The following is a 57,671-nucleotide window of genomic DNA, read 5'->3' as shown; positions in this document are numbered from 1 at the left end:
CACCGCCGCCACCTCCACCGGCGAGGCCGTCCAGTTCTGGGTGCTGGGCACGGTCGCCCTGCTGGGCGGGCTCGGCACCGTGCTGCTGCGCCGGGCCGTGCACAGCGCGCTCTGCCTGGCCGGCACCATGATCATCCTGGCGCTGTTCTACCTGGCCAACGGCGCCTACTTCCTCGGCGTCGTACAGATCGTCGTCTACACCGGCGCGGTCATGATGCTGTTCCTGTTCGTCCTGATGCTCGTCGGGGTCAGCGCAGCCGACTCCCTCAAGGAGACCCTCAAGGGCCAGCGCTGGATGGCGGCCCTCTGTGGCCTGGGGCTCGGCACGCTGCTGATCACCGGGATCGGGCAGGTCTCGGTCGGCGGCTTCAACGGCCTGGCGGCGGCGAACGCGCAGGGCAACGTCCCGGCGCTGGCCTCGCTGCTGTTCACCAAGTACGTCGTCGCCTTCGAGGTCGTCGGGGCGCTGCTGACCGTCGCCGCGGTCGGCGCCACGCTGCTCACCCACCGGGAGCGGGTGGAGAAGAGCAAGTCCCAGCGCGAGCAGGCGATCGAGCGGGTGCGCGGCGGCACGCAACTGCCGCCGCTGCCCGCGCCCGGCGTCTACGCCCGGCACAACGCGGTCGACCGCCCGGCGCTGCTGCCCGACGGCTCGCCCGCCGAGCTGAGCGTCAGCCCCACCCTGCGCAGCCGCGGTCAGATCCGCGAGGTCAGCTCCGAGCAGCTGGCCCGGCTCGCCGCCATCGAGCAGCGCACCGCCGAGTACCAGGGCCGCCCCACCTACCCCGGCCCCAAGGACCCGGGCGAACGCGCCCTGGAACGGGAGACGGCGGGCGAGGAGGAGGCCGCACGGAACGGGCAGCCGTCCGAGCCGGAGGACGCGGCCGGGACCGAGCGCGAGGAGGCCGCCAAGTGAGCCCGATCAACTACGTCTATCTCGCGGCGCTGCTGTTCACCATCGGCGCCGCCGGAGTTCTCATCCGGCGCAACGCCATCGTGGTGTTCATGTGCATCGAGCTGATGCTGAACGCCGCCAACCTCACGCTGGTCGCCTTCTCCCGGATGCACGGCAACCTCGACGGCCAGATCATGGCGTTCTTCGTCATGGTCGTCGCCGCCGCCGAGGTCGTGGTCGGGCTGGCGATCATCGTCATGCTCTACCGCGCCCGCCACTCGGCCTCGGTCGACGATGCCAGCCTCATGAAGCTTTAAGGGGTACGAACCAGTGGAGTCAATGATCGGACTGCTCGTCGGGGTGCCCCTGCTCGGCGCCGCCGTGCTGCTGTGCGGCGGGCGGCGCCTGGACCGCGGAGGGCACTGGCTGGGCACACTGCTGGCCGCCGCGTCCTTCGCGATCGGCGCGGCGCTGTTCCTCTCCATGCTGGGGAAGGGCGCCGAGGACCGGGCCATGCACAGCAAGCTGTTCTCCTGGGTGCCGGTGGAGGGCTTCCAGGCCGATGTGGCCTTCCAGCTCGACCAGTTGTCGATGACGTTCGTCCTGCTGATCACCGGCGTGGGCACGCTCATCCACATCTACTCGGTCGGCTACATGGAGCACGACCCGGGGCGGCGGCGCTTCTTCGGCTACCTCAACCTGTTCCTGGCGGCGATGCTGCTGCTCGTGCTGGCCGACAACTTCCTGCTGCTGTACGTCGGCTGGGAGGGTGTGGGGCTCGCCTCGTATCTGCTGATCGGGTTCTGGCAGCACAAGCCGAGCGCGGCCACCGCGGCGAAGAAGGCGTTCCTGGTCAACCGGGTCGGTGACGCCGGGCTGGCCGTCGCGATCTTCCTGATGTTCACCACCTTCGGCAGCTTCGCCTTCGCGCCGGTCCTCTCCTCCACCGGGGAGGCGGGCGAGGGCACGCTCACCGCGATCGGGCTGACGCTGCTGCTGGCGGCCTGCGGCAAGTCCGCGCAGGTGCCGCTCCAGTCCTGGCTGGGCGACGCGATGGAGGGCCCGACCCCGGTCTCCGCGCTCATCCACGCCGCGACGATGGTGACCGCCGGCGTCTACCTGATCACCCGGTCCGGTGCCATCTTCAACGCCGCCCCGGACGCGCAACTGGTGGTGGTCGTCGTCGGCGGCGTCACGCTGCTCTTCGGTGCGATCGTCGGTTGCGCCAAGGACGACATCAAGAAGGCGCTGGCCGGCTCGACCATGTCGCAGATCGGCTACATGATCCTGGCCGCCGGGCTGGGGCCGATCGGCTACGCGTTCGCCATCATGCACCTGGTCACCCACGGCTTCTTCAAGGCCGGGCTCTTCCTGGGGGCCGGTTCGGTGATGCACGGCATGAACGACGAGGTCGACATGCGGCGCTACGGCGGACTGCGCACGCACATGCCGGTCACCTTCGTGACGTTCGGGCTGGGCTATCTGGCCATCATCGGCTTCCCGGGCCTGTCCGGGTTCTTCTCCAAGGACCAGATCATCGAGGCCGCGTTCGGCAAGGGCGGCACCGAGGGCTGGATCCTGGGCGCGGTCACCCTGCTGGGCGCGGCGCTCACCGCGTACTACATGACGCGCGTGATGCTGATGACCTTCTTCGGCGAGAAGCGCTGGCAGCCGGACGCCGAGGGCCGCGAGCCGCACCCGCACGAGTCCCCGAAGATCATGACGATCCCGATGATCGTGCTGGCCTTCGGCTCCGTCTTCGCGGGCGGTCTCTTCAAGGCGGGCGACGCGTTCGTGGACTGGCTGGAGCCGGTGACGGCGTTCGAGCACGGGCACTCCCCGGTCTCGGCCACCGCGGTGACGGCCTCGACGATCGTCTCGCTCGTCCTGGGCGTGGGCGTGGCCTGGTTCCAGTACGGGCGCAAGCCGGTCCCCGCCCTCGCCCCGCGCGGCAGCCTGCTCACTCGCGCGGCCCGCCGGGACCTGCTGCAGGACGACTTCAACCATGTGGTGCTGGTCAGCGGCGGTACGCATCTGACCCGCAGCCTGGTCTACGTCGACAACAAGGTCGTCGACGGCGCCGTCAACGGCACGGCCGCCGGCTTCGGCGGTCTCTCCGGACGGCTGCGGCGGCTCCAGAACGGGTTCGCCCGCTCCTACGCGGTCTCGATGTTCGGCGGCGCGGCTGTGCTGATCGCCGCGACCCTGCTGATGAGGGCGGTCTGAGTTATGTCATTTCCCCTGCTGACGGTCACGGCAGCGCTGCCCGCCGTCGGGGCCGTCGCCACGGCGGCCGTTCCGGCGGCCCGGCGCACCGCCGCCAAGTGGCTGGCGCTGGCCGTCTCGCTGGCCACGCTGGTGCTCTCGGGCGTGGTGCTGGCCCGCTTCGACCCGGACGGCGCCCGCTACCAACTGACCGAGTCGCACGCCTGGATCTCCGACTTCGGGGTCCGCTACGAACTGGGCGTCGACGGGATCGGCGCCGCGCTGATGGCGCTGACGGCGCTGCTGGTGCCGTTCGTCATCGGCGCCGGCTGGCACGACGCCGACCAGGTCGAGGAGCGGGAGAACAGCCGCTGGCGGCCCACCCAGGGCTTCTTCGCGCTGATCCTCGCCGTCGAGGCGATGGTGCTGGTCTCGTTCGCGGCCACCGACGTCTTCCTCTTCTACATCTTCTTCGAAGCGATGCTCATCCCGATGTACTTCCTCATCGGCGGCTTCGGGGACCGGGCGCACGCGGCCGGTGAGGAGGAGGGCGCCAAGCAGCGCTCGTACGCGGCGGTGAAGTTCCTGCTCTACAACCTGGCGGGCGGGCTGGTGATGCTGGCCGCCGTCATCGGGCTGTTCGTCGTCAGCGCGGACAGCCTGGGCGAGGGCACCTTCTCGCTGCCGGAGCTGCTGAAGGCGCGGGCCAGTGGCGATCTGACGATCTCGACGACGACCGAGCGGCTGCTGTTCCTCGGCTTCTTCGCCGCGTTCGCCGTCAAGGCCCCGCTGTGGCCGCTGCACACCTGGCTGCCGAACGCGATGGGCGAGGCCACGGCACCGGTCGCGGTGCTCATCACCGCCGTCGTCGACAAGGTCGGCACCTTCGCTATGCTCCGCTTCTGCCTGGGCCTGTTCCCGAACGCCAGCGAGTGGGCCACCCCCGTGGTGCTCGGCCTGGCGCTGGTGAGCGTGCTGTACGGGGCGCTGCTCGCGGTCGGACAGCGGGACATGAAGCGGCTGATCGCCTACGCCTCCATCTCGCACTTCGGCTTCATCATCCTGGGCGTCTTCGCGATGACCAGCCAGGGCCAGGGCGGCGCCACGCTCTACATGGTCTTCCACGGCATCTCGACGGCCGCGCTGATGCTGGTCGCCGGGTTCCTCATCTCGCGCCGCGGCTCGCGCCTGATCGCGGACTACGGCGGAGTGCAGAAAGTCGCCCCGGTGCTGGCGGGCACCTTCCTGGTGGGCGGGCTGGCGACGCTCTCGCTGCCCGGTCTGGCGCCCTTCGTCAGCGAGTTCCTGGTGCTGGTGGGCACCTTCAGCCGCTACCCGGTGGCCGGGATCATCGCCACCGCGGGCATCGTCCTGGCCGCGCTGTACGTGCTGGTGCTCTACCAGCGCACCATGACCGGCCCGGTGCGCAAACCCGAGATCGAGAAGATGCCGGACCTGAAGGTGCGGGAGCTGGCCGTGGTGGCGCCGCTGGTCGGACTGCTGCTCTTCCTCGGTGTCTTCCCCAAGCCGCTCACCGAGATCGTCAACCCCGCGGTGGAGCACACCCTCTCGGATGTACAGAAGAAGGACCCCGAGCCGCAGCATCCCGTGGCCGACCACACTGATCCCTCGGCGTGGTTCGACTACAAGCCGGCCGGACACGGCGGAGGTGACCACGAGTGATCGGTATGACAGACGCGGCGTCGGCGGGCGGTGCGTCCGCGGCGTCCGATGTCCCCAGCCTGTGGACGGTCGCGGCGGGCGCGGGCGACACGCTGCAGGCCCCGAGCATCGAGTACGGCAAGCTCTCCCCGGTGCTGATCGTTCTGGGCGCGGCCGCCCTCGGCGTCCTGATCGACGCGTTCGCGCCGCGCCGGGGCCGCTACAGCGCCCAGTTGTTCGTCGCGCTGGCCGGACTGGCCGCCGCGTTCGCCGCCGTCATCGGGCTGGCGGCGAGCGGCGCGGCCACCACGAAGGCGCAGATCGCCGGGATGGGCGCGCTGGCCGTCGACGGCCCTGCGCTCTTCCTCCAGGGCACGCTGCTCCTGGTGGGGATCGTGGGCGTCTTCACCTTCGCCGAGCGCAAGCTGGAGCCGGCCGCGCACGGCAGCCGGGTGGACTCCTTCGCGGCGCAGCCCGCCTCGGTGCCCGGCGGCGAGGGGGAGCAGCAGGCGGTCAAGGCGGGCTGGACGACCACCGAGGTCTTCCCGCTGCTGATGTTCGCGGTCGGCGGCATGCTGCTGTTCCCGGCGGCGAACGATCTGCTGACCCTCTTCATTGCGCTGGAGGTCTTCTCCCTCCCGCTCTACCTGCTGTGCGCGCTGGCCCGCCGCAGGCGGCTGCTGTCCCAGGAGGCGGCGGTCAAGTACTTCCTGCTGGGTGCGTTCTCCTCGGCGTTCCTGCTGTTCGGCACCGCGCTGCTGTACGGGTACGCGGGCACCGTCAACTACTCCTCCCTCGCCCGTGTGGTGGCCGGGACCGACGCGGTCAGCGACCCCGTGCTGGCGGACACCACGGGCAACGACGCGCTGCTGCTGATCGGCAGTGCGCTGGTGGTGATGGGCCTGCTGTTCAAGGTCGGTGCCGTTCCCTTCCACATGTGGACCCCGGACGTGTATCAGGGCGCGCCGACGCCGGTGACCGGGTTCATGGCGGCGGCCACCAAGGTGGCGGCGTTCGGCGCGCTGCTGCGGCTGCTGTACGTGGTGCTGCCGGGGCTGCGCTGGGACTGGCGTCCGGTGATGTGGGGCGTGGCGATCCTGACGATGCTCGGCGGTGCCGTGGTCGCCATCACCCAGACGGACATCAAGCGGCTGCTGGCCTACTCCTCGATCGCGCACGCGGGCTTCCTGCTGGCGGGTGTCATCGCCACCTCGGAGGACGGCATCTCCTCGGTGCTGTTCTACCTGGCCGCCTACTCCTTCGTGACGCTGGGCGCCTTCGCGGTGGTCACGCTGGTGCGGGACGCGGGCGGCGAGGCGACGCACCTGTCCAAGTGGGCGGGGCTGGGGCGGCGTTCGCCGCTGCTGGCTGCGGTCTTCGCGGTCTTCCTGCTGGCGTTCGCGGGTATTCCGCTCACCTCCGGTTTCGCGGGGAAGTTCGCGGTGTTCAAGGCGGCGGCCGAGGGCGGCGCGGGTGCGCTGGTGGTGGTCGGTGTGATCGCCTCGGCCATCGCGGCCTTCTTCTATCTGCGGGTCATCGTGCTGATGTTCTTCAGCGAGCCGCGGGCCGACGGGCCGAGTGTGGCGGTGCCGAGTGTCATGACGACCTCGGCGATCGCGCTCGGTGTCGTGGTCACGGTCGTGCTGGGGGTGGCACCGCAGTACTTCCTGGATCTGGCGGGGCAGGCGGGGGTGTTCGTGCGGTGAGCGGAGGAGCGACCGCGCGGCGGCCCCGTACGGTTCGCCGTTCCATGTCGTAGCACCGGTCGTACGAGCCGACCGGGGAGATGCCGCCAGAGACCCGCGACCGGGCCTCTGGCGGCTTCTTGTGAGGTTGTCGGTGACAACAAGCGCGCTGAAACGGTAGGAATTCCAGTCATGGGTTGTGTGATTCTCCGCCGGGAGAACGGCGGTTACGAGGGGAAGCAGGGCGGCGTCTTCACCGAGGGGGTGTCAGCCGAGTCGGTGGGGGCCAAGGGGCTGTGTCTGCACGTCCTGCACATCCCGGCCAACTCCCGCGGGGAGCCCCATCTGCACGCGGGCCACGAGTCGGCCATATACGTCGTCAGCGGTGCGCATGAGATCTGGCACGGGGAGGACCTCTCGCACCGGGACACCCTCCACCCGGGCGACATGGTCTACGTGCCCGCGAACATGCCGCACATGCCGGTCACCGGCGAGGAGCCGGTGACCGTGGTGGTGGCCCGCACCGATCCCCGCGAGCAGGAGTCGGTGCATCTGCTCTCGCCGCGCGATCCCTGAGGGACGCTCTTCAGGGGGTGCCCCGCGCGGTCCGGGCTGCCGGGGCGGTGCGGGGTGCCGCGGGCGCCGGACGGTGACTGAATTGGCAGGCGCACGACAAAGGTCGGTGGTCTCCGGCAGCGGCTCTCCCCAGGAGCGGGCACCGGATGTCAGCCGTCCGGCTTATCGTGGCGGGCATGCTTCAGGAGAGTGCCGAGAGGCCGGGTGGGACGTCCGAGACGGCGGCGCTGCGGGTGCTGCGCAAGGTCTTCGGCTACGACGCCTTCCGCGGACAGCAGGAAGCCGTCATCGACCACGTCGTCGCGGGCGGCGACGCGGTGGTGCTGATGCCGACCGGTGGCGGCAAATCCCTGTGCTACCAGATCCCCGCCCTGGTCAGACGGGGTACGGGAGTGGTGATCTCGCCGCTCATCGCCCTGATGCAGGACCAGGTGGACGCGCTGAAGGCGCTGGGCGTCCGTGCCGGGTTCCTCAACTCCACGCTCGACCTCGACCAGCGCCGGGTGGTGGAGGCCGAGTTCCTGGCGGGCGAGCTCGACCTGCTCTACCTCGCCCCCGAGCGGCTGCGGCTGGAGACCACGACGGCGCTGCTGGAGCGCGCCGAGGTGTCCGTCTTCGCGATCGACGAAGCACACTGCGTCGCCCAATGGGGTCACGATTTCCGGCCCGACTATCTGAACCTGTCGATGCTCGGCGAGCGCTGGCCCGACGTGCCGCGCATCGCGCTGACCGCCACCGCCACCCGCGCCACCCACCAGGAGATCGTCCAGCGGCTCGGGCTCCCGGCGGCGCGCGACTTCGTCGCCAGCTTCGACCGGCCCAACATCCAGTACCGCGTCGTGCCCAAGCGCGACCCCAGGAAACAGCTGCTGCGCTTCCTCAAGGAGGAGCACGAGGGCGACGCGGGCATCGTCTACTGCCTGTCGCGGAACGCGGTCGAGCGCACCGCCGAGTTCCTGTGCGCCAACGGCGTCGAGGCGGTGCCCTACCACGCGGGACTGGACGGGGGCACCCGCGCCGCGCACCAGGCCCGCTTCCTGCGCGAGGACGGGCTGGTCGTGGTGGCCACGATCGCCTTCGGGATGGGGATCGACAAGCCCGATGTGCGGTTCGTCGCACACCTGGATCTGCCCAAGTCGGTCGAGGGCTACTACCAGGAGACGGGCCGGGCCGGGCGCGACGGGCTGCCCTCGCACGCCTGGCTCGCCTACGGCCTCCAGGACGTCGTCCAGCAGCGCAAGCTGATCGAGAACGGTGAGGGCGATCCGGCCTTCCAGCGCCGGGCGCGGACGCATCTGGACGCGATGCTCTCGCTGTGCGAGACGGTCCGCTGCCGGCGCGGTCAGCTCCTCGCGTACTTCGGCCAGGAGCCGGCCGAGGGCGCCGCCGAGCTGTCCTGCGGCAACTGCGACACCTGCCTGTCCCCGCCCGAGTCGTGGGACGGCACGGTGCCCGCGCAGAAGGTGCTCTCCACCGTCGTCCGGCTCAAGCGGGAGCGCGGCCAGAAGTTCGGCTCCGGCCAGCTCGTGGACATCCTGCTGGGCCGCAGGACGGCCAAGGTCATCCAGTTCGACCACGACGGGCTGTCGGTCTTCGGCATCGGCACCGAGCTGGCCGAGGGCGAATGGCGCAGCGTCATCCGGCAGTTGATCGCCCAGGGGCTGCTGGAGATCGAGGGTGAGCACGGCACGGTGGTGCTCACCGACGCGAGCGCCACCGTGCTGCGCGCCGAGCGGGAGGTGCGGATGCGCAAGGACCCGGCTCCGGCCCGGTCCCGCACGGCCGGGTCCGCCGGGAGCCGGTCGGGCGGCGGCTCCTCGGGCAAGGCGGCGGTGGCCGCCGAGCTGCCCGAGGAGGCCGTACCGCTGTTCGAGGCCCTCCGCGGCTGGCGGGCCGAGCAGGCGCGGGAGCAGGGCGTCCCCGCCTACGTCGTCTTCCACGACGCGACCCTGCGCGAGATCGCGGTGCGGCGTCCCGGAACCCTGGGCGAACTCGGCGAGATCACCGGTGTCGGGGAGAAGAAGCTGGCGACGTACGGGGAAGGGGTGCTGGCGGCGCTGGCCGGCGGACCTCCGGAGTGAGGGCATGCGCAGCCGGGGGGGGGGGGGGGGGGGGGGGGGGGGGGGGGGGGGGCCGCGGGGGGCGGGCGGCGCCGCGCGCGGGGGGGCGGCCGCGCCCCGCCCCGCCGCGCCCCCGCCCCCCCCCCCCCCCCCCCCCCCCCCCCCCCCAGCCGGGTGGCTCAGCCGGCCTCGGCGGCGGGTTCCACCCGCCCGCTGACCTCGCCCAGGCCGACGCGGGTGCCCTCCGGGCCGGGGGCCCAGGCGGTGAGCACCACCTCGTCGCCGTCCTCCAGGAAGGCCCGCTTCCCGTCGGGCAGCTCCAGCGGCTCGCGCCCACCCCAGGTCAGCTCCAGCAGGGAGCCGCGCTGCGCGGGCTCCGGGCCGCTCACGGTGCCGGACGCGTAGAGGTCGCCGGTCCGCAGGGAGGCCCCGTTCACCGTCATGTGCGCGAGCTGCTGCGCCGCGGTCCAGTACATGGTGGAGAACGGCGGCTCGGCGATCACGTGGCCGTTGAGCCGCACGGTGATCCGCAGATCGAATCCGCCCGGCTCGATCCCGTCGGCCCCGTCGTCCAGGTAGGGCAGCAGCGGGGCGTCGCGCCGCGGGGGTGTCACCCGTGCGGCGTCCAGCGCGTCCAGCGGGGTGATCCAGGGCGAGACGGAGGTGGCGAACGACTTGCCCAGGAAGGGGCCCAGCGGTACGTACTCCCAGGCCTGCAGGTCACGTGCGGACCAGTCGTTCAGCAGCGTCACACCGAACACGTGGTCGCGGAATCCCGCCATCCCCACCGGGGTGCCCAGCGGGCTCGGGGTGCCGACGACGAAGCCGACCTCCGCCTCGATGTCCAGCCGCCGCGAGGGGCCGAAGACGGGGAGCGGCTCGTTCGGGGGCTTGCGCTGGCCCTGCGGGCGCACCACGGGCGTCCCGGAGACGACGACCGTCCCGGCGCGTCCGTGGTAACCGATGGGCAGGTGCTTCCAGTTGGGGGTGAGGGCGTCGCCGTCCGGGCGGAAGATCCGGCCGACGTTGGTGGCGTGGTGTTCGCTGGCGTAGAAGTCGACGTAGTCGGCGACCTCGAACGGCAGGTGGAGCCGCACCTCGGAGAGCGGCAGCAGATGGCGGGCCGCGGTCTCGCGGTGCGCGTCCTCGGTCAGCCACGCGCGGAGCTGCGCCCGCACCTCCTGCCAACCGGGCCGGCCCAGCGCCAGCAGCGGGTTGAGCGAGGGCGCTCGCAGCACCTCGGCGTGGGCGGAGCCGAACGCGGCGGCCGCGGCGCCCAGGTCGAGCACGTCGTCGCCGAACCGGACGCCGATCCGGCGGTGGCCGGGCCGGTCCGGGGTGCTGAAGAGGCCGTACGGAAGGTTGTCCGGGCCGAAAAGGGCACTGTCACTCATGGGGGTCAGGCTATGTGCCCGGTGCCTGCCCTGGCCCTACCCGTTTCCGCGAAAGATCGGCCCGATCGCGCCGCGGCGTCCCGCGCGGAACGCGTCTGATGCGGGACGTGCCCCTGATCCGGTATATACCGGCATGGCGTGTCAGGAGTGTTCTGCTGGGCAGGCGCCGACCGTGATCGTTATGTGACCGGCTACGCTGCCACGGGAGGGTGCACCTGGCCGACAGTGGCATCCGGCCGAGAGAACGTGAAGGACACCGCACACCAGGAAGACCGCGGCACCGGGAACGCCGGGCGGGTGCAGCCACCTGCCGGAGGCGGCGCCCGACCGGTGCCGCACATCCGGACCCGTTCGTTCCACGTACGCAGACAGGAGTACCCCTCGTGACCGTCGTCGGGCCCTTCGGGCTGAGCGTGCGGGACCAGGCTGTCGAAGCAGACGTCCTGGCCGGGTTGGCGGCCGTCGATGAGGGCCTCATGGAGGCCACCAAGAGCGATGTCGCCTTCATAACGGAAGCGGCGCAGCACCTGGTGCGGGCCGGTGGCAAGCGCTTCCGGCCACTGCTGGTCATGCTGGGGGCCCAGTTCGGCGATCCGCATGCGCCCGGGGTGGTGCCCGCCGCCGTCGTCGTCGAACTGACCCACCTCGCCACGCTCTACCACGACGACGTGATGGACGAGGCCGACGTACGGCGCGGGGTGCCCAGCGCCAATGCCAACTGGGACAACTCCGTCGCCGTCCTGACCGGTGACTTCCTCTTCTCCCGCGCCTCGCACATACTGGCCGACCTCGGCCCCGAGGCCGTCCGGGTCCAGGCCCAGGCGTTCGAACGGCTCGTGACCGGTCAGATCATGGAGACGGCGGGGCCCGCCGACGGCCACGACGCCATCGACCACTACCTCGACGTGATCGCGGGCAAGACCGGCTCGCTGATCGCCGTCGCCGGGCGCTTCGGCGCCATGATGTCCGGTGCCGACGAGCGGACCGTCTCGGTGCTCACCCAGTACGGGGAGCGCGTCGGCGTCGCCTTCCAGCTCGCCGACGACGTCCTCGACATCGCCAGCGACGAGCACGAGTCCGGCAAGACGCCCGGCACCGATCTGCGGGAGGGCATCCCCACGCTGCCGGTGCTGTACCTGCGCGCGCGTGCGGCGAGCCCGGAGGGGACCCGCGAGGACCGCGAACTGTGCGCGCTGCTCGACGGGGACCTCGGTGACGACGGGCGGCTCGCCGAGGCACTGGCCGCGCTGCGCGTCCACCCCGCGCTGGAGCAGGCCCGCCGGGCGACCGTCCGGTACGCCGACGAGGCCCGCGAGATGCTCGCCCCGCTGCCCGACAACGCCGCCAAGGCCGCCCTGGCCGGGCTGTGCACGGCCGTGGTGGACCGGGCGGGCTGACGCCCCCGCCGGGGCCTGTCCGACCTGCCCGGTTTGCCGACTCCCCGTCAGTGGGCCCGGCTCCACGCCGCTCGTGCCCCGCTCGGCATCCGGGATCCCGGCTCCGCGTCGGTTCCGGGCATCAGCGCGTATTCGACCCTGAGTCGGTCCCGTGCGGCACCAACCCGGAGGCGGAGCACGGTCATCCCGGGGGAGTAGTGGAATGTGCCTCCGACGGCTGACGCGGTGGAGCCCAGGATTTGGTGCCATGGAAGCACCACCCCGCACCGATTCGGGTGAGAATGGCGGCAAGGGGTGGACGAGTGCGACCTATGGAGCCGCCGCCGACACGGAGGTAGGACAGACAGATGGCACAGATCCAACCGAGGAAGCCCCGGCGCAGGGCGGTGCGGTACGGCGTACCGGTCGCCGTCGCCGGGGTCGCCGCCGCGACCGTCGGCCTGGTACCCGCGCTCGCCAGTTCGGGCGATCCCGATCTGCCGGAGATCACGGCGGAGGAACTGGTCGCCAAGGTGGCCGCGTCCGATGTCGACCAGCTGTCCGGCACCGTCCGGGTGAAGACCGATCTCGGCCTGCCCTCGCTGCCCGGTGGCAGCGGCGGCGGGAGTGGCGGCTCCGGTGCCGACGACGGCGCGGAGGGCAAGGCCGGGCAGCCGGACGCCTCTCCCGGGAAGAAGCTGTCCGAGCTGGCCTCGGGGGAGCATCTCCTGCGCTTCGCAGCCGACGGCCCCGACCGGCAGCGCGTCTCGATCATGGAGGACGCCGCCGAGTACAGCATGGTGCACAGCGGACGGGACCTGTGGGCCTACGACAGCGGCAGCAACGCGGCCTGGCACGCCGAGGCACCCGAGGACGCCGGGCCCGCGGGGAAGCACGGAGGGTCGCCCGGCCCGGACGCGGTCACCCCGCAGAAGGCCGCGAAGCAACTGCTGAAGAACCTCGACTCGTCCACCTCGGTGGCCGTCGACGGGACGGCGAAGGTCGCCGGGCGGGACGCCTACCAACTGGTCGTCAAGCCCAAGGGCGCGAACCACTCCACCATCGAGTCGGTCCGCATAGCGGTGGACGCGGACAAGGGGCTGCCGCTCAGGTTCACCGTCGACCCGAAGAAGGGCGGCGATCCCGCGATCGACGTGGCCTACACCAAGGTGGACTTCGGGAAGCCGGACGCGAGCAGCTTCACCTTCCGGCCGCCCAAGGACGCCAAGGTCACCGAGGCGAAGCCGCACCGGAAGGCGGACGGCGACCGGCGGGCTCCGAACGGCCGCGGCGGACTGCCCGGTCTGGAGCTCCTGGGCGGGTCGGCGGGCGACTGGGGCAAGGTCGCCACGTTCGACAGCGGGATGCCCGGTGGGCCGGGTGGCGGGAAGTCCGGCGACGACGAGCGCGCCGACGAGCTGCTGGACAACTTCACCGACAAGGTGAAGGGCGACTTCGGTACCGGACGGGTCTTCAGCACCCGCCTGGTGAACGCCCTGATGACCGAGGACGGCCAGGTCTACGTCGGGGCCGTCACCAAGGAGGGTCTGGTCAAGGCCGCCGACGAGCACGTGGCCGCCGAGTAGCGGGCTCCCCGCGGCTCGCGGTGCCTGCCGCGCCGGTTGCGCCGGCCGCCCGGTGAACCACCGGCGCGGCCGGCGCCCGTCGGACAACCGGCGGCATCGGCGCGACGGGCGTCAGGCGGGCACGAGTGACCGGGCGACCGGCCGGGGCACGACGAGGAAGGGCAGGGAAAGGGGCCTATGGCCGAGCAGACCGCCGTGGCGCGGAACACCGGTGCGGTGATCGCTACCCAGGGACTCACCAAGCGCTACCGGGGTGGCCAGCTCGCCGTCGACGCGCTCGACCTGTCCGTCCCGCGCGGCAGCGTCTTCGGCTTCCTCGGGCCCAACGGCTCGGGCAAGACCACCACCATCCGGATGCTGCTCGGCCTGATCGAGCCCACCGGCGGAGCCGCACATCTGCTCGGCGAACCGATGCCCGGCTCCGGACGGCGGGTGCTGCCCCGGGTGGGCGCCCTGATCGAGGGTCCCGCGCTCTACGGCTTCCTCTCTGGGCGGGCGAATCTGCTGCGGTACGACGCCGCCGACCCCACCGCGGACCCGCGCACCCGCGCGTCCCGGGTGGACCGGGCCCTGGAGCGGGTGGGGCTCTCGGGGGCCGCCGCGAAGAAGGCGCGGGCCTACTCGCTGGGCATGAAACAGCGCCTGGGGCTGGCCGCCGCACTGCTGCAGCCGCGCGAGCTGCTCGTCCTGGACGAGCCGACCAACGGGCTCGACCCGCAGGGCATGCGGGAGATCCGCTCACTGGTCCGGCAGTTGGCGGAGGACGGCAGCACGGTCTTCCTCTCCTCCCACCTGCTGGACGAGATCGAACAGGTGTGTACCCACACGGCCGTCATGCACCACGGCCGGCTGGTCACCCAGGGGACCGTCGCGGAGATGGCGGCAGGCGCCCGCGGCCGGCTGACCGTCACGACCCCGGACCCTGGTGAGGCCGCACGGGTGCTGAAGGAGCACGGGGTGTCCGACCTGAGCACCGCGGGGGAGGAGCTGAGCGGTGATCCGCCGCCGGGCGACCCCGCGGAGCTGAACACCGCCCTCGTCCGGGCCGGAGTACGGGTCCGGGCCTTCGGGGTACGGCAGGCGTCGCTGGAGGACGTGTTCGTCTCACTCACCGGGGAGGGCTTCGATGTCGCGGGCTGAGCCGGTGTACGACCCGCCGCAGGCCACACCTCCCGCGGCGGGGCCGCACCCCGCTCCGCGGGTGTCGCCGCTGTGGCTGCTGGGGCTGTTCCGCAGCGAACTGCTGGTCACCTTCCGGCGCTGGCGCACCCTGGCCCTGCTGGGCGTGCTGGCGGCCGTCCCGGTGCTGGTCGGGATCGCGGTGAAGGTCGAGACCAGCGACGGCGGGTCGATCGGGTCCAGCGGCGGAGAGGGCCCGGCCTTCATCTCCCAGGTGACCAACAACGGGCTGTTCCTGGTCTTCACCTCGCTGGCCGCCACGCTGCCGTTCTTCCTGCCGATGGCGGTCGGTGTGGTGGCCGGGGACGCGGTGGCCGGAGAGGCAGGCGCGGGTACCCTGCGCTACCTGCTGGTCGCCCCGGCGGGCCGCACCCGGCTGCTGCTGGCGAAGCTGACCACGGTGGTGGCCTTCTGCCTGGCGGCGACGGTGACGGTGGCGGTCGCCGCGCTGGTGACCGGAGCGCTGCTCTTCCCCACCGGAGAGGTCACGCTGCTGTCCGGAACCGCGGTCTCCTTCGCGGAGGGGCTGCTGCGCGCGGGGGCCATCGCCGCGCTGGTCGCCGCCAGCCTGCTCGGCCTGGCGGCACTCGGACTGTTCGTGTCGTCCCTCACCAACAGCGGTATCGCCGCCATGGCCACCACGGTCGGGCTGCTGATCACGGTCCAGATCCTCAACGCCATCCCGCAGCTGGACGCGTTCCATCCGTACCTGTTCCCGCACTACTGGCTCAGCTTCGCCGACCTGCTGCGGGACCCCGTCTACTGGGACGACATCCTGAAGAACCTGGGCCTGCAGGGCCTCTACACGGCGGTCTTCGGCTCGGCGGCGTGGGCCGCCTTCACCAGCCGCGACGTGACGGCCTGACGGCCCGCTGCGGCTCCCTTCGCGGGGGGCGTCTTCGCGAGGTCAGTCCCCCTCCGCGGATGGCCTGGCTCCGTGGGGGCACGCCCCCTGGCCCCTTCGGCTACCCCCTTCGCGGGGTGCGTTGCGTTGTGGGGGCACGCCCCCGTCGTTCCCGGCTGCCGCCGAGAGGTCGTGTCGGGGGGCGCTGCCCCCAACGGCCCCCCGCTAAGGGGGCTCCGCCCCCTGAGAAGCCCCCAGGCACCAACACCTCTCCCTCCCCCTCCCGTATCCGGCGACCGCCGGAGGACTCTCGACTGCGGGAGCGCTCTTGTGCTGTGACGGACGGCATCAGGACTCTTCCCGCAGACAACGGACCAAAGAATGGCGGGGAGCAAGGTCCGCAAGGGTTCACATGGGTGCGGCTGGGGGTCCTAGGGGGCGAAGCCCACTAGCGGGGGGTGTTGGGGGGCGGAGCCGCCCCAACGCCCGTCCGGCGAGGACAAGGGGGTTCGGGGGCGAAGCCCCCGACAACGGCGCCGCACCCGGCAAACAACAGACGGGGAAACGCACCCCGCAAAGGGGCCCGCACCCCGCGAAAGAGGGGAGGCCGTCAGAGCCGGTGCGCCGCACCGGTGGGGCTCGCTCCGCGGGTGTCGAGGAGGAGTTGCGCCTTCGCGGCGAGCCCCTGCAGGTCGTACCGGCGGTGGTGCTGCAGCAGCAGGGTGAGGTCCGCATCCGCCGCGGCTTCGTACAGTGCGTCGGCGCGGGGCACGGGTTGTCCCGCGACGCGCCATTGCGGCACGTAGGGGTCGTGGTAGCTCAGTTGGGCGCCGAGTTCTTTGAGGCGGCCGGCGACTTCGCGCGCTGGGGCGCCTTCCTGGCTGGCGAGGTCGGGTTTGTAGGTGACGCCGAGCAGCAGGATGCGTGCGCCGCGGGCGGATTTTCCGTGTTCGTTGAGGAGGACGGCGGCGCGTTGGGCGACGTAGCGGGGCATGCGTTCGTTGACTTCCTGGGCGAGTTCCACCATGCGCAGCGGGTAGCCCAGTGAGCGGCTGTGGTACGAGAGGTAGTTGGGGTCGACGGGCACGCTGGGGCCGCCGACTCCGGGGCCGGGCCGGAAGGACTGGAAGCCGAAGGGTTTGGTCTCCGCGCACCGCACGACGTCCCACAGGTCGATGCCGAGGTCGTGGCAGAAGACGGCCATTTCGTTCATGAGGGCGATGTTGATGTGCCGGTAGTTGGTCTCCAGGAGTTTGGCGGTCTCGGCCTCGCGCGGCCCGCGGGCGCGGACGACTTTGGTGAGCCGCCCGTAGAACGCGGCGGCGGCTTCCGTGCAGGCGGGGGTGAGCCCGCCGATGACTTTGGGGATGGCGGTGTAGTCGTGGGTGCGGTTGCCGGGGTCGACCCGGGAGGGTGAGCAGGCGAGGTGGAAGTCGCGCCCGGCTCGCAGTCCGGAGCCCTCTTCCAGCAGTGGTCGTACGACGTCTTCCGTGCAGCCGGGGTGGACGCTGGATTCGACGACGACGAGGGTGCGCGGGCGCAGCCGGGCGGCCAGGGTGCGGGCGGCGGTGCGGACGGCGCTCAGGTCGGGGGCGCGGTTGGGGCCGAGTGCGGTGGCCGCGCAGATGACGGCGGTGCGCACTTGTCCGAGGACGGCCGGGTCGCTGCTGGCGCCGAAGCCTTTGGCGAGCATCCGCCGTACGTCGGCGGCGGCGAGTGGTGCGTCTCCCGGTGGGCGGCCTGCGCCGATGTCGGCGACGACGCCGCGGTCGGGGTCGTACCCGATGGTGCTGATTCCGTTCGCCGTCGCTGCCTGGGCGAGCGGCAGCCCCGAATGGGCGAGTCCCAGCACGGCGAGATCTGCGGGCATGACAGCGGTCTTCCCTTCCCCTTATCGTCCCGGTTCCGTCCCCGGGCAGCACCGGGAGTGGCGAGCGGCGCAAATTAAGGTTAAGAGCCCATATGACAGACAAGTCGGATTGCGCACTCAGCAGGGCCGACGCTCGGCCAAAGTCGCGGGAATGGGGGACCATCGTCAGGGGGACCACGGGGGCGGTGTCCGAGTACTGACGAGCACCAGTCGAGCAGCTTGGGAGGCAGCAGTGAGGACAGCGGCACTGGGACCGGAGCAGCGCGCGGACGCGCTGGCGAGGATGGCCGAGACCGAACTCGATGTGCTGGTGGTCGGTGGCGGCATCGTCGGCGCGGGTACGGCGCTGGACGCGGTCACCCGCGGCTTGTCCACCGGGATCGTGGAGGCCCGTGACTGGGCCTCGGGTACCTCCAGCCGCTCCAGCAAGCTCATCCACGGCGGGCTGCGCTATCTGGAGATGCTGGATTTCGCACTGGTGCGCGAGGCACTCAAGGAGCGCGGCCTGCTGCTGGAGCGGCTGGCGCCGCATCTGGTGAAGCCGGTTCCGTTCCTCTATCCCTTGCAGCACCGCGGCTGGGAGCGGCTCTATGCGGGCACCGGGGTGGCGATGTACGACGTCATGTCGGTCTCCTCCGGGCACGGCCGCGGTCTGCCGAGGCACCGTCACCTCTCGCGCCGTCATGCGCTGCAGGTCGCTCCCGCGTTGAAGAAGGGGGCGCTGGTGGGTGCGCTGCAGTACTACGACGCGCAGGTGGACGACGCCCGCTTCGTCGCCACGCTGGTGCGCACGGCGGCGGAGTACGGGGCGCGCGCGGCCAACCGTGCGCGGGTGGTCGGCTTCCTGCGGGAGGGTGAACGCGTCGTCGGGGCGCGGATCGAGGACCTGGAGCAGGGCGGCGAGTACGAGGTGCGGGCCCGTCAGGTCGTCAACGCGACCGGCGTGTGGACGGACGACACCCAGGGGCTGATCGCCGAGCGGGGCCAGTTCCACGTCCGCGCCTCCAAGGGCATCCATCTCGTCGTCCCCAAGGACCGCATCAACTCCACGACGGGACTCATCCTCCGTACGGAGAAGAGCGTGCTGTTCGTCATTCCGTGGGGCCGGCACTGGATCATCGGCACCACGGACACCGGCTGGGATCTGGACAAGGCGCACCCGGCCGCTTCCAGCGCCGACATCGACTACCTGCTCGACCACGTCAACGAGGTGCTGGCGGTGCCGCTGACGCGGGACGACGTGGAGGGCGTCTACGCGGGCCTGCGGCCGCTGCTGGCGGGCGAGTCGGAGGCGACGAGCAAGCTGTCCCGCGAGCACACGGTGGCCCATCCGGTGCCGGGGCTCGTCGTCGTCGCGGGCGGCAAGTACACGACTTACCGGGTGATGGCCAAGGACGCGGTGGACGAGGCGGTGCACGGGCTCGACCACCGGGTCGCCGAGTGCGTCACGGAGGAGGTGCGGCTGGCCGGGGCCGAGGGGTACGCCGCGCTGTGGAACGGGCGCGCTCGCCTGGCGCAGCGCGCCGGACTGCATGTGGCCCGGGTGGAGCATCTGCTGGGCCGCTACGGCTCGATGACGGAGGAGGTGCTCGACCTGATCGCGAAGGAGCCCGCGCTGCGCGAGCCGCTGCCCGCGGCCGACGACTATCTCAAGGCGGAGGTCGTCTACGCCTGCACGCACGAGGGTGCCCGTCATCTGGACGATGTGCTGACCCGCCGCACGCGCATCTCCATCGAGACCTTCGACCGGGGCGCACGGAGCGCACGGGAGTGCGCCGAGTTGATGGCGCCGGTGCTGGGTTGGGACTCCGACCAGGTGGACCGGGAGGTCGAGCACTACCGTAAGCGGGTCGAGGCGGAGCGCGAGTCGCAGTTGCAGCCGGACGACCAGACGGCGGACGCCGCGCGGTTGGGGGCGCCCGACATCGTGCCCGTGTAGCGCGGGGGTTTCGCGGGAGTGCTGGTGCCAGGGGGACCCGGTCGCGGGTCCCCCGTCGGACTGGTCGTGGCCGCGGCGGCTGTTGGGCGTGTGAACCCCGGTGAGGAGTGGTGGGGCTGTGGTGTAACTGTGCTGCCCCCGTACACGTCTTGTCGGGGTGATGGTTCACAATGAAGGCTCTGCCGGGGGCGGGCTCTCACGCAGAGGGGACACAAGGGGATTCATGAGCGAGGACGCGGGACGGCTGGTAGGCGGGCGCTATCGGCTCGGGGAGGTCCTCGGGCGCGGCGGTATGGGCACTGTCTGGCGCGGCGAGGACGAAGTCCTGGGCCGCCGGGTCGCCGTGAAGGAGCTCCGCTTTCCCTCCAGCGTCGACGAGGAGGAGAAGCAGCGGCTCATCACGCGCACCTTGCGTGAGGCCAAGGCCATCGCGAGGATCCGCAGTGGCAGCGCCGTCACCGTCTTCGACGTCGTCAACGAGGACAGCCGGCCGTGGATCGTGATGGAGCTGGTCGAGGGCCGCTCCCTGGCCGACAAGATCAAGAACGACGGTCCGCTGGACCCGCAGCGCGCGGCCGAGGTCGGCCTCGCCATCCTCGACGTGCTCCGCGCGGCCCACCGCGAGGGCATCCTGCACCGCGACGTGAAGCCCTCCAACGTGCTGCTGGAGGACGGCACCGGCCGCGTGGTCCTCACCGACTTCGGCATCGCCAAGGTCGAGGGCGACCCGTCCGTCACCTCCACCGGAATGCTCGTCGGCGCCCCCTCCTACATCTCTCCCGAGCGGGCGCGCGGCAAGCCCCCGGGCCCGCCCGCCGACCTGTGGTCGCTGGGCGGCCTGCTGTTCGCCGCCGTCGAGGGCCATCCCCCGTACGACAAGGGCTCGGCCATCTCCACCCTGACGGCCGTGATGACCGAACCCGTGCCGTATCCCGAAAACGCGGGCGAGCTGCGCGAGGTCATCGCCGGGCTGCTGGTCAAGGAGCCGGAGAAGCGGCTCGACGTGGACGGGGCACGGCTGCTGCTGGAGCCGGTCGCCTCCGGGCACCGCAGCCCCCTGGACCCGTCCGGCGGGCGGGACGCCGAGAGCCGCGCCGAGCGCACCTCGGTCCTGCCTCCGGTGCCGCCCGCGGCCGCACCGGGCGCCAAGGGTTCCGCCGCGGCGGCCGACGGCCCCGGCGCGGGCGGCCCCGCCTACAGCGCCGGGACGACCGGTGGCAGGCGCAAGCGCCGCTCGGAGAGCACCGGTTCGGGCGAACGGCTGCGGGGCGCGCTGAAGTCGGTCCGCAACGCGGCGGGTGCCGTCGGCGTCGGCTCGGCCGCCGCGGGCACCACCGGAGCCCCGGAGCGCCCCGGCTCGGGCTCTCCGACCCGGGGCGGCGGCACGGACAGCACGCCTCCGGACTCCGCCCGTCCCGCCCGCACGGACTCCCGGCGCGGCGCCTCCTCCGGCGCGGCCTCCGCGACGCCCTCGCCGTCCGCGGCCCCGCCCCGCCCCTCGGCGCCGCCGCCCTCGGCGCCGGGCGGAACCCGGGGCCGGAAGAGCGGCGACGCGTCCGCGGCCGGCGGTGCGGGCGACGTGCAGGGCCCCGGGACGTCCGATGGTGCGGCGGGCTCCTCCGGCTCCGGCTCCGGTGGCGGTCCGCTGCCGGGTCAGGGCAGCGGCGGCAGGGCGCTGCCGCCGGAGAGCGGGGGCAGCGGTGCGATCACCTCGCTGCGTGATCTGCGGGAGCTGCCGGAGCTGCGCAAGGGCCTCTCGCCCCGGACGCTGGCGATCGCGGCGGCTGCCGTGCTGGCCGTCGTGCTGGTCATCGTGCTGATCGTGGTGAACAGCGGTGGCGACAGCGGCGGCAAGGGGTCCGGCGCGGCCGACAGCAGTGCCGGGAACGGCGAAGGCGGTACCCGCGAGGGCGAGCAGGCCACTGCCGGGAAGGCGGGGCAGGACGGGGACACCTCCGGCGACGACGGGCAGGGCAGCGGCGAGGACAAGGGCGAGGGCGAGAAGGACGACAAGAAGGGCGAGGAGGACGGCTCCGCGCTGCCCGACGGGTACGCCCTGGTCAAGGACAGCAGGTTCCACTTCTCCGTCGCCCTGCCCGAGGGCTGGAAGCCCGCCGGGATAGCGGGCAAGAACTCGGGCCGCAAATACGCTTCGCCCGGGGGCGGTTATCCGCGGATCCAGATCGACCACACCAGCAGCCCCGGCGGCGACGCCGTCGGGGCCTGGCGCGATCTGGAGTCCGCGGTCAAGGGCTCCAGTTCCGGCTACGAGTCGCTCGGCATCAAGAAGGTCGAGTGGCGCGACTATCCGACCGTGGCCGACTGGCAGTTCCTGCGCAAGGAGAACGGCAAGAAGGTGCACGCGCTCGACCGTGGCTTCAAGGTCGACGGCAAGAACGGCTACGCGATACTCATCACCTGCGAGGCCGACGCCTGGGAGGACAAGGCGTGCACGACGCTCCGGAAGGCCGCGTTCGAGACCTTCGAGCCGAGCGCCTGACGAGCCGAGCGCTGTCTCGGACCGTGCGCCTGACGACATTTCGGCGCCTCGGCCTCGACGTCCGACCAGCCATCGCACGAGCGCGTGCCCGCCCGGAGCGCTCGCCCGGAGCATCCGCCCGGCGCACGAGCCCACGGCACGCGCCCGCTGTGCGCGGGCGGCGCGGACGCCGCACCGGAACGGCCCGGGGAACCGGCCGGACGGCCGACCGGACCGCCGTCGCGCGGTGACGTAGCCGGTTCCCGGACGTATTGTGAAGGACGCGGACCGTAGCTATCCGCATGAAGGCCGGAACCGAACGGAATTGGCGGTCTCGCGCGCGATGGGGAGGGCGTCGTGGAGGAGTACGCGGAGTACACCGGTCGGCTGCTCGCCGACCGCTACCGCCTGCCCCTGCCGCCTGCCGACGCGTACGAACTCGCCGAGTCCCCCGCCTGGGACGTCGCCAGCGGTCAGGAAGTCCTCGTCCGTCAGGTCCCGTTGCCCGAGGTCGTCGAGGCCGAGGTGGTGGACGAGGGATACGGCGTCCCGGGCCGGGGTCCGGACGGCGGATCGCGCGGCAGTGGCCCGCAGGTGACCCGGATCCTTGCGGACCCCGCGGTCCGCAGGGCGATGGAGGCCGCCGTCGCCGCGGCGCAGCTTCCGGACCATCCCAGGCTCGACCAGATCTTCGACGTCTTCGTCGAGGACGACGGGCTGTGGATAGTGAGCGAGTCGGTACCCGCCCGGTCCCTGGCGGCTCTGCTGGCCGAACGCCCGCTGGGGGCGCACCGCGCCGCCGAGATCGCCGCCGATCTGCTGGCCGCGCTGCGGATCGTGCACGCGCATGGCTGGGTGCACCGCAACATCACGGCCCGTACGGTGCTCGTCTGCGAGGACGGGCGCGCGGTGCTCACCGGGCTCGCGGTGGGGGCCGCCGAGGAAGCGCTGTGCGGCTACGACCCGCTGCCCCCGCCTCCGCCGGATGACCCCGGGGCGGGACCGGAGGCCGGGCTCCCGGACGAACCCGCCGTACCCGGTTCCCCTCGCGCCGCCGCGGACGTGCCGGGTGCGCCCCCTGCCGGCGGTGCCCGGCACGGGCGAGCGGCCGGGGCGGAAGCGGGCTCCGCGTTCGCCCCGGCACCCGCTGGGCGCGACGAGCACTACCCGCGCGGTGAGCGCGGTGGTCCGTCGGCGCCCGGCGCCCGACGGGAACCCGCCCCCGCCCCCGCCCCCGCCCCGGCGCCGCAGCCCGCGACATGGACCGGGGAGCGGCTGCCCGAGGGATTCACCCCGCGGGAGGGCGGTCCGGCGGCGGACGCGCTCCGCACCGAGGAACGGCGCCGCGGCATCTTCGGCTTGGAGGGGGTCGAGCCGGAGGAGGACGTGCACGCTCCGCGGGACGTGCGCGGACCGCACGGCGCGGGGCTGCCGGACCGGGAGGGCCCCGTCGACGAGGTCTCCACGCGGGCGGCGCGGCGCGGGGCGATCGCCGCGTACCGCGAAGGAGCGCAGCGCGCGGTGGCCGACACCCGGGACGCGGCGCTGCGTGCCCGCGGCGAGGGCGAGGGCGAGGGCGAGGGCGAGGCCGACCGGCCGCTGCCGGGCACCGACTGGTGGTCCACCTGCCCGGACGGCGGCCCGGCGGACCCGGGCCCCGCGTACACGCTCGACGACGACGTGCGTTGGCTGCCGTCCGCCGAGGATGAGGTGCACCCGGACGAACCGGCCGGCGGCAGGGTGCGCCAGGTCGAGCGCGACGAGATCTACGGCCCCCACGCGTCGGGCCCCTACGGCGTGCCTCCGCCGTTCGGCCGGACCGCACGCGGTGGGCAGGCTGCAGCGCCGGACGCCGCTTCCGCCCCGTACGGCGGATCCGGCAACGGCGCCGTTCCCGACGGTCGTCCCGGTACCGGCCCCGGTGCCGGCCCGCACGGCGACTCCGGCACCGGCCCGAACGGCAGCCTCGGCCCCGGCCCGCATGGCGGTCACGGGACCGAGGGCGGCACGGGTCCCACGGCCCTGCCCGGTCCCCGGCCGGCCGGTACCCGCAGTGTTCCGGCGCCGTGGACGGCGGGGCCGTCGGCCCGGGACCAGGGCGCGGTCCCCGGCGGGTACGCCGCCGACGAGGCCGGGTCCCGGGCGGTGGGGGAGGGGCCCGCCGCTTCGGACGAAACCCCCTGGGGCAGCGGGGAGGGATACCGCCCGGACCCGGAAGAGGTGCCCTGGGGCGGCGACGTGGGGTATCCGGCTCCGGACGAGGCGCCGTGGGGCGGTGCGGAGGCCGAAGGCCGCTACCGCGGACCGGCGACCGCGCTGGCGGCGGAGCGGGCCCGGCACGCCCGTACGACGGTGGTCGGGCCGGTCACCGAGCGCTGGGCACCGGAGCAGGCGGGGCCGGTGTACGAGAACTGGCGGCTGGCGCCGCCGGTGGGCCCGGCCGCCGACCTGTGGGCGTTGGGCGTGCTGCTCTTCCGTTGCGTGCAGGGCCATGCGCCCTACCCGGAGGACAGTGCGGCCGAGCTTGTGCAGATGGTGTGTGCGGAGCCGCCTGCGTTCGCGGAGGACTGCGGACCGCTGCGTCCGGTGGTCGAGTCGCTGATGCGCCAGGACCCGACCGAGCGGCCGGACTTCGAGGAGCTGCGGGGCTGGCTGCGCTCCATCATCCGTTCGGCGCCCGAGCCGGATGTGGGCCTGCGGACCGTCACGGCGCCGCTCCTGGATCCGGGCGCGCCCGCTGATCCGCACCGGCTGCCGATCGTGCGGCGCCGCGGCGAACTGGTGCGCAGGCGGTGGCGGAAGCGGGCCGCGGGAGCGCCGCGGCGCGGGCGCGAGCCGGAACCGCCGGCGCCCCCCGAGCAGGAACCGGCACCACCGCACCACGAGCAGGCACCGCACCACGAGCAGGCACCGCACCACGAGCAGGCACCGCACCACGAGCAGGCACCGTTCCATGCCGAGCGCGCGGAGCCGGTGGGGCACCGGCGGTCGCGGCGCGACCGGACGCCGGACCGCGGTCCGGAGGGCGACCCGGACCGCGCCCCGGGAGGCGCCCCGGACCGGAATCCCGGCGGCGGCTCGGGCCGGAGGCGCGGCAGCGGCCCGCGGCGGCTCGGGGGGCTCGTCCTGGCGCTGATACTGCTGGGCATGGCGGCGGCGGTGGCGTTCGTCGCATGGTTCCTGCCCGGTGGCGAGAAGGGGGAGGACAACCAGCGGGGCTCGGTCGTGGTGCCGGAGGAGCGCGAGCCTGGTCCTTCACCGGGGCGGACGCGGGACGGCGGGTCCGACGACGGAGCCGGCAAGGGCGACAAGGGCGACAAGAGCGACGACGACAGCGAGAACGGCAAGGACGGCAAGGGCGACGGGGACGCCGGGGGTTCCGCGCCGGCCACCGGGCCCGAGGCACCGGACGGGTACCGGATCAGCCGCGATCCGGCCGGGTTCCGGATCGCCGTGCCGCAGGAGTGGGACCGCCGGTCGGCGAACGGGCGCGGGCAGGTGCGCTACAACGGCGGTGAGGTCGAGATGGTCGTCGTCAACGGCCGGGACACCACCGGGAAGTTCGGCAAGGATCCGATGGCCTACCAGAGCGAGGACGAGCCGGAGCTGTCCGCGTACCGGGCTGCGGACTGGGCGAGCACCGGCGGGCTGCGGCGCATCGACGTCGGGGACCGGGCGATGGCCGAGGGCACCTTCTCCTGGCGGGAGGCGGGAGGGCGCCAGGTGTACGCGCGCAACCGTGCGATGATCGTGGACGGCCGCTACCACCTGCTGCTCGTGCTCGGTTCCAAGGGGCACCAGGCGGAGATCGACCGGCACTTCGAGGCCGTCGCCGACACCTACCGCCCGACCGCCGCGCGCTGAGCCCGCGGGTCCTCGGCCCTCCCGGAAGCCCACGTCACAGGTCTGTGAACACAGTGGCGATCGCGCTGCCGAGCAGGGTAATGGTGGGGCATGACGAACGAGGGGGACGGGTTGGACGAGTCGACCAGTTACGGGCTGCAGCCGCCCGCGGGGGCGTCGGCGGGGCAGCACCCCGGGGTGCCCGCGCAGTCGGCGTCGTCCGCCTCGTCGTCCCCGACGCCCGCCTCGCCGTCCCCGACACCCGGTGCGCCGTCCGAGCCGTCCGCGCCCGCCTCGTCCTCCGGCGCTCCGCAGGCCGGGCAGCACCGTCCCGCGCCCGGCGCCTACGAGCCCACGGAGGTCGCCGCGGTCCCGTCGTCCGAGTCCGGCGCGGAGCCGGGGACGGGGCGGCTGATCGGCGGCCGGTACCGGCTGACGGCCCGGCTGGGGCACGGCGGCATGGGCACGGTGTGGCGGGCGCACGACGAGGTGGTGGACCGGGACGTGGCGGTCAAGGAGCCGCGGCTGCCCGACCATCTCTCCGCGCAGGAGCGCGAGACGATGTACGCCCGGATGCGCCGGGAGGCGCGGACGGCCGCGCGGATCGACCACCCTTCCGTGGTGACGATCCACGACGTCGCGGTGGAGAACGAGCAGCCGTGGATCGTCATGGAACTGGTCCAGGGGCGCTCGCTGGCCGACGTGCTGAACGAGGGCACCATCGGGGTGCGGGAGGCCGCCCGGATCGGGCTCGCCGTCGCCGGGGCGCTGGAGGCGGCGCACGCGACGGGCGTGCTGCACCGCGACGTGAAGCCGGACAACGTGCTGCTGGGCCGGTACGACCGGGTCGTGCTCACCGACTTCGGGATCGCCGCGGTCCAGGGGGAGCAGGGCCTGACCGAGACCGGCGCCTTCGTCGGCTCGCCGGAGTTCGTGGCGCCCGAGCGGGTGCTGGGGCAGCGGCCGGGACCGGAGTCGGACCTGTGGTCCCTCGGGGTGGTGCTGTACGCGGCGGTCGAGGGGGTCTCGCCCTTCCGCCGCTCCAACAGCCCGGCGACCTTGCAGGCCGTGCTCTCCGCCGAACCGCAGCGCCCGGCACGCGCGTTGAGCGATTCCGGGGCCTTCGGAATGCTGCTCACCCGGCTGCTGAGCCGGGAGCCTGGGCTGCGCCCGGACGCCGGGGAGATCCGGCAGACCCTCGCGGCGGTGGCCCGTCCGCCCCAGCAGGCCCTGGGGCCGCAGACCGGTGCCCCCGGCGGCAGCGGCGCCGGTCGGGCGCTGCGCGAGTTCGGCGGCAAGCTGCGCACCAGCCGGCCCTGGCAGTTCGGCACCGCCGGTGTGGTCGTCGCGGCTGCCGCCGCGCTCACCCTGTTCTTCGTCCTCACCGCCGACCAGGCGCCGGACGGCTGGACGACGCGGAACGAGGATGCGCGGGTGAGCGCCCGGCTTGCGGTGCCCGAGGAGTACGAGCGCAGTGCGGACGACGGCGCCGTGGCCTACACCGACCCCGGCGACGTCGTCTCCATGGAGCTGACCCGCAGCGGCAAGGACATCGAGGAGAACTCCCTCAAGGAGGCCAACTCCCGGAAGAGCTTCTACGAGGACGGCGCCGAGGAAGACTACTCGGACACGATGGTGGAGGTGCGCTCCCGGGTCACCGAGGCGAAGCAGCAGGGGCAGGACGCGGCCGAGGTCTCCACCACCTTCCGGCCGAAACCCGACATCGGGGAGCCCAAGGAGGCGAAGAAGTTCCGGCACGAGCTGGTCTTCGTCAACGACAAGGGCGTGCGCTGGCTGCTGACCGTGGACATGCCCGCCGAGGGCAAGTCGCGCAAGGACGGCGAGGCCGTCTTCCAGGAGGCGAAGAAGTCCCTCAAGATCAACGATCTGTGAGGCGCCGCAGCACGTCCACGGTCGCTCGCGTCACTCCCGCAGCCGACGCAGTGCCTCCATGGCCTCGCGCTCGATGCGGGCGAGTTCGTGCAGGAGTGCACCTGCCCGGAGCAGGTGCTGTTCGTCGCCTGACGTACCGGCCTTGGTGATCAGCTCCGCGGCCTCCGTCCATCCGGTGGCCGCCTCGGCGTACAGCCGGTGCCCGGTGCGCAGGTGCTCGCTGTCGAGCAGTGCGTCGCATTCGGCGAGGAAGTCCCGGTAGAGGTTGCGGAACAGGGCGCCGCCGGTTCCGGCCTTCTCCATCAGGCGGGCGGCCAGCGGCAGGTCGCGCTGCGGGTCGTCGGTGCGCCGCAGCCAGGTGCCGATCAGCTTCCCGGCCTTCTCGATGCCGCGGTGGCCCAGGTTGGCGATGGGCGGTTCGAGGAAAGCGTCGGCGCAGGCGGTGACGGCGGGCACGATCCGGCTGCGGGGGGAGGGCGGGTCCTGTGCGGCGGTGAGGGTGAAGGAGCGGTGCTTGGCGGCCATCGGGCCGCGGGCTGCGCGGGCCTCGGCGAGGCTGGTGAGGCTGGTGGACACCGCGCCGCCCTGCTGGTCGGTGTCGACCAGGTGGGCGTTCTGCTCGTCGTAGCCGTACAGGGCGACGACATGCCCGCCGAAGTGCACCTTCGCGGTGAAGTATTCCAGGTGGTAGCTGTCGAGTTGCAGTCCCACGGGGTGCCCGGCGTCGATGCCGGCCGCCGCGTCCGCCCACGCCTTGCGGGGCGAGGTGGTCTCGCGGACCAGCAGCTCGAGGCCGAGAGTGGCGGCCAGGTTCCGGGTGAGTTCGAACGGCTTGACCCGTCCGCCGAGGAAGGGGAAGTCCATGTTCTTGCTGTCCCAGTAGATGAAGGACAGCCCGGAGCCGAGCCCGAAGAGCATGGGTTCGGACAGGTCGATCCCCTGGTGCCGCAGCAGCACGCCCAGTGCTGTCGTCTCGCAGTGCTGCGTACCGCGGGCCTCGACCCCTCGTACTGTGCTCATGCCGTGCTCCCCGTGTAGTCGCTCCGGACCGGGGTGTGCGAAGCCCCGGTGGCCAGGGGCTCGATGGCGCGCGGTCCGTTCCGTACGCCGCCCCGGTGGACTCTTGCACGGTTGACGGCTGCGCGGGGCGCCTTTTCCCGGTTCCGGTTCCGGTTCCGGTTCCGTTCCCGGGCCGGAGTCGGGCCGCGTCGGCCGCTCGGCGCCGGAGTCGGGCCGCTCGGGGTCGGAGCCGTGCCGCCCCGGCCGTGATCGGAGCCGGTTTCGCCCTCGAGCCGAGCCGAGCCGCGCCGGCCCCGGGCCGAGCCCGCCCTGGCCCGGAACCAGGCCGCTCCCGCCGGTTCTGCCAGCGATCGCTGGCAGATTCCGTGAAAAGGGGTTACCGCTGGGTATACGTGGCCGCGCCCGTGGTCGTACGCTCACTCGCATGACGGACTCGCAGGACAGCACCCGCACCGCGCCCCGCACCGAGCACTCCTCCGGCAACCCGGTGGCCCCGGCACCCGCCCGGGCCCGGACGGCCGCCGATGTCGTCACCCCCGGCCTCGTCGCTGCGCTGGCCCGCGGCGTGGTGGGCAGCGGCAGGACCCGCAGCCGCTCCCCCTTCACCGGTGAGGTGCTGGCCGAGCTGCCCGAGTCCACCCCCGAGGACGTCGCGGCCGCCTTCGAGACGGCCCGTGCGGCGCAGCGCGCCTGGGCGGCCACCCCGGTGCGGCAGCGCGCCGCGGTGCTGCTGCGCTTCCACGACCTCGTACTGGCCCGCCAGTCGGAGGTGCTGGACCTCGTCCAACTGGAGACCGGCAAGGCGCGGCTGCACGCCCACGAGGAGGTCCAGGCCGTCGCCGTCGCGGCCCGGCACTACGGGCGCAAGGCCCCCACCTACCTGCGGCCCAAGCGGCACACCGGCGCGATCCCCGCGCTGACCAAGGTCACCGAGCTGCGCCACCCCCGCGGAGTGGTCGGCCAGATCGCCCCGTGGAACTACCCCTTCGAACTCTCCGTCGGCGACGTGCTCCCGGCCTTCGCGGCGGGCAACGCCGTGGTGACCAAGCCGGACACCCAGACCGCGCTGACCGCGCTGTGGGCGCGCGACCTGCTGGTCGAGGCCGGGCTGCCCGCCGACGTCTGGCAGATCGTCCTGGGCGAGGGCCCGGTCGTCGGGCCCGAGGTCGTCGACCGCGGCGACTACGTCTCCTTCACCGGCTCCACCCGCACCGGGCGCGAGGTGGCCCGGCGTGCCGCAGCGCGCCTGGTGGGCTGCTCGCTGGAGCTGGGCGGCAAGAACGCGATGCTGGTCCTGGAGGACGCCGACCTGGACAAGGCCGCCGAGGGCGCGGTGCGCGGCGCCTTCTCCTCGGCCGGGCAGCTCTGCATCTCCATCGAGCGCCTGTACGTCCACGAGTCGGTGGCCGACGCCTTCCTGGAGCGCTTCGTGGCCCGCGTTCGTGCCATGCGGCTGGGCGCGTCCCTCGCCTACGGCGCCGACATGGGCTCGCTCGTCTCCGAGCAGCAGCTGCGGAACGTGCAGCAGCACGTGGCGGACGCCGTCGAGAAGGGCGCCGCGGTACTGGCGGGGGGCCGGGCGCGCCCGGACATCGGCCCGCTGTTCTACGAGCCCACCGTGCTGGACGGCGTCGAGCCGCAGATGGCGGTCTGTGGCGAGGAGACCTTCGGCCCCGTCGTCTCCGTCTACCGCTTCTCCGACACCGACGAGGCGGTCGGCCTCGCCAACGCCACGCCCTACGGCCTCAACTCCAGCGTGTGGTCGGGCAACGGCCGCCGGGGGCGGGAGGTCGCCGCCCGGCTGCGCACCGGCACCGTCAACGTCAACGAGGGCTACGCCTCCGCCTACGGCAGCGCCCAGGCCCCCATGGGTGGGATGGGCGACTCCGGGCTCGGCCGCCGGCACGGCTCGGAGGGCATCCTGAAGTACACCGAGTCGCAGACGGTGGCGCACCAGCGGGTGCTGCCCATGGCGCCGTCCCTCGGCATGAGCGACGAGGCGTACGCCGCGTTCATGTCCCGCTCCCTCAAGGCACTCAAGACGCTCCGCTTCCGCTGAGGCCACGCGGCCGGCGGTCCCCGCACCACCGGCCCGTGCGGGGTGGGGGCGCCGCCTCGGCCGCCTGCCGTCCGGCCGGACGGCTCCGCCTCGGCCGCCGTCCCCGCCCGCCCGGCCCCCGGCCCCCGGCTCCCCTGGCCCCCGGTCCCTCGATGCCGTCCGTCCGCTCCGTCCGCACCGCCACCGCAGAACCGGAGGTACCCGTGTCCCTGCCCCCACGTGCCCAGCAGCGGGCGGGCGCAGACCCGTTCGACTACGACGTCCTGGTCGTCGGCTCCGGCTTCGGCGGCGCGGTCTCCGCGCTGCGGCTGACCGAGAAGGGCTACCGGGTCGGCGTCCTGGAGGCCGGTCGGCGCTTCACCCGCGACGAGCTGCCGAAGAACTCCTGGGATCTGAAGAACTTCCTGTGGGCGCCCTCGCTCGGCCTCTACGGCATCCAGCGCATCCACCTGCTCGCCAATGTCATGATCCTGGCAGGTGCCGGGGTGGGCGGCGGCTCGCTGAACTACGCCAACACCCTCTACGTGCCGCCCGCGCAGTTCTTCGAGGACCGCCAGTGGGGCCACATCACCGACTGGCAGGACGAGCTGGCGCCCTATTACGACCAGGCCAAGCGGATGCTCGGCGTCCGCCTCAATCCGACCACCACCCCCTCCGACGTCCATCTGAAGGCCGCCGCGGACCGCCTCGGCTACGGCGACACCTTCCACCTCGCGCCCGTCGGCGTCTTCTTCGGCGACGGCCAGGACGCCGACGGCACGGCCCGCACCACCGCGGGCGGGACCGTCCCCGACCCCTACTTCGGCGGCGCCGGCCCGGACCGCAACGCCTGCGTGGAGTGCGGGGAGTGCATGACCGGCTGCCGCCGCGGCGCCAAGAACACCCTCAACGAGAACTACCTCCACCTCGCCGAACGGGCCGGAGCCGAGATCCGCCCGCTGACGACCGTCGTCGGCCTCCGCGAGCGCACTCCGGGCACCGACGCGGACGGCTACGAGGTACTGACCGTCCGCACCGACAAGCGGCGCGGCGGCAAGCCGCGCATCCTCCGCGCCCGGCGGGTGGTGCTGGCAGCCGGTACGTACGGCACCCAGAAGCTGCTGCACCAGGTGAAGGACGCCGCAACCCTGCCCCGGCTCTCGCCCCGGCTGGGCGAGCTGACGCGCACCAACTCCGAGGCCCTGGTGGGTGCGCAGACGGTGCCCCGCCGGTACCGCAAGAAGTGGGGCCGGGACGCCGCGCCCGACTTCACCAAGGGCGTCGCCATCACCTCCTCCGTGCACCCGGACGCCCACACCCACATCGAGCCGGTGCGCTACGGCAAGGGCTCCAACGCCATGAGCGTCCTGACCACCGTCCAGATGCGGCAGAACACGGTGCTGCCGGGCGTGCTCGCCCACGTCCTGACCTGCCTGCGGCACCCGGTGCTCTTCCTGCGCTCGCTCTCCGCGCGCAAGTGGTCCGAGCGGATCATCATCGGGCTCGTCATGCAGTCCCTGGACAACTCGCTGACCACCTACCGCAAGGACAAGGGCCTGGGCAAAGGCATGCTCACCGCGCGGCAGGGGCACGGGGCTCCCAACCCCGTGCACATCCCGGAGGGCGCCGAGGCGTCGACCGCGCTCGCCGAGGAGATCAACGGCTTCGCCGGGACCAACGTCGGGGAGCTGATGGGCACCCCGCTGACCGCGCACTTCCTGGGCGGCTGCCCCATCGGCGACAGCGCCGAGCACGGCGTCATCGATCCCTACCACCGGCTGTACGGGCATCCGGGCATCTCGGTCGTGGACGGCTCCGCCGTCTCCGCCAACCTCGGGGTCAATCCGTCCCTGACCATCACCGCGCAGGCCGAGCGCGCCATGTCGTTCTGGCCGAACAGCGGCGAGGAGGATCCGCGCCCGGGGCAGGACGCCGGATACCGGCGGCTGGCGCCCGTGGCCCCGGCCCGGCCCGTGGTACCGGAGACGGCGTTCGGGGCGCTGCGGCTGCCGGTACTCCCGGTGCCTCCGGTGCCTGCGCGGGACGGCTCCGCCACCGGTACGGAACAGGACTGAGGCGGCGCCCGCAGTTGCCGTCGTGCCGCCGTTCCGTCCGCGGCATCGGGCGGAACGGCGGCGCGGTTCCGGTGGAACGGCGGAGGGCCCCGGGCGCCGGCCGGGTGGGTGGCGGCAGCCGCGGGGCCCTCGGTCAGCACCGGCGTCAGGGCAGCGCCTGTGCTGAGGGCGGCGCGGGGGGAGGGCGCCGCCTTATTGGTCGAACCAATGGCGGAATCCCGCCACGGCTCACCAATCGGCCGTGTGGTCAGGTCGTTCTGCTCACCGGACGTCTGCATCGTGCTGGATTCGCCGCACCCCGCGCAACCGTTGTGACAGTGCGGGATTCCAGGGTTCTCGCGAAGCCCCGGTGCGGGGCGCCGGGGGCCCGGAGCGGACCCCGCGCGGACCCGGTGCGGACCCGGTGTTGCCCGGTACGACGGCCCGACGGCCTGCGACGGGTCCCGCGGGCACCGACGGGCGGGGCCGCCCGGTACGGATCGGCGCTCCGGCGGCCGGCCCGCGGGGCCCGGCAGGAAGCCGCGGAGCGGCCGGTCCAGAGCGTCCCCGGGACCGGCCGCTGTCGTGACCGGGCTGCTGTCCCCTGCCGTCCGGTCACAGCACCGGAGCGAGGTCCCACGACACCCGGCGTCTCCCCTCGCGGGGAGGACGGGCGTCTCATCGCTCCGGTGACGCCGCCCCGCTCGCCGCCGGGCGCCCGGCGGAGATCAGGGACACCGGGTCCAACGAAGGCCCCCCGGGGCGGTCACGCGCCGTACGGGTGAGGGCCGGACGCGCACTGAGACGGGACACGGACCGGGACGGGACGCGTGTGCGCACCGGGCGCGTGCCGTGGCGCGGGACGCGCGCTGCGTTGTCAGTGCCCCCGGCACAGCCGCAGCAGGGTCCGGGCCAGCTCCCGGCCCGGCCCCCCGAGCTCGGTGCTGTAGTGGTCGAGGATCTGCATCTCGCGGGCCAGGTGCACCCGGCGCCCGCCCGAGTCGATCCGCACCCGCTGGATGTTCTCGGAGACCTCCATGCGGTCGCGGACGAGCGCGACGATGCGGGCGTCGAGTGCGTCGATGCGGTCCCGCTCGGCGTCGATGACCGCTTCCGGTGCCGGATCGGCCTGCGTGCTGGTGCTGGTGCGGGTGCTGCTGCTGGGGGTGGTGCTGGTGGTGGTGGCGCTCATGCGCGGTTCGCTCCTCGGGTCGCGGAGCCCGCGGACGGCGGCCCGGGGGAAGCGGGCACACACACCGGCGCCCCGGGCCTGACCGGCCCGGGGCGCCTGGGGAAGTTCGTGTGTCGCTTCTCTCACACAGAACGGCCATGGCAGCCGGCCGGGCCGGTGCCATAGGTAAACCACTGCGCGTTCTGCATACGGCCAGTATGCCACCGGTTCCGGGACACCCGGCGGCGGGGCCGGGCACCCGGGGGCACCGCTATCATCGAAAACCGAACCCCCGCTTCACGCCGAAAGGCATCAGCTTCGTGGCTTCCAACCCGTCCGAGAGCACTCCGGACACCGTCCTCGTCGTCGACTTCGGCGCGCAGTACGCCCAGCTCATCGCGCGCCGGGTGCGCGAGGCGCGGGTCTACAGCGAGATCGTGCCGTCGACCATGCCGGCCGCCGAGATGCTCGCCAAGAACCCGAAGGCGATCATCCTGTCCGGCGGCCCGTCGTCCGTGTACGCGGAGGGCGCGCCCGCCATCGACCGCGAGATCTTCGAGGCGGGCGTCCCGGTCCTGGGGATCTGCTACGGCTTCCAGCTGATGGCGACGACGCTGGGCGGCACGGTCGACAACACCGGCAGCCGCGAGTACGGCCGCACCCAGCTCTCCGTCGCCAAGGCGTCCTCCACGCTGTTCGAGGGCACCCCGGAAGAGCAGCAGGTGTGGATGTCGCACGGCGACGCCTGCTCGGCGGCGCCGGAGGGCTTCACCGTCACGGCGTCCACGGACCTGGTGCCGGTGGCGGCGTTCGAGGACGACGAGCGGAAGCTGTACGGCCTCCAGCACCACCCGGAGGTGATGCACTCCACGTTCGGGCAGCAGGAGCTGGAGCACTTCCTCTACCGGGGTGCGGGCCTGTCCCCGTCCTGGACGACGGAGAGCATCGTCGACGAGCAGGTCGCCGCGATCCAGGAGCAGGTCGGCGGCAAGCGCGCCATCTGCGGACTGTCCGGCGGGGTCGACTCGGCGGTGGCCGCGGCCCTCGTGCAGCGTGCCGTCGGCGACCAGCTCACCTGCGTGTACGTCGACCACGGCCTGATGCGCAAGGGCGAGACGGAGCAGGTCGAGAAGGACTTCGTGGCGGCGACCGGGGTCCAGCTCAAGGTCGTGGACGCGGCCGACCGCTTCATCGACGCGCTGGCCGGCGTCTCCGACCCGGAGCAGAAGCGCAAGATCATCGGCCGGGAGTTCATCCGGGTCTTCGAGCAGGCGCAGGCGGAGATCGTCGCCGAGGCGCCGAGCGACGAGCCGGTGGCGTTCCTGGTGCAGGGCACCCTCTACCCGGACGTGGTGGAGTCCGGCGGCGGCACCGGCGCGGCCAACATCAAGTCGCACCACAACGTGGGCGGCCTCCCCGAGGACCTCGAGTTCGAACTGGTGGAGCCGCTGCGCAAGCTGTTCAAGGACGAGGTGCGGATGGTCGGGCAGGAGCTGGGGCTGCCGGACGAGATCGTCCAGCGCCAGCCGTTCCCCGGCCCGGGGCTGGGCATCCGGATCGTCGGCGAGGTCACCCGCGAGCGGCTCGACCTGCTGCGCGAGGCGGACGCCATCGCCCGCGAGGAGCTGACCGCCGCGGGGCTGGACCGCGACATCTGGCAGTGCCCGGTGGTGCTGCTCGCGGATGTCCGCAGCGTCGGCGTGCAGGGCGACGCGCGCACCTACGGCCACCCGGTGGTGCTGCGCCCGGTCTCCTCGGAGGACGCGATGACCGCCGACTGGTCCCGGCTGCCCTACGACGTGCTGGGTCGTATCTCGACGCGGATCACCAACGAGGTCTCCGAGGTCAACCGGGTCACGCTGGACGTCACCAGCAAGCCCCCGGGGACCATCGAGTGGGAGTGAGCCCCGGCTGAACTCCCCTCCCGGCGCCAGGCCCTGTGCCCCGTGCTCCCCTCGGAGCCCGGGGCACACGTGTGTTCGGGCGGCGGTGGCGGGGTGGGATACGGTGCCGGGATGTCGGAGGAGGAGCAGCAGCGGGGCGAGCGCGTGCCGGGGGCGATACCGGAGCGGTCCGAGGCGACACCGGAGCCCGAACGCGCGCCGGAGTCCCAGGGCGAGGCCGAATCCGAGACGGGCCCCGAGCCCCGGCCCGAGCGCGAGACCGAGTCCGAATCCGAACGCGAGTCCCGGGCCGAGACCGAGGACGAGCGGCGTGAACGGTGGCGCCTGGCCCGGGAGGCCGACGACCGGCGGCGCCGCCGCAACAGGATCGCGGCGTGGTGCGGCGTGGGCGTGCTGCTCCTCGGCGGTGGGGGGTGGATAGCCAAGCCGTTCGTACAGGACCGGATGATCACCTCGGACGCCTGCGACGGCGCACTGCCGGACGGCACCATGGACACGCTGCGCGGCACCACGGGTGATCCGGAGGCGCATCTGACCGAGTCCGACGCCGAGACCGACACCGACCTGGGCCGCTACACCTGCGAGGTGGCGAACGACGAGGGCGGTCGGGTCCTGGAAGTCCGTGTCTACAGCCGCCGCGACGACGTCGACCGCAAGCTGGTACGGGACTTCCAGACCAACGGGGCGCATCCTGCGTCCGCGCTGCCCGGCGGACTGCCGGGGTTCGAGGCCCGGTTCGGCGGAGTGGCGCTCATGCCCGCGTGCCCCGGGCGGGGCAAGGACGCCGCCGGGCTGCCCCGGCGGCTCTTCGTGGACGTCCTGGCCGGACACCGTTCCGAGCCCCATCAGTTGATCCGTGCGGGAGCAGCCGTCGCCAACAAGGCTGCCGAGAAGCTCGGCTGCGACAGCGACCCGCTGACCGTTCCGGCGCAGGACATCGAGAAGTCCGAGCCCGAAGGCGTGCCGTCCGCGCGCGCGGCGGGCACGACGTGCGCCGCGCTCGCCCGCGGCCCCTTCAGCGGCGCGGGGTGGACCGTGGATCTCCGCATCCCCGAGGGGCCGGCTCCGCTGACGAGCTGCAAGGTGCGGCACTCCGGCAAGGACGAGGACGGCGAGCCGTACCCGCCGGTGGCCATGCTCTACGGCCTGTACGGGCCGGAGGCGAAGCGGGTGATGTCCGCCGCGGCGGGCTTCAGCGGCGTGCGTACGGACAAGAAGCGGATGCGGCCGTGGCTGAACGATGTCACCGCGTGGGCCACCGCGCGGTGTGACGGGCGGCCCGCGGGCTTCACACTCCGCGTCAGCCGGGAGGGCGAGGGCTCCGACAAGCCGGACGAGCAGGCGCTGAGCCGCCGGCAGTTGGACCGGGACACGATGCGCGCCATGCTCGTCTCGTTTGCCGAGAAGGAGAGCGCCGCGCGCGGTTGCACCGGGTTGCGGCTTCCGTCCGCGGACTGAGCCCAGCTCCCGGCCTGCCCCGGGCCTACAAGAGGTTCAGGGAACTGGCGTACCGGGTGTCCATCCGGATCCTGATCCGCTCCGCCAGCCCCTCCGGTATGCCGCGCTCGCGCGCCCATGCGTCGAACACCGCGAAGAGCTGGACCCTGCCGTCCATCAGCCGCTCGGCGGCCTGCTTGCGCTTGCCCGCGGAGGCGTCGGGGTTGCGCTGCGCCAGGGCGGCGGCCGAGGTTCGGCTGCGTACCCGGTGGTCGGCGGGGTGGTAGAGGCCGCGGGTGTGCCGCAGCACCGCACGGTCGAACTGGGCGAGGGAGGGCGCGAGTCCGTCCCGGACGGCGACCGTACGGGATCCCATCAGCTCGGCGACGAAGGTGGCGCTCTGCTCCAACTCCATCTCCGCGGACAGTGCTCCCGACTCCGGTTTGCCGCCGGGTTCCCGCGCTGTGTCGGTCAGCCGCTCCAGGTACCAGGCGAAGCGGGCGCGTTCGGCGTCGTACAGCGTGGCGAACGCGCGCGGTGAGGCAGCCGCCCGACGCACGACCTTCTGCGCCCTCTCGAACTCCGGGAAGACGACGTGGACGTCGTGCCCCGAGGGGAAGGGCGTGGCCCAGTTGCCGCTGCCGTCGGCGTATTCGGCCTCCTTGTCGGTGGCGGTGGGCGCCTTCCAGTCCAGTGGTGCCCCGCGTACCAGTGACCTGCTGGTGTCCTGGATGTACGAGGCGAACATCCGGGCCAGGTAGGGGTTCAGTCCGAGCGGGAAGTCCGGCTGGTAGCGCGCGTTCCCCCTGCTCAGCAGCAGTACGGCGGCATGGGCGACGCGGGCCGCCTGCTCGGTGTGCGGGCGGGCGGGCTCGTGCTGGTCGGCGGTGGTGCGGCCGGTGGTCGCCGCGACGAGCGCGCGTCCGGCGAGCTGTGTGCCGTCGGCACCCTCGCACAGCGGGGAACCGTTGGTGCGCAGCAGCCGCTTGAGCGATCCGGTGCGGTTGACGTCCTCACCCGGGTCCAGTTCCTTCGCGGCGCGTTCCGGATCGCGGGCCTGCGCACGTGCGGAGACCGGCGCCTGCCGGCACTCTTGCGAACCGTCCTCACCCGATACCAGCGCGGGGACGAGCACGGCGAGCAGCGCGAGCGTGAGCACGCCCGCGCCGGCGAGCAGCAACGTGCGCCGGGATGCGGCGCCGCGTATTCGGCCGAGGAAGGACATCGGGCGAGAGTACCCGGGCGGCGCGGCGGGCGGGTGAGGTGCGTGCGGGCTGAGCATCACGGGGCCGCGAAGCCGTCGTCCGCGTCTCCGTGATGTTGTGCTCCTGCTGTCAGATGTAGTACTTCTTATACATGAGCGAGCACGTGCACAACAGGCTGGCGGTCGTGCGGGCGGAACGGAAGGTGTCCCGGCAGGCGCTGGCCGAAGCAGTGGGCGCGCACTACCAGACGATCGGCTACATCGAGCGGGGCCAGTACAACCCCAGTCTCGATCTGGCGCTGCGCATCGCGGCGTACTTCCGGCTGCCGGTGGAGGCCCTGTTCTCCCTGGAGCCGTTCCGTCCACTCACGGACGAGGTGTACGGCACGGGCAGCGGCCGGGACTGCGCCGACGCGACCGCACACACGGGGAGGAGCACCGGATGACCACCGGTACACACGGCACGCGCTACGACAGGTGGCTGCTGCGGACGATGAACGACGCGCGCACCAAGCGCTTCCATGCCTCCCGCGGGGCGCGGCACCGCATCGTGGCGGGGCATCTGGCCACGACGGCCCTGGGGTTGACGGGGATGGTGGGCTGCTTCGCGTCGGCGGCTCTGTGGCCGGTGGTGGCGCTGCTGGTGGCACTGCTGGTCTGGGTTCCGCTCACCGGTCTGCTGAACTCGATGACCCGCGGGCTGTTGGAGCTGCGCGTCCGGTTCCTGGACGAGCGGCAGGTGGCCGAGCGGGGGACAGCGCATCTGTGGGCGTACCGGATCAACTCCTGGCTGTTCACGGCCGCCTTGCTGGGCTTCTACGTCCTGTGGGTCGCGGGCACGTCGATGGCCGACCTCGCGGGTCCGCTCGCCGCCACCGGGCTGGTCGCCTACGCGGTGCACCGGCTGCTGCCGCTGTGGATCGCCGCGCTGCGGGTGCGGGACGAGCCGCAGGACGACGACGAGGAGTGGCCGGCGGCGGCCTGACTTCGCCGGTCCGGCCGTGCTCCGCTGGGCGGAAGACAGAGACCGTATCGCGGGAGCGGTGCGCTGTTCGCGTGGACTCCGGGGGCGGCCGCGCGCGGCTCCCGCGCGGCGGCATCCGACGCTGCTAACCAAATATCATGCGATCCGATAGTCATATTGTTTCGCGCAGGACTCTGCTCTGCGTCGGCGTCGGTGTCGGGACCGCGGCGCTCGCGGGTGTCGGTGCGGGTGTGCTCACCCACGAGGACACCGGAGGCGGGCACGCGAAGTCGGGAGCCGGATCCCCGAAGGGTTCCGCTCCCGATCCCGGCGGTCCGGCTCCTCCCGCGCCAGGCGGTGCGGGCGCGCACCCGAGTCCCGCTGCGCACGACAGCTACCGGCTGCGTCCCCTCGCCGGTGAGACCTCGATGGGCGAACCGAAGGCCCACGCCCCCGTCCGCACCCACGCCGAGATGTTCCTGCCCGCCGGGCAGGGACGGCGCGTCATCGCGCTGACGTTCGACGACGGCCCGCACCCCGTCCACACCCCGGCGCTGCTGGAGGTGCTGCGTCGGCACGGGGTGCAGGCCACCTTCTTCGTCGTCGGCGAGAACGCCGCCGCCTTCCCCGACCTGCTGCACGCCATCACCGCCGACGGCCACGTGGTGGGCAACCACTCCTGGACCCACAAGCAGCTCACCCGCCTGGACACCGGACACGTCCGCGACGAACTGGGCCGCACCAGCGACCTGATCGACCGTGTCCTGGGCGCCCCGCCCCGCTGGTGCCGCGCCCCCTACGGGGACTGGCACCCTCCCTCACTGCGCGTCTGCTCCGATCTGGGCATGGAGCCGATGGGCTGGTCCGTGGACACCCAGGACTGGGCCCGGCCGGGCGTGGCGCACATCGTCCGCGCCGTCACCCGGGACGCGGCCCCCGGCGTCATCGTCCTCCAGCACGACGGCGGCGGCCCCCGGCAGCAGACCGTCGCCGCCGTCGACCGCTACCTGCCCGTCCTCCAGGAACGCGGCTACACGTGCGTACGGCCCGAGGCGTGAGGTCCGGTCAGGCGGCCGGTCGCCTTCAGGTGCTCGTCGGCGGTACGGCGAGGGCCCTGCGGGCGGCGCGGAACGCCGTCAGGCCGGGTCCGGACGGACCTGCCGCCGCTGCCGTCACCGTTGCTGCGTCGGTTCGGCAGGCGGGGCACCGCTCCTCGTCGCCGACCGGGGTGAACAGCAGCGGCTGGGTGTGCGGGCCCGCGCACTCCCGCATACCGGACACGCGGGGGAGCGGCGTCGAACCCGGGTCCGGAGGAACTGCCGCGACGGCCGGGGCCGGTTCGGGGAGCGCGTGCTCCAGCCGCCAGCGGAGCGCGCCGAGCGGGGAGCGGGCGTGTTCCAGTCCCGCTGTCAGCGCGGTACGGATGTCGTCCGCGCCGATCCCGCGCTCCAGCCAGCGCGCCGCGAGGGGTGCCCAGTGCCGCGCCTTGCGCGGCGGCAGCGCGAGGTGCGGCCCCGAGCGGGCGAGGGACAGCAGCAGCGCTTCGGCCGCGTGGTGGTGGGACGCGGCGCCGATCCGGTGCTCGGCGTGGGATGAGGTGGGTGCCGGTGGGTGGGAGGTGTTCTCCACGGGTGTTTCAAGGGGTTGAGGGGCGGCGGACCGACGGGTCGGCCCACCGGCGGCCGGTGCGGTGCCCGCCGGTCGGACGGCGGGCCGGGAGGCTGGTCGGGCGACGGCAGGAACGCCCCTCGCACTCGCGGCGTGCTCCCGCGCCTCGTCCGGGGAGAGCGGCACGTTGGTGAGGAGCTGCACGGTCTGCCAGCGGCCGTCCGCGCTCTGCCGACGCCACTCGAACAGGTACCGCTCCGCGCGTAGTTGACGCTTGGCGTGCTGGAAGGCGACCTTCCCGATCCCGGCGCGCTCGGCCGTCCGCCACAGCGGTTCGTCGGCGCCTTCGGGGAGCGAGAGCTGCCAGGCCAGGAGCCGTACCGCATGCGCGGACAGGCGGGGGTGGCGGATGATGTCGTTCGGCAACTGGGAGAAGAAGCGCGCGGGCGCGCTAACATGCCTGTGCATCCCAGGGTCCCTCTCAGACCTTGGCGGTGAAGGCCCTCGGCCGGTGCGCTAACACCGTCGGGGGCCGCCTCATGTGTGGCACATGGGGCAAGCTGACAGGCGGCAGCGTACACGGACTGTGGGTAGTTGGCGACGGACGGTTGCGGAGCGTAAGTCCCGGCCCTGAGCTGTCCGTTGGGCCGGTTCGGCCGCCCGACTCACCAGCCGCGCATCCAGCACCGCCAGGGCCGGGTGACCAGTTCCCGGTACGTGTGATGGGAAGGGTTACGCCCGGAGTGGCGCAGCGCCCACGCGTGCCCCTCGGTGTAGTCGATGCTCGCGGCGGACTGCTCGTCGCAGACTGCACACTGCATCGCGTACATGATCGGCTCGGCGTCCGGCTCTTGATCGGGCACGAACACCCAGTTCTCGTACCGGATGACGGACCGGGGCCGGTGACCGCCGCTCACGGCAGCCTGCTCTGCCAGTTGAGATCGGTCACCCGGGCGCGCAGCTCCTCACTGACCCGCGCCGGGCGCACCGCGTCCGGCGGCACGTCCCACTCGCAACCGCCGCCGGGCGGCCGCAACTGCACGTACGGCCCCTCGCGGCCCATCACTTGGCCGACCCGACCCGTCCGCACATCGACCGCGAAGGCCCCCGCCGGGGGAATCTCGCTTTCCATGGGGCAAAGCCTGCTGGGCACGGGCTACGGTGCGAAGTAACGGAACAGGTACGGACGGTGAGTGTGCCCGAGGTGTTCCTCGGCCATCGGGCGTACTGGCTCAGGAGGTGAGCCGGTTGGCGGGCAACGGCGGCAACAGGAACGGCAACGGCGACGACCGCCCCATGGCGTGGCGCTACGCCGGGGACCAGATGAAACGCTGGCGCGAGGCAGCCGGCATCTCCCGGCAGGCCCTCGCGGACGAGGCCGGCTACGGCTACGACGCCATCAAGGGCATGGAACGCGGCGTACGCAAGGCCCAGGCCCACGTGCTGCGGATCGCCGACGAGATGTCCGGGGCACAGGGGAAGTTGGCCGCTGCGGTGGAGTTCCTCCGACCCGAGCCGTTCCCGTCGTACTCGCATGACTTCATGCACGCGGAGAGCGAGGCGGTGGCCGTCAGCTCGTATCAGGCGGAGTTCATCCCCGGGCTGCTGCAGACAGAGGACGTTGCTCGATCACTGCTTACAGAACATTGCCCGCCGTTGGATGACGAGACCATCGAGGAGCGAGTAGGCGGGCGACTGGAGCGACAGGCATTGCTCGACAAGCAGACCAAGGCATTCAGCTTCGTCATTGCCGAGGCGGCACTGCGCAACCCTGTGGTGGGTAACCAAGCGCGCCAGAGGCAGCTTCTCCATGTGCTGGAGGGCGCGAAGCGACGGAATGTGACGATCCAGGTGATGTTGGAGGCGGCGGGCTACCACCCTGGTCTGCTCGGTCCGTTCGTCCTATTGGAAACGTCCGAACATGAGTACCTTGGCTACGAGGAGGGGCAGACCACCGGGGTGCTCTACTCGGATCCGGGCAAGGTCAGCATCCTCCGGCAGCGCCATGAAATGATCCTGCGGCAGGCTCTCAGCCCGGAGGAGTCGGCACGGTTCATCAGCAAGTTGGCGGAGGAGCTATGAGCACTGAACTGGCATGGTTCAAGTCCAGCTACAGCAATAGCGAGGGCGGAGAGTGCGTCGAGGTCGCCGTCTCCTGGCGCAAGTCCAGCTACAGCAACACCGACGGCGGCAACTGCGTCGAGGTGGCCGCCTGCCCGCACACCGTCCATGTCAGGGACTCCAAGAACCCCACCGGCCCCCAGCTCGCCGTCCCGCCCGACGCCTGGTCGGCCTTCCTCGCCCGCACCCGTCACTGACCCCGGCGGAACACCGGAGCGCCCCGGACCCTCGCGGCCGTACGCATTTTCTTGACCTGACAATGCGCGGCCTGACCCACCCATGCAGGGGAAGGGCGGGGTTCACTGCAAAGCCCCTGCCTACCGGCGGGTACGGCAGTACCGTGGGGGGTGTCCTAACGCGGCACGGGGGTGCAGCAGTTGCCTTCCGGCGAGCGCCGGGATTCGTGGTTTCGGGTAGAGGGAAGCGGCGAAGGGCGCCTGGTGAGCAGCTCAGGAAGAACCCAACTGCTTTTTGTTCATGGTATCGGCGGCTTACGGGACGAGGAGCGGGAGTGCCGCACCTGGCTGGAGGCTCTGGGGGATGGTGCGCGTAAGGCCGGACATGCGGATGCTGTTTCCGGTTTGACGCAGGGATGGCTGAGTGAAGCTCGGTTTGTAGACTACAGCGATCTGTTCTCGGACCGTGAGGCGCAAGGGGGTGCGGAAAATGACATCCCTGGCGAGCAGGTGGAATTCCTGGAAGCGTTGGTCCGGGATGCGGTCGATGAGATCGCCCGAGAGGCGGAGCGCGAAGGGGACCGTCAGACTCTGAGAGTCGCCGACGATGCACGGGACCAGTTGCAGCGGACGGGTGGCCAGTCACAGGGACTGTTGGGGCCGGTAAGGGTTCTGGCCAATGTACTGACGACGATTCTGCAGGCTCCGGGACTGCGCCGGGCTGCCCAATGGGCGAACGGCTGGTCCCTACTGGGACATCTGGCGCAGGTCAGCCGCTATCTGAATCGTGCTGAGCGCGACAGCCGCGGTCGGACACTGGATGCGAGAATTCGGGAACGGCTGTTGCGGCAGACGGACCCTGGGCGGCCGCTGGTGGTCGTGGCGCATTCGCTGGGAACCGTGGTGTCGTTCGAAGCGCTGCACGAGTACACGGGGTCTGTGGAGCTGCTGGTGACGCTGGGCTCGCCGCTGGCGACGGGGGCGGCCGTGAGGCAGCGCATACGCCCGGTTCCCGCGCGAACTCCGGAACTGGTCGCCCGTTGGCTGAACTTCTGGGACCGCGACGACATCGTCGTGGCCCGCCCCCGGTTGCAGCAGTGGATGCTGCCGAACACTTCCGGCGTCGTGCCGACCACGGACCGGGTGGACTCCGACGGCATATGGGTGCACACGGCCACGAAGTATCTGCGGCAACCGGCCGTGGCCGGGCCCATCGCCGAGGTGCTGAAGCGGTGACGGGCAGCGGGGTGCGGCATGTCCTGGTCATCGGGGCGCAGTGCCGGTCGATGGGGAGGCTGTCCCGGCTGGAGGAGGCCGCAAGGGACCTGCACGCTGTCCTGACGGAGCCGGAGGTCGGGGGGTGTCGAGCCCGCTACGGGCACCATCCCTCCCTGCTGGTGGGGGAGGAGCTGGAGCCGGAGGACGTACGCAGGGCGGTGCACGAGGTCACGCGGAGGGCCACGGCGGACGGCGCTGCGATGGTAGTGGCCCTGCTCGGGCACGGATTCACCACACCTCAACAGACCGATCTCTACTACATGGTCGGTTCCTCGACGACCCAGAGCACGCTGTCCGCTGTCCACGTTGGATCACTGCTGGCTGATGCGGCGGATGAGGTCGGCGTGGACGGAGTGATAGCCCTCATCGACACCTGCCACGCGGGGGGTGCCGCACCGAACGTCAGCCGCCTCGCCGGTGGGGTTCGTTCGGGCCGGGCACGATTGGTCGTGCTCACTGCTGCGGCAGCCGATCAGGAAGCTCGCGACATGCGGCTGACCACTGCCCTCACAGAAGTACTGCGGGAAGGAATCTCCTCGGCCGGCAGTGAGATATTCGTGGACCAGACGCTTTGCGAGGCGCTACGCGAGAGGATCAGGGGTCAGGCTGTCGGGCGGGCTGATTACGACAACGACCCGCATGCTTCGGAAGGTCTGTGGCTCGCCCGGAACCGCTATCGCATCACGGGCGCCGCCGGATACTATCTTCCCGTCCTCCCCGATCTCCCCGACCTCCCGGAGCGGCGGGAGTTGCAGCCCGCCGTTCAGGTCTTCCCCGGAGCCGGGTACGCGACCAACCCGTACCAGCAGGCCGCCGAGAGAGCGGAAATTGAGCAGCACATGTCTGCACGACGTCACGAGCAGGCATTGCGGTCTCTGAACCGTATGATCGATGTGAACCCCCACGACGCCTGGGCTCTGGCTCAGCGGGGATCCCTGAACCGGCTCACCGGAAACTACGAACAGGCGCTCAGAGATTTGAACGGTGCGCTCCAGGTCGATCGCAACAATACGTGGGCGCTGGCGGAACTCGGCGCCGTGAATCGCGTCACGGGCCGTTACAGTCAGGCGCTCAGCGATCTCCAACGTGTGCTCGAAGCCGATCCGGACAATGCCTTTGCTCTCGCCGAGCGAGGCGCCGCGTATCTGGCGACCTGGCGCTATGAGGAAGCCGCCAGGGATTTGAACCGTGCCCTTGAGATCAACCCCTACAATACTTTCGCCCGCGACCTGCGTGACCAGATACCGGACTCCCAATTGGGCAGGCGGTTGACCCTGGCCTACGAAGTGCTCAAGTTCGTCGACGAACAGCGGCGCAGGAACGCCTGACGCATGGAGCTTTTCCCGCTTCAGGTCGGGGCAAAGGCTTCGACCTTCCCATGCCGAGCCGAAGCCGTACCGGCACCGACGATTGCCACGGCGGGAGTGCCGGCCATGGGTAAGGAGAGGACCCCTACCTGACTACCCGACGATGTGCCGCACCTCGACCGGGCAGGGTCAGGAGGATCGGTGGGCGATCACAAGGAGGGTATCGGCAGCACGCGGCGCGTCGTTGCCGGGAACGGTCTCCGTGGTGATGTGGGTGAGTCCGGCTTGGTCGAGCAGTCTGGTCCACACGTGTTCTTGGAGCACCCAGCGGCGCATCGTGGCCGACCCGCCGTCGGGCGCCCTCGCCAACTCGAAGTTCCGGTCGGTGACGATCCTCGGACCGTCGCCAGCACGCTTCTCAAAGACGCTTGGGCCCGCTGACGCCGTGAACTCGGACGCAACCGCGTTGTGTTGCCCGAACTGTCCATCGAGGACGCCAGCGGTGAACTGTGTCGTTCGTCCCGCGAGCAGTGGGCCGACCTGCACCGGACCATCGTCATTGCCCTCCGCCGCACGACCGCTGGCGAAGTGTCCGAGGTGCTTTCCGGCTCGATGGCCAGTGCCCGGCACGTCGGCCGCACCGCAGCCGCTCGCTTGTGGAAACTCATCAACTCCCGTCGCAGCACCTACGGCTACCGCCCCATCCCCCAGGTGCCGCAGGCCGAGCACGTCACCACATGGGACGAGGCGACGCCCGCAGAGCGCCCCGCGCTCGCCCGCCGGCAGTGGCACGCCGCCGCGCCGAGCGAGCCCGACCCGCGCAGCGCCGCCGCGCGGAAGCTCTTGCGGGCCGAGGCCGAGCGCCGCCGTGTCGAAGCCGAACAACGCCGCCAGCAGGCCGAGGCCGAGCGCGCCGCCCAGTTCGCCCACTGGGGACTGACCGTGGAACCGCGCGAGCGGCCCGAGCTTGAGCGCCTCCACCAGGAGGAACAGGCCGCGAACGAGGAACGCCGTACCGCCGAGCAGGTACGCGCCAGGGCCCGCGCTTCGCAGGGCCGCTCGCGCCCCCAGGCCACCCCTGGCAGCTCGCGGGGTGAGCAGTTCGCCCAGCGTCTTCTGCGCAACGTTCGGGACGAACAGTGAGCCGAGGACGCTGTCAGCCGCGCCAGATTCCCACCCAGCAACCCGCCCGCTGGCCTCCCTGCTGGCGCTTGACCATGCGTCCCGCTGGGCTGTGCCCAGCGGGACGGAGAACCGCGTCTACCGCCGCAGCTCAATCCTGACGGCCAGGGAAGTGCCACCGGCCGTGATGAGGGCGACGCCTACCGAGGTGTCGCCCCAGAGCCCGACGGCTGTGCCCCCTCCCGCGCACAGCGCGGCGAAACCTAGCTGGGCCCACGCCCGGATCTTCTCGCCGTGTGAACGGCAGGCGGGCAGCTCACCTTGTTCCTCCGCAGAAGCCTGCGACTGCGTCTCCTGCGTCCGCTGAACCCTTCTTGTTGTAAACATGATCAACCTTCAGTCGTGCGTGCGGCAGCACGCGGTGAATGGGTGTCACGGACCATGGACCAGCGCGCAGTTAGCCCCGGAAGTCCCCTCCGAAGCCCGGGAGTCACGCCTTCGGGCAGGGAGGAGACGAGGGCTTAGCGCACGATCTGACTCTGATGTTCCTGAGCCCCCGGCCCGTCAGATCCACCCTGCTCACACCAAGGGCCTAGCCCTGCAAGCCCCGGCTCCGCCAGGAAGGGAGAGGGCAAGGGCTGGCCGGTACACGCCCACGAGCAAGGCGCGCAACCGACCGTGAAAGCGCGACCGTCCCTCTGCCCCTACGTACATGGTCGGAAGACCGGCATCTTCAGTCTTGACACCCCGGCTCGGACCCTCCGGACGGACCGCGTGCTGTCACAGTTATGCCGATCACCGTGACTGTCGGAGCGAGAGACAGGGTCGTCGACGTACAGCCGGGACTGGCAATCCAGTGCGAGGGCACCCGCATATCCGATTCTTCGGATAATCTCCCCACTGCATCAACTGAACTATGGGGGGCAAGTGGGCAACAAGCACGAGGTGCATTTTCCAGCCATACGCAATGGTATGGACTATTTGGTAACGGTGGGGGAAGCTCTCCGGGCCATCGATAAGGCCCGGGGGATGAAGTACGCGATCCTGAGCCTTCACGCGGCCACCGAGGTCCTGTTGAAAGCCCCATTGGCTCAGCACGACTGGCAGCTGGTCGTTTTGCGGGACGAAGACGGCAACATCTGCACAGAAGCAGACTTCCGACGAGGGGAGTTCCGCAGCATCAGCGTCACGCAGTCGATCCCGCTCCTCAACGAGAAACTTGGGATCTCGATCAAGCGCAGCGACCAGGACGCCATCGGGCGTCTGGCAAGGCATCGCAACCGCCTCCAGCACTTCGAGATGACGGCTCCCGTCGAACAGGTGCAGCCGCTCACCGAGCGAGTGCTTTCCTTCCTCCTCGACTTCATCCATCACCACCTGCCGGGCAACCTCACCCGACAGGACGCGGAGCACGTCCAGGAACAGCTGGTCGATCTCCGCAACGTTCTTCGTGATGTCGAATCCTTCGTCAATACGCGAATGAAGCGTCTGCAGCCCAAGCTGCAGGAAGCCGACTGTGTGGTGAAGTGTCGCGAGTGCGACCAGGAGGCAGCAGTCGTCGATTCTTGGTCGACAATCACGAGTTGTCTGTTCTGCCACAGCAGCTGGGACTCCGAGGCTGCTGCGGACGTGTACGCGGACCCCTGGGGCGTGCGTGAGTACGAGGCTGGTACGGAGGGCGGGGAGGTCCCCGTCCTCAACTGTCCCGAATGCGATCTGCGGACTTTTGTACGCGACGTGAGGTTGGTCGGAGAAGAGTCGCCGGTCGACTTCTGCTTCAACTGCGCGGGGGTCTTCCCCAGCATGCCGGTCTGTGACAACGGGGGCTGCGACACTCCGACCCGCGACGACTTCTGCCCGAGCTGCCTGTCTCTGCTCATCAGCAAGTTCGACTGACGACGACGTGGCTCCTCAGATGAGGAGCCACGTCTATTGACGGGGCAGGTCAGGCACGAGGAGCTGGAAGCGCTGGCCCGCCCCCCGTGATAAGGGAGTCTCGCCCGGCAGCGAGTTCGGGCACGTACTTGTACAGCGTCGTCCGGGAGACCCCGAGCAGCTTCGCGATCGAGGTAACAGTGTTGTCCGGGCGGGTGAGCAGATCTCGCGCGTGCCGAATCTGGTCGGGCGTCATGGCCGGCGGGCGGCCGATGCGCTGGCCGCGAGCGCGTGCCGCCTCGATGCCCTCATAGGTGCCCTGCACGATCAGTTCGCGGATGAACTCCGCGAGCGCGGCGAAGACGTGGAAGACCAAGCGCCCGCCTGGGGTGGTGGTGTCGAGGGCTTCGTGCAGGCTCTGGAAACCGATCTCTCGTTTCCGAAGGCCGCTGACGATGCCGATCAGGTCCTGGATTGAGCGACCGAGCCTGTCCAGGGCCGGGACGACGAGGGTGTCTCCGGGGCGCAGGTAGTCGAGCGCGTTCCACAGTTCCTCGCGCTCCGCGTTCTTCCCCGACTTCTTGTCAGCGAAGATGCGCGCGCATCCGGCAGCCTCCAGTGCCGCGATCTGACGGTCGAGCAGCTGGCCCTTGGTGGAGACCCGGGCGTAACCGATCCGGGCGCCGGCGGCGGACGCGGGGAGGGCCGCCAGGAGGTCATCGTCGGCTGATGCCCACTCAGCAGGTGTCGTCATGCCGCCCACTGTACGGAAGAGGGCCGTACGAACTTGTTGGACGCCGGGAGTTTTTGAACACCTTTGTTGGAGGCGAAGAGGGTGTTTCGGGCCGGCGGGGCGCCATCACTCCGGTGTTGTCCAGAAAGGGATCGATAGATGAACAGTCGAGCCCTGGAGGTGGCCACCTCCAGGGCTCGACCTGTACCGAGTGTCTCCTACTTTCCGCCGAGAACGGCCAGGAGGAGGAAGAACAGGAGGAGTCCGCCCCCTCCCGCTGTTGCTGCCGCGGCGGCAGCCGGAGCAGTTATGCGCCGCTGGTGGGGCTGGACGTAGCGCCCGTTGCGGTAGTGGCCCCGCACATGCGTCGTGGGCTCGGACGGGAACTGAGTGGGCGCCGGCCCTGGCTGGCGGGCCCTGCGGGGGGCCGAGGGAGCCGCACCTTTGGTGCGCCGATTGTGGGGGCGGACGTATCGACCATTGCGGTAATGGCCACGCACATATGCCATTAGTGATCTTCCTTTGGTGATCGGGACGAGGGAACCCGAAAAGGGCATGTATTACCGTAGCGGCCACCACTGACAAGCCGTCGCGAACTGCCCAGCTGTGCAGGTCAGTTGAGCGACGCGCGCATGCGCGGGGCCCGGCACCGAACGGTGCCGGGCCCGGTCGAGCGGTCAGCGTTGCGGCCTGCGGGGAGGCGGGATCTTCCGCAGGAGGTCCCACAGCGGCCAGGAACCCGCGGCCCAGCGTGCGAGAACATCCCGGTCGACCAGGTGCATCTGTGTGTCGTTGCTGAAGGGGCGCGCGTCCCGGGTGAAGCGGCCGTTGGTCAGCATCACGACCACGTCGGCCTTGTGCACAGGCCGGGCCGTGCCGTTGAGTCGCTGCAGGTCAGGTGTCCCGATCGCGGAGCCGGCCAGGCCGTCGCGTCGGTGCTTGCACTGGATCACCCACCGCCGCCCCACCGGATCTGTCGCGATCACGTCCGCGCCTCTGTCCCCGCGGCCGCCGGTGCGTACCGCGTCCCGGCAGCCGTCCCGGAACATCAGGTCACGGACCGCGAACTCGAACGCCGCGTGGTCCAACGCGTCCAGCTGTGCGAGCTGGTAGCGCAGCCCCTGGGCCCGCACCGTCTCCCAACGCTGCCGCTGCACCCTGTGCTGCCACCACAGCGCCCCGCCGCCCGCGGCCGCCACGGCGACCAGGACCAGCAGCCACCAGTGCACGAGGAGCCACTGCACCACGGCTACGACCAAGCCCACGCCGAGCACGGCGACCACCAGGCCCACGACCAGCTTCTCTTCCTCCCGCTGACTCCGGCGCCTGCGGCGACGGCGCACCGGCGCCCGCCGAGCCGGCCGACGCCCGCTCATCGGGCATCCTCCGGCCGCACCGGCTTCCCGTCCGGCAGCGTGATCCGCAGCACCGGCGTCTTCACCTCGTGACGCTCGACCGCCGGAATCCGGGGCTGGCCGTGCTGCCCACGGGAGAGCGGGCTTCCCCCGCCCTCTCCGTTGGCTATCGCCAGCACCGCCACGGCGGCCAGCGCCAGGAGTGACAGCTGCCGCCCCGCGCCTGGCACCGACCGAGTGTGCGCGCTTACCTGAGTTCCATCTCCGCGTGTGTACGCACGGACGTCAACCACATGCCCTCCCCTTGACGAGTCCCGAGTCCCCCGCTCGAACTCATCAGTGGAGCACACGCCACTGACAGAACGTCATGCACTGATCGTCAACAGTGATCGCCCAGGGAGTTGCCGGCGCAGCGTGGATGTCGGCAGGCTGGGCGGGGGCGCCGGTCAGGTAGTGGGCGAGAGTGGAGAAGACCAGTCGCCCGCCGGGGCGCAGCGCGGCGGCTGCGGCTGGCAACAGCTCTCGCGGGTCGGTGAAGTCGACCGCTCCGAAGACGCTGTAGAGCACGTCATAGGTGCCGACCGTGGCGCGGAGGTGATGCACCACATCCGCGCACACGATGTGCAGACGGGGGCGAGGTGGCTGTACAGATCGGTTGCCATGGCGTGCTGGGCGGGGGGAGGCGTCGATGGCATCGACGCGAGCCGGACGGCGCCGGGCGGTCAGGTGGGCTGCATGCCGGGCAGCTCCGGCGCCCAGATCGCCGACGACCCGGTCGTCCAAGCCGCCCAGGACCTCGGTGCCGGGCCCGCTGTCCTGGCCCCAGTTCCAGAAGAAGGCGTCGGGGACGGCCCGGTCGGCGGCGTGGCGGGTGCGGCCGTAGTGATACCAGAGGTCTGCGGTGGCGGTCACCTGGCCCATACTCGCGGCCACGACTGGGCAGCGGGCCGGTTCCGGCCAATCTCACCCGGGCGCGCCGAAGGCCCTGGCCGCGGGCGGCCAGGGCCCGGGGAGAGAGCGGTGTGCGGGGGTCAGTGGGAGTTGTTGCCGTGGTGGCACGGGCCGCACTCGGCGGCGTCCGCCCACAGCGGCAGGTCGACCTCCCAGCCGTCGGCCGCGATGCGGTGCGCGGTCTTCATCACCGAGTCGTCGTTCTTCATCTCGATCAACGGCACGTGGTGGAGGAACTGACCGTCGTACTTCCCGCACAGCTCGGCGTAGGCCATCGTGTCGAGGATGATCGTGTGCACGCCGATGTCGACCACCTTGCTCGGGGCCAGACCGAGCTGCTGACCGCGGTGGTTCATCGCGGTCAGCAGCTAGGCGTAGCCCTGGCCCAGGACGCGGGTGGCCATAACCGAATCGTAGGGGCAGTCCCGCATCAACAGCCCGACCTGCTTGTCCCACAGGTCAGCCAACACCACCTCCGCACGGAGCGGACCGGGCCGGTCACGGAGTCGGTGGCTGTGGCCAGAGTGGCGGGTGCGGTTGCCATGGTGTGCCTCCGGTGGACGGTGTCCCGCAGGTCGGGGCGGCCACCTCCAGCACACCGCGCCGTCCGGCGTGTTGGGCATCAACTCCACTCCTGTGCAAGCGATTTGCACGTCGTGCAAGCGGCCTCGACAGCCTCAGCCGTGCGGCCATGGTGTGGAAGGCCCCTGGCTGTGCGCGTGGGAGGGGATCGTGTCTGTTGATCCGCTTTGGAACAGCGCGAGAGCACGCGAGTTAGCCGCGCAACGACATCCCGGCGCACTGATCCGCCTCGGGGAGGAGTCCGCGCGTCACCACGTCGCCCAGTCGGCCCTCGGCCATGACGGTGGCGTAGCCGTCCACGTCGGTCAGTCGTTGCAGTCGGCTGCTCCCGCTGTCGCGGTCCCGGTCGCAGACGACGACTCCCGGATGCTCGCTGCCGGTCAGGGCGGAGAGAAGGGCCGGGCTGTGGGTCGTCGCGAGTGTCTGCGTTCCGGCGCGTGCGGATGCTTCGCGGAGGAGTTCCAGCAGCAGCGACGCCTGCGAAGGGTGCAGTCCGTTCTCCAACTCCTCGACCACCAGCGTCAGCGAGGGCTCGGTGCCCGGCTCCTTGCCGATGTCCACGCCGTGCCGGCCGGTCAGCAGGGCGGTGGCGACGGCGAGGAACCGGAGCATGCCGTCGCTCAGTTCCCGTGCGGGGGTCGGGCCGCCCGCGCCCTCGTCCACGACGAGCATGACGTCACCCAGGTCGGAGCGTGTCGTGCGGACCTCCGAGATGGGGTGCTCGGCCACCCGGCGCAGGCCCGAGACGAGGCGGTCGAACTCCGCGGGCGACTGCTCGGCGATGCGTCGGACGGACGCCGACAGGTTCTCCGCACTGCGCCGGAGCTCGGCGTCGCGGGCAGGCACGTACTGCCGCATGAGGTGCGGGACCGGATCAAGGTGGAAGACGCCGCGAAGCGCGCCGAGTACGACCTCGGCAACCTCGATGACCTCGCGTTCGGCATCTGTCGTCGCGGGCAGCCGGGTCATCAACTGCGTCGCCAGCAACCGGTCCCAGCGCAGCGGCAGATGCGGTCGGCGGCCGGACTTACCCCGGTACCACCTGATACCGATGTCACCGCTGTCCGAGCGCGGCTCGACGGTCTCGTACAGCGTCTTGTTCCCGCTGTACGTCGGTCCCGTCAGCCGTTCGTCGAGGATGCGGACATCGGGTGCGACCTGCACCGTCACATCGAGGTGGGCCGGAGCGCCCCAGGGGGTGCTCACGGTGCAGCCGAGGGTGAACGTGTGCGAGCCGTGCGGCGGGCAGCCCTCCAGGCCACCGCGCACCGCACCGGTGTCCCGTCGGCGGCCGTCGAGCGCATCCCGGATCTCCTCGCCTTCGGCGAGCCGGGAGAGCACGTCGAGCCCGTCCAGCGCGTTGGACTTCCCACTGCTGTTGCGCCCGAGAGAGTCAGCGGCTCCAGGGGCAGTACGGCGTCGCGGAACGTCTTGAACTCCGTCAGACGCACTTCCGTGAGGGGGGCCGACGGCTCTTCGCGCGGCTGTCCCACTGCCTCGGGCACGGCGGTCTCCCCTCCTGAAACGCCTCCGGAATCGCTGATCGCAGCCTATACGCGGGACGCGGCGTCCCCGGGGCTCACACCAGCCGTCGTGCCGTCGCCCAGCGGGTCAGCTCGTGGCGGTTGGAGAGCTGGAGCTTGCGGAGTACCGCCGAGACGTGGGACTCGACTGTCTTGACGGAGATGAAGAGCTGCTTGGCGACTTCCTTGTAGGCGTAGCCGCGTGCGATGAGGCGCAGGACCTCGCGTTCGCGCTGGGTGAGCCGGTCCATGTCCTCGTCGACCGGCGGCGCGTCGGTGGAGGCGAAGGCGTCCAGGACGAAACCGGCCAGGCGTGGGGAGAAGACCGCGTCGCCGTCCGAGACGCGGAAGATCGCGCCGACCAGGTCGTCGCCGGTGATCGTCTTGGTGACGTAGCCGCGCGCGCCGCCGCGGATGACGCCGATGACGTCCTCGGCGGCGTCCGAGACCGACAGCGCCAGGAAGCGCACCGGCTGCTCGGCGTCGCCCATCAGCGGGGCACTGCGGCGCAGCACCTCGACGCCGCCCCCGCCGGGCAGGTGGACATCGAGGAGGACGACGTCGGGGCGGGTCGCCTCGATGACGGTCATCGCCTGGTCGACGTCGCCGGCCTCGCCGACCACGTCCACCCCCGTCTCGTCGGTGCGGCCGATCTCCGCCTGCACGCCCGCGCGGAACATCCGGTGGTCGTCCACCAGGACGACCCGCACCCGGCGGCCCCCGTCCGCGCCGTCCCCGCCACCGGGGCCGTTGCCGCCGTCGCCCTGCTGCGCGCTGCCCGTCGCCTCGTTGCCCGTCGACCCGCTGCCCGTCGCCTCGTTGGTCACGACTCCGCCGCCCTCTCCATCTCCAGTTCGACCTCTGTCCCCTCGCCCGGTGCAGTGCGCAGCCGCGCCGTGCCGCCGTTGCGCCGCATCCGGCCGATGATGGACTCGCGTACGCCCATCCTGTCCTCCGGCACGGCGTCCGGGTCGAAGCCCGGCCCGCGGTCCCGCACGGAGATGAAGACCGTACGGCCCTCCACCTCGGCGAAGACCTGCACGGCACCGCCCTCGCCACCGTACTTGGCGGCGTTGACCATCGCCTCGCGCGCGGCTTGGAGCTGGGCTCCCAGCGCCTCGTCCAGCGGGCAGTCGCCGACACAGACCACCTCCACGGGCACCCCGTGGTGGTCCTCGACCTCGGCGGCCGCGGCCTTGACCCCCTCGGCGAGCGTCTTCGGCTCGTCCTCCTCCTCGGCGGCGGCGCCCGACCCGTCGGCGGACCGGTACAGCCACGCGCGCAGCTCCCGCTCCTGGGCGCGGGCGAGCCGGGCCACCTCGCGCGGCTTCTCGGCGTTGCGCTGGATCAGGGTCAGGGTGTGCAGGACCGAGTCGTGGACGTGCGCGGCCACCTCGGCCCGCTCCTGCGCGCGGATGCGCATCAGCCGTTCCTCCGACAGGTCCTGCATCATCCGTACCAGGTAGGGGCCCGCCATCAGGGCGATGCCGACCAGTACCGCGAGCGCGGCCTGGAGCACGGCCCCCAGATGGCTGACCGAGCCCTGTACGACGACGATGCCGGTCACTCCGACGGCCACCAGCGCGACCCCCGCAGCGCTGCGGGCGATCGGCAGCAGCCTGGTGCGGCGGCCGACCTCCGCCCAGTGCGCCCGGCGGGAGTTGTCGGCCTGCCGCCACACCAGTGCGACGCCCGCACCGATCAGCACGACCGGCCACAGATAGGTGTTGGCGGCGCCGAACTGGAGGTTGTCCGCCATCACGACCACGGTGGTGATCAGCGCCAGCACGGCGAAGATCTGCCCCTTCTCCGGCTTGCGGAGGAAGCGGCGGCGCAGCCCGTCCCGGTCCGTGACGACCTCCGACAGCCCGCCCGCGCCGAGGCGGGGCCCGCTGCCGACCCCGCCGGTACCGAGCGGCACCACGAACCAGAACGCCGCGTACAGCAGCACCCCGAGGCCGTTGGCCACGCTGAGCGCTATGAAGACGATGCGCACCCACGAGACGGGCAGCCCCAGGTGCCCCGCGAGCCCGCGGGCCACGCCGCCCAGCATCCGGCCCTCCGCGCTGCGGTAGAGCTTGCGCAGCGGCGGATCTTCGGTCGGCGGCTCCGAGGACGCGGGTCGGGGTCCCTGCGGGGCCGCCTCGGAGGCGGGCGAGGCGGGCGCTGTCATGCACCGATCGTCACACGGGCCGCGCGACCGGACATCAGGGTTTCGCCCTGAGCCGTCCCGGACACCGCCCCGGGTTCCGGTTCCGGATCTCAGGGAGGTGTCCGGGTAGGCCCCCGATGCCCGCCGGTACGCGGGGCGCGACCATAGGGCCATGAGCGAGGAGGAGCAGCACCCGGCGGAGCCCGCCGCCGGTGCCGGCCGGGAGGGCCGCGAGCCTGCGTCCGGTGCGGACCGGGAGGGGCGCGGGCCCGCTTCCGGTGCGGATCGGGAGGAGCATGCGTCTGCTTCCGGTGCCGGCCGGGAGGGTCGCGAGCCTGCGTCCGGTGCGGACCGGGAGGGGCGCGGGCCCGCTTCCGGTGCGGATCGGGAGGAGCATGCGTCTGCTTCCGGTGCGGGCCGGGAAGGGCGCGAGCCTGCGTCCGGTGCGGATCGGGAGGGGCGCGGGCCCGCTTCCGGTGCGGATCGGGAGGGGCGTGGGTCTGCGTCTGGTGCGGACCGGGAGGGTTCTGTGGCGGGGGAGGGCGCGGAGACGGGCGCGGCCCGCGGGGCCGGGGGGAAGGGTACGGCCCGCGGGGCCGCGGAGGCGGGCACCGCTTCCTGGGGGGCGCACAATCCGGTGCCCGAGCCGCGCTCCGGCAGGCTGCGGCGCAGCCGCACCCACAAGGTCGCGGGGGGCGTGTGCGGCGGGCTCGGCCGGTACTTCGACCTCGATCCGGTGATCTTCCGGGTGCCGCTGGTGGTGCTGTCCGTCGTCGGGGGACTGGGATTCGTCTTCTACGGGTTCGCCTGGCTGCTGATCCCCGCCGAGGGGGAGACCCAGAACGAGGGGCGGCGGCTGCTGTCCGGCCGGGTGGAGGGCAGCTCGCTCTCGGCGATTCTGGTCGCGCTCGTCGGCTGCGGCCTGTTCCTCGCCTCGATCGGCAACCGCAGTGTGCCCTTCTCGCTGCTGCTGGTGGGCGCGGTGGCGGGTGCGGCGTACTGGTCGCAGCACCGCAGGCAGGCCGAGGCCGCCGGAGCCGAGGGGGCGCAGATCGACCCGGCGACAGCGCACGCCGTCGCCGACGCGCCGCCGGAGGCGCAGGCACCGCCGGTCGCGGTACCCGCCTCCTGGTGGCGGGAGCCGCTCACCAAGGAGGCCGGTGCCACCAAGGGCGCCGGTCCCGCACCGTGGCAGCCGGGCGGCGCGACCGGCTACCTGTGGGGCCCCGAGGGCGCCCTCCCCGCCGCGACACCGCCCGCCTCCTACGGGAGCCCCTGGGGACCGCCCAGGGTCCCGGCCCGAGGCGCCGGCACCGGCGGGATGCCGCCCGCACGCCGGGGCGGCCGGGGATCACTGGGCGGCTTCACCCTGCTCCTCGCGCTGCTGGCGGGCGGGATCGGCACCGCAGCGGCGTGGGAGACCCACCCGCTCGGCACGACCCTCGTCGTCGGTCTGAGCTGCGCGCTGGCGGTCTTCGGCCTCGGCCTGACACTCAGCGCGTTCGTCGGCCGCACCGGGCCGGGCACCCTCGTCTGCGTCGTGCTGACGGCCGGGCTGCTGGCGGGCGCCTCGGCGCTGCCGGACGACATCGCCACACACGTCCGCGAGA

46 protein-coding genes (2 of these 46 cut by a window edge) are annotated in these 57,671 nt (G+C 71.9%); 29 read left to right on the top strand and 17 right to left on the bottom strand.

The annotated features are described in order from the left end of the window. The 7 genes from ACFYNS_RS20045 to recQ all read left to right on the top strand — a co-directional run. A protein-coding gene (locus ACFYNS_RS20045) for an NADH-quinone oxidoreductase subunit J (protein ID WP_360293687.1) crosses the window boundary here: on the top strand, positions 1–916 show its 3' portion. It extends 17 nt beyond the left edge of the window; the window shows 916 of its 933 coding nt (coding positions 18–933); its start codon lies beyond the left edge, outside the window; its stop codon occupies positions 914–916. Then, the gene (gene nuoK, locus ACFYNS_RS20040; RefSeq protein WP_019354175.1) at positions 913–1,212 is read left to right on the top strand and encodes an NADH-quinone oxidoreductase subunit NuoK; all 300 of its coding nucleotides are present in this window, start codon (positions 913–915) and stop codon (positions 1,210–1,212) included. The genes ACFYNS_RS20045 and nuoK overlap by 4 nt, the downstream gene beginning before the upstream one ends. Positions 1,213–1,225: 13 nt before the next feature. Further along, a complete protein-coding gene (gene nuoL / locus ACFYNS_RS20035) occupies positions 1,226–3,121 on the top strand; it encodes an NADH-quinone oxidoreductase subunit L (RefSeq protein ID WP_360293684.1) in 1,896 nt (631 codons plus the stop codon). Positions 3,122–3,124: 3 nt separating this feature from the next. Beyond that, positions 3,125–4,783, top strand: a complete 1,659-nt coding sequence (locus ACFYNS_RS20030) for an NADH-quinone oxidoreductase subunit M (RefSeq protein ID WP_360293681.1) — start codon at positions 3,125–3,127, stop codon at positions 4,781–4,783. 5 nt (positions 4,784–4,788) lie between these two features. Next, positions 4,789–6,468 (top strand): NADH-quinone oxidoreductase subunit NuoN, encoded by a 1,680-nt coding sequence (gene nuoN, locus ACFYNS_RS20025; RefSeq protein ID WP_360293734.1) that lies wholly within the window; start codon positions 4,789–4,791, stop codon positions 6,466–6,468. A gap of 171 nt (positions 6,469–6,639) precedes the next feature. Continuing rightward, a complete protein-coding gene (locus ACFYNS_RS20020) occupies positions 6,640–7,023 on the top strand; it encodes a cupin domain-containing protein (RefSeq protein WP_026004235.1) in 384 nt (127 codons plus the stop codon). Positions 7,024–7,199: 176 nt separating this feature from the next. Then, complete coding sequence (gene recQ / locus ACFYNS_RS20015) at positions 7,200–9,104, top strand: DNA helicase RecQ (RefSeq protein WP_388604243.1); 1,905 nt, start codon at positions 7,200–7,202, stop codon at positions 9,102–9,104. A gap of 158 nt (positions 9,105–9,262) precedes the next feature. Here recQ and fahA read toward each other — a convergent pair whose 3' ends face one another. Beyond that, entirely contained in the window at positions 9,263–10,477 is a 1,215-nt protein-coding gene (gene fahA / locus ACFYNS_RS20010) for a fumarylacetoacetase (RefSeq protein ID WP_388604241.1), read from the bottom strand. Between the two features lie 383 nt (positions 10,478–10,860). Between fahA and ACFYNS_RS20005 the strand changes: the two genes are divergently transcribed. From ACFYNS_RS20005 to ACFYNS_RS19990, 4 genes are all read left to right on the top strand, one after another. Then, positions 10,861–11,874: a polyprenyl synthetase family protein gene (locus ACFYNS_RS20005; RefSeq protein ID WP_360303264.1), complete on the top strand. Its 1,014-nt coding sequence runs from the start codon at positions 10,861–10,863 to the stop codon at positions 11,872–11,874. 347 nt (positions 11,875–12,221) lie between these two features. Next, entirely contained in the window at positions 12,222–13,439 is a 1,218-nt protein-coding gene (locus ACFYNS_RS20000) for an outer membrane lipoprotein carrier protein LolA (protein ID WP_388604239.1), read from the top strand. 177 nt (positions 13,440–13,616) lie between these two features. Next, the gene (locus ACFYNS_RS19995) at positions 13,617–14,579 is read left to right on the top strand and encodes an ATP-binding cassette domain-containing protein (RefSeq protein ID WP_388604237.1); all 963 of its coding nucleotides are present in this window, start codon (positions 13,617–13,619) and stop codon (positions 14,577–14,579) included. Continuing rightward, the gene (locus ACFYNS_RS19990; protein ID WP_388604235.1) at positions 14,566–15,483 is read left to right on the top strand and encodes an ABC transporter permease; all 918 of its coding nucleotides are present in this window, start codon (positions 14,566–14,568) and stop codon (positions 15,481–15,483) included. The genes ACFYNS_RS19995 and ACFYNS_RS19990 overlap by 14 nt, the downstream gene beginning before the upstream one ends. A gap of 589 nt (positions 15,484–16,072) precedes the next feature. Here ACFYNS_RS19990 and ACFYNS_RS19985 read toward each other — a convergent pair. Continuing rightward, positions 16,073–17,332, bottom strand: coding sequence for a nucleotide sugar dehydrogenase (locus ACFYNS_RS19985; protein WP_360289773.1), 1,260 nt, complete (start codon positions 17,330–17,332; stop codon positions 16,073–16,075). A 232-nt stretch (positions 17,333–17,564) separates the two neighbouring features. On the opposite strand from ACFYNS_RS19985, the gene ACFYNS_RS19980 reads away from it, so the two are divergent. The 4 genes from ACFYNS_RS19980 (at position 17,565) to ACFYNS_RS19965 (ending at position 27,486) form a co-directional block, all read left to right on the top strand. Continuing rightward, positions 17,565–19,271 (top strand): glycerol-3-phosphate dehydrogenase/oxidase, encoded by a 1,707-nt coding sequence (locus ACFYNS_RS19980; RefSeq protein WP_360289771.1) that lies wholly within the window; start codon positions 17,565–17,567, stop codon positions 19,269–19,271. Positions 19,272–19,494: 223 nt separating this feature from the next. Next, positions 19,495–21,771 carry a serine/threonine-protein kinase gene (locus ACFYNS_RS19975; protein ID WP_360289769.1) on the top strand — a complete coding sequence of 759 codons (2,277 nt, stop codon included), beginning with the start codon at positions 19,495–19,497 and terminating at the stop codon, positions 21,769–21,771. Positions 21,772–22,107: 336 nt separating this feature from the next. After that, entirely contained in the window at positions 22,108–25,614 is a 3,507-nt protein-coding gene (locus ACFYNS_RS19970) for a protein kinase (RefSeq protein ID WP_388604232.1), read from the top strand. Between the two features lie 90 nt (positions 25,615–25,704). After that, positions 25,705–27,486, top strand: a complete 1,782-nt coding sequence (locus ACFYNS_RS19965) for a serine/threonine-protein kinase (RefSeq protein ID WP_388604230.1) — start codon at positions 25,705–25,707, stop codon at positions 27,484–27,486. Between the two features lie 30 nt (positions 27,487–27,516). On the opposite strand, the gene ACFYNS_RS19960 is transcribed toward ACFYNS_RS19965, so the two are convergent. After that, the gene (locus ACFYNS_RS19960) at positions 27,517–28,506 is read right to left on the bottom strand and encodes a BtrH N-terminal domain-containing protein (RefSeq protein ID WP_388604228.1); all 990 of its coding nucleotides are present in this window, start codon (positions 28,504–28,506) and stop codon (positions 27,517–27,519) included. 424 nt (positions 28,507–28,930) lie between these two features. Here ACFYNS_RS19960 and ACFYNS_RS19955 point away from each other — a divergent pair, with 424 nt between their 5' ends. Beyond that, positions 28,931–30,565 carry a succinic semialdehyde dehydrogenase gene (locus tag ACFYNS_RS19955; RefSeq protein WP_388604226.1) on the top strand — a complete coding sequence of 545 codons (1,635 nt, stop codon included), beginning with the start codon at positions 28,931–28,933 and terminating at the stop codon, positions 30,563–30,565. Between the two features lie 152 nt (positions 30,566–30,717). Next, positions 30,718–32,619, top strand: coding sequence for a GMC oxidoreductase (locus ACFYNS_RS19950; protein WP_388604225.1), 1,902 nt, complete (start codon positions 30,718–30,720; stop codon positions 32,617–32,619). Between the two features lie 856 nt (positions 32,620–33,475). Here the strand turns inward: ACFYNS_RS19950 and ACFYNS_RS19945 are convergent. Further along, positions 33,476–33,790 (bottom strand): chorismate mutase, encoded by a 315-nt coding sequence (locus tag ACFYNS_RS19945; protein ID WP_388604223.1) that lies wholly within the window; start codon positions 33,788–33,790, stop codon positions 33,476–33,478. Between the two features lie 299 nt (positions 33,791–34,089). On the opposite strand from ACFYNS_RS19945, the gene guaA reads away from it, so the two are divergent. Next, positions 34,090–35,673: a glutamine-hydrolyzing GMP synthase gene (guaA, locus tag ACFYNS_RS19940; RefSeq protein ID WP_388604221.1), complete on the top strand. Its 1,584-nt coding sequence runs from the start codon at positions 34,090–34,092 to the stop codon at positions 35,671–35,673. 111 nt (positions 35,674–35,784) lie between these two features. Beyond that, on the top strand, positions 35,785–37,131 hold the full coding sequence (locus ACFYNS_RS19935; RefSeq protein WP_388604220.1) for a hypothetical protein: 1,347 nt from the start codon (positions 35,785–35,787) through the stop codon (positions 37,129–37,131). 25 nt (positions 37,132–37,156) lie between these two features. On the opposite strand, the gene ACFYNS_RS19930 is transcribed toward ACFYNS_RS19935, so the two are convergent. Further along, positions 37,157–38,335, bottom strand: coding sequence for a hypothetical protein (locus ACFYNS_RS19930; RefSeq protein ID WP_388604219.1), 1,179 nt, complete (start codon positions 38,333–38,335; stop codon positions 37,157–37,159). A 131-nt stretch (positions 38,336–38,466) separates the two neighbouring features. Between ACFYNS_RS19930 and ACFYNS_RS19925 the strand changes: the two genes are divergently transcribed. The 3 genes from ACFYNS_RS19925 to ACFYNS_RS19915 all read left to right on the top strand — a co-directional run bounded on the left by ACFYNS_RS19925 (position 38,467) and on the right by ACFYNS_RS19915 (position 40,336). Continuing rightward, a complete protein-coding gene (locus tag ACFYNS_RS19925; RefSeq protein ID WP_388604217.1) occupies positions 38,467–38,760 on the top strand; it encodes a helix-turn-helix transcriptional regulator in 294 nt (97 codons plus the stop codon). After that, positions 38,757–39,299: a hypothetical protein gene (locus ACFYNS_RS19920; protein ID WP_388604215.1), complete on the top strand. Its 543-nt coding sequence runs from the start codon at positions 38,757–38,759 to the stop codon at positions 39,297–39,299. The genes ACFYNS_RS19925 and ACFYNS_RS19920 overlap by 4 nt, the downstream gene beginning before the upstream one ends. 137 nt (positions 39,300–39,436) lie before the next feature. Beyond that, the gene (locus ACFYNS_RS19915; RefSeq protein ID WP_388604213.1) at positions 39,437–40,336 is read left to right on the top strand and encodes a polysaccharide deacetylase family protein; all 900 of its coding nucleotides are present in this window, start codon (positions 39,437–39,439) and stop codon (positions 40,334–40,336) included. 25 nt (positions 40,337–40,361) lie between these two features. Here ACFYNS_RS19915 and ACFYNS_RS19910 read toward each other — a convergent pair whose 3' ends face one another. The 3 genes from ACFYNS_RS19910 to ACFYNS_RS19900 form a co-directional block, all read right to left on the bottom strand. Next, the gene (locus tag ACFYNS_RS19910) at positions 40,362–41,354 is read right to left on the bottom strand and encodes a hypothetical protein (RefSeq protein WP_388604211.1); all 993 of its coding nucleotides are present in this window, start codon (positions 41,352–41,354) and stop codon (positions 40,362–40,364) included. Positions 41,355–41,551: 197 nt separating this feature from the next. Then, positions 41,552–41,803, bottom strand: a complete 252-nt coding sequence (locus ACFYNS_RS19905; protein ID WP_019354868.1) for a hypothetical protein — start codon at positions 41,801–41,803, stop codon at positions 41,552–41,554. Continuing rightward, entirely contained in the window at positions 41,800–42,018 is a 219-nt protein-coding gene (locus ACFYNS_RS19900) for a hypothetical protein (RefSeq protein ID WP_027760798.1), read from the bottom strand. The genes ACFYNS_RS19905 and ACFYNS_RS19900 overlap by 4 nt, the downstream gene beginning before the upstream one ends. A 164-nt stretch (positions 42,019–42,182) precedes the next feature. Between ACFYNS_RS19900 and ACFYNS_RS19895 the strand changes: the two genes are divergently transcribed. The 4 genes from ACFYNS_RS19895 to ACFYNS_RS19880 all read left to right on the top strand — a co-directional run bounded on the left by ACFYNS_RS19895 (position 42,183) and on the right by ACFYNS_RS19880 (position 45,789). Continuing rightward, a complete protein-coding gene (locus ACFYNS_RS19895; RefSeq protein ID WP_388604297.1) occupies positions 42,183–42,968 on the top strand; it encodes a helix-turn-helix domain-containing protein in 786 nt (261 codons plus the stop codon). After that, entirely contained in the window at positions 42,965–43,204 is a 240-nt protein-coding gene (locus ACFYNS_RS19890; protein ID WP_388604209.1) for a DUF397 domain-containing protein, read from the top strand. The genes ACFYNS_RS19895 and ACFYNS_RS19890 overlap by 4 nt, the downstream gene beginning before the upstream one ends. 243 nt (positions 43,205–43,447) lie before the next feature. Beyond that, entirely contained in the window at positions 43,448–44,419 is a 972-nt protein-coding gene (locus ACFYNS_RS19885; protein ID WP_388604207.1) for a hypothetical protein, read from the top strand. Between the two features lie 161 nt (positions 44,420–44,580). Further along, positions 44,581–45,789, top strand: coding sequence for a tetratricopeptide repeat protein (locus tag ACFYNS_RS19880; protein WP_388604205.1), 1,209 nt, complete (start codon positions 44,581–44,583; stop codon positions 45,787–45,789). Positions 45,790–45,957: 168 nt separating this feature from the next. On the opposite strand, the gene ACFYNS_RS19875 is transcribed toward ACFYNS_RS19880, so the two are convergent. Next, positions 45,958–46,314, bottom strand: a complete 357-nt coding sequence (locus tag ACFYNS_RS19875) for a hypothetical protein (protein WP_388604203.1) — start codon at positions 46,312–46,314, stop codon at positions 45,958–45,960. A gap of 66 nt (positions 46,315–46,380) precedes the next feature. Here ACFYNS_RS19875 and ACFYNS_RS19870 point away from each other — a divergent pair, with 66 nt between their 5' ends. Together ACFYNS_RS19870 and ACFYNS_RS19865 are read left to right on the top strand one after the other, a co-directional pair. After that, a complete protein-coding gene (locus ACFYNS_RS19870) occupies positions 46,381–46,911 on the top strand; it encodes a hypothetical protein (protein ID WP_388604202.1) in 531 nt (176 codons plus the stop codon). Positions 46,912–47,817: 906 nt separating this feature from the next. Continuing rightward, positions 47,818–48,786, top strand: coding sequence for a hypothetical protein (locus ACFYNS_RS19865; RefSeq protein WP_388604200.1), 969 nt, complete (start codon positions 47,818–47,820; stop codon positions 48,784–48,786). A gap of 49 nt (positions 48,787–48,835) precedes the next feature. On the opposite strand, the gene ACFYNS_RS19860 is transcribed toward ACFYNS_RS19865, so the two are convergent. The 8 genes from ACFYNS_RS19860 to ACFYNS_RS19825 form a co-directional block, all read right to left on the bottom strand. Then, a complete protein-coding gene (locus tag ACFYNS_RS19860; RefSeq protein ID WP_388604198.1) occupies positions 48,836–49,519 on the bottom strand; it encodes a recombinase family protein in 684 nt (227 codons plus the stop codon). Between the two features lie 656 nt (positions 49,520–50,175). Then, positions 50,176–50,874: a restriction endonuclease gene (locus ACFYNS_RS19855; protein ID WP_388604196.1), complete on the bottom strand. Its 699-nt coding sequence runs from the start codon at positions 50,872–50,874 to the stop codon at positions 50,176–50,178. Then, complete coding sequence (locus tag ACFYNS_RS19850) at positions 50,871–51,083, bottom strand: hypothetical protein (RefSeq protein WP_388604194.1); 213 nt, start codon at positions 51,081–51,083, stop codon at positions 50,871–50,873. The genes ACFYNS_RS19855 and ACFYNS_RS19850 overlap by 4 nt, the downstream gene beginning before the upstream one ends. 106 nt (positions 51,084–51,189) lie before the next feature. Continuing rightward, the gene (locus ACFYNS_RS19845; protein WP_388604192.1) at positions 51,190–51,765 is read right to left on the bottom strand and encodes a class I SAM-dependent methyltransferase; all 576 of its coding nucleotides are present in this window, start codon (positions 51,763–51,765) and stop codon (positions 51,190–51,192) included. Between the two features lie 119 nt (positions 51,766–51,884). Continuing rightward, on the bottom strand, positions 51,885–52,160 hold the full coding sequence (locus tag ACFYNS_RS19840) for a hypothetical protein (protein ID WP_388604190.1): 276 nt from the start codon (positions 52,158–52,160) through the stop codon (positions 51,885–51,887). 418 nt (positions 52,161–52,578) lie between these two features. Beyond that, on the bottom strand, positions 52,579–53,727 hold the full coding sequence (locus ACFYNS_RS19835; RefSeq protein ID WP_388604188.1) for an AAA family ATPase: 1,149 nt from the start codon (positions 53,725–53,727) through the stop codon (positions 52,579–52,581). A 238-nt stretch (positions 53,728–53,965) separates the two neighbouring features. Continuing rightward, entirely contained in the window at positions 53,966–54,619 is a 654-nt protein-coding gene (locus tag ACFYNS_RS19830) for a response regulator transcription factor (RefSeq protein ID WP_086022635.1), read from the bottom strand. Positions 54,620–54,732: 113 nt separating this feature from the next. After that, entirely contained in the window at positions 54,733–56,082 is a 1,350-nt protein-coding gene (locus ACFYNS_RS19825) for a PspC domain-containing protein (protein WP_360289725.1), read from the bottom strand. Between the two features lie 616 nt (positions 56,083–56,698). Here ACFYNS_RS19825 and ACFYNS_RS19820 point away from each other — a divergent pair. Then, positions 56,699–57,671, top strand: the 5' portion of a protein-coding gene (locus ACFYNS_RS19820) for a PspC domain-containing protein (protein WP_388604186.1). It continues 575 nt past the right edge of the window; only the first 973 of its 1,548 coding nucleotides appear in the window; its start codon is at positions 56,699–56,701; its stop codon lies off the right edge, out of view.

It is taken from the genome of Streptomyces sp. NPDC006925 (assembly GCF_042869575.1).
Lineage (GTDB): Bacteria > Actinomycetota > Actinomycetes > Streptomycetales > Streptomycetaceae > Streptomyces.
The sequence above is the reverse complement of the archived record's forward strand: the minus strand, read 5'-3'. Positions and strand labels throughout refer to the sequence as shown.

Bases quoted from the DNA above. Each gene is read 5' to 3' on its own strand.
- ACFYNS_RS19900 (WP_027760798.1), bottom strand. From the start codon at position 42,018: ATGGAAAGCGAGATTCCCCCGGCGGGGGCCTTCGCGGTCGATGTGCGG.
- ACFYNS_RS19935 (WP_388604220.1), top strand. From the start codon at position 35,785: ATGTCGGAGGAGGAGCAGCAGCGGGGCGAGCGCGTGCCGGGGGCGATA.
- ACFYNS_RS19955 (WP_388604226.1), top strand. From the start codon at position 28,931: ATGACGGACTCGCAGGACAGCACCCGCACCGCGCCCCGCACCGAGCAC.
- ACFYNS_RS19915 (WP_388604213.1), top strand. From the start codon at position 39,437: ATGCGATCCGATAGTCATATTGTTTCGCGCAGGACTCTGCTCTGCGTC.
- ACFYNS_RS19945 (WP_388604223.1), bottom strand. From the start codon at position 33,790: ATGAGCGCCACCACCACCAGCACCACCCCCAGCAGCAGCACCCGCACC.
- fahA (WP_388604241.1), bottom strand. From the start codon at position 10,477: ATGAGTGACAGTGCCCTTTTCGGCCCGGACAACCTTCCGTACGGCCTC.
- ACFYNS_RS20020 (WP_026004235.1), top strand. From the start codon at position 6,640: ATGGGTTGTGTGATTCTCCGCCGGGAGAACGGCGGTTACGAGGGGAAG.
- nuoN (WP_360293734.1), top strand. From the start codon at position 4,789: ATGACAGACGCGGCGTCGGCGGGCGGTGCGTCCGCGGCGTCCGATGTC.
- ACFYNS_RS19950 (WP_388604225.1), top strand. From the start codon at position 30,718: ATGCCGTCCGTCCGCTCCGTCCGCACCGCCACCGCAGAACCGGAGGTA.
- ACFYNS_RS19910 (WP_388604211.1), bottom strand. From the start codon at position 41,354: ATGCACAGGCATGTTAGCGCGCCCGCGCGCTTCTTCTCCCAGTTGCCG.
- recQ (WP_388604243.1), top strand. From the start codon at position 7,200: ATGCTTCAGGAGAGTGCCGAGAGGCCGGGTGGGACGTCCGAGACGGCG.
- ACFYNS_RS19965 (WP_388604230.1), top strand. From the start codon at position 25,705: ATGACGAACGAGGGGGACGGGTTGGACGAGTCGACCAGTTACGGGCTG.
- ACFYNS_RS20030 (WP_360293681.1), top strand. From the start codon at position 3,125: ATGTCATTTCCCCTGCTGACGGTCACGGCAGCGCTGCCCGCCGTCGGG.
- ACFYNS_RS19920 (WP_388604215.1), top strand. From the start codon at position 38,757: ATGACCACCGGTACACACGGCACGCGCTACGACAGGTGGCTGCTGCGG.
- ACFYNS_RS19895 (WP_388604297.1), top strand. From the start codon at position 42,183: ATGGCGTGGCGCTACGCCGGGGACCAGATGAAACGCTGGCGCGAGGCA.
- ACFYNS_RS20000 (WP_388604239.1), top strand. From the start codon at position 12,222: ATGGCACAGATCCAACCGAGGAAGCCCCGGCGCAGGGCGGTGCGGTAC.
- ACFYNS_RS19855 (WP_388604196.1), bottom strand. From the start codon at position 50,874: ATGAGCGGGCGTCGGCCGGCTCGGCGGGCGCCGGTGCGCCGTCGCCGC.
- ACFYNS_RS19925 (WP_388604217.1), top strand. From the start codon at position 38,467: ATGAGCGAGCACGTGCACAACAGGCTGGCGGTCGTGCGGGCGGAACGG.
- ACFYNS_RS19960 (WP_388604228.1), bottom strand. From the start codon at position 28,506: ATGAGCACAGTACGAGGGGTCGAGGCCCGCGGTACGCAGCACTGCGAG.
- ACFYNS_RS19870 (WP_388604202.1), top strand. From the start codon at position 46,381: ATGGCCAGTGCCCGGCACGTCGGCCGCACCGCAGCCGCTCGCTTGTGG.
- ACFYNS_RS19890 (WP_388604209.1), top strand. From the start codon at position 42,965: ATGAGCACTGAACTGGCATGGTTCAAGTCCAGCTACAGCAATAGCGAG.
- ACFYNS_RS19840 (WP_388604190.1), bottom strand. From the start codon at position 52,160: ATGAACCACCGCGGTCAGCAGCTCGGTCTGGCCCCGAGCAAGGTGGTC.
- ACFYNS_RS19995 (WP_388604237.1), top strand. From the start codon at position 13,617: ATGGCCGAGCAGACCGCCGTGGCGCGGAACACCGGTGCGGTGATCGCT.
- ACFYNS_RS19985 (WP_360289773.1), bottom strand. From the start codon at position 17,332: ATGCCCGCAGATCTCGCCGTGCTGGGACTCGCCCATTCGGGGCTGCCG.
- ACFYNS_RS19975 (WP_360289769.1), top strand. From the start codon at position 19,495: ATGAGCGAGGACGCGGGACGGCTGGTAGGCGGGCGCTATCGGCTCGGG.
- ACFYNS_RS19825 (WP_360289725.1), bottom strand. From the start codon at position 56,082: ATGACAGCGCCCGCCTCGCCCGCCTCCGAGGCGGCCCCGCAGGGACCC.
- ACFYNS_RS19860 (WP_388604198.1), bottom strand. From the start codon at position 49,519: ATGACGACACCTGCTGAGTGGGCATCAGCCGACGATGACCTCCTGGCG.
- ACFYNS_RS19990 (WP_388604235.1), top strand. From the start codon at position 14,566: ATGTCGCGGGCTGAGCCGGTGTACGACCCGCCGCAGGCCACACCTCCC.
- ACFYNS_RS19930 (WP_388604219.1), bottom strand. From the start codon at position 38,335: ATGTCCTTCCTCGGCCGAATACGCGGCGCCGCATCCCGGCGCACGTTG.